This is a genomic window from Micromonospora sp. NBC_01405, assembly GCF_045040155.1.
Taxonomy (GTDB): domain Bacteria; phylum Actinomycetota; class Actinomycetes; order Mycobacteriales; family Micromonosporaceae; genus Micromonospora.
The window spans coordinates 4,140,178-4,185,000 of sequence record NZ_CP109532.1 but is presented as its reverse complement, the minus strand read 5'-3'; the positions used below and the strand labels follow the sequence as shown (position 1 = coordinate 4,185,000).

Below are 44,823 nucleotides of genomic sequence, written 5' to 3'. Positions count from 1 at the left end.
GGGAGGACGGCCAGGTCCGCTCCGGCCGCCGCGGCGCGGGACAACAGGGCCTCCGCGGCCGCGAGGTTGGCCGCCCGGTCATCGCGGGCGTTGAGCTGGCAGACGGCGACGCGCATGGCCCTCAGCGTACGGCCGAATAGACGCCCGCGACAGCCTCGGACTTCTCCGGGGCCGCCGCGGGAACACCGCTCCCCGGTCCGGGGAGGGACGGGTCAGGCGGACTTCTCCTCGCGGTCCCCGCGGTCGCGACGGGCCCGGCGGCCGGTGAACTCCCGCGGCACGATCGTCGGGTTGACGTTCTCCAGGACCACCTCGCGGGTGATCAGCACCCGGGCGGCGTCGGGGTTGCTCGGCACCTCGTACATCGCGGAGAGCAGAACCTCCTCGATGATGGCCCGCAGGCCACGGGCCCCGGTGCCGCGCAGCATCGCCTGGTCGGCGATCGCCTCCAGGGCCGGTTCGTCGAACTCCAGCTCGACGCCGTCCAGCTCGAAGAGGCGTTGGTACTGCTTGACCAGGGCGTTGCGCGGCTCGGTGAGGATCCGCACGAGGGCCGTCCGGTCGAGGCTGCGGACGTTGGTGATGACCGGAAGCCGGCCGACGAACTCGGGGATCAGCCCGAACTTCAGCATGTCCTCCGGCATCACCTGGCTGAAGACGTCGTCGGACGAACGGTCGGAGATCGACCGGAGCCGGGAGCCGAAGCCGGTGCCGCCGTGGCCGGTGCGGGCCTCGATGATCTGGTCGAGACCGGCGAAGGCGCCACCGCAGATGAACAGCACGTTGGTGGTGTCGATCTGGATGAACTCCTGGTGCGGGTGCTTCCGGCCGCCCTGCGGCGGCACGTTGGACACCGTGCCCTCCAGCATCTTCAGCAGGGCCTGCTGGACGCCCTCGCCGGAGACGTCCCGGGTGATCGACGGGTTCTCCGACTTGCGGGCGATCTTGTCGACCTCGTCGATGTAGATGATGCCGGTCTCGGCGCGCTTGATGTCGTAGTCCGCGGCCTGGATCAGCTTGAGGAGGATGTTCTCCACGTCCTCGCCGACGTAGCCGGCCTCGGTCAGCGCGGTGGCGTCGGCGATGGCGAAGGGGACGTTCAGCATCCGTGCGAGGGTCTGCGCCAGGTGCGTCTTGCCACAGCCGGTCGGCCCGAGCAGCAGGATGTTCGACTTGGCCAGCTCGACGGCGTCGCCACCGGAGCCCGGCGCGCCGGCCGCCTCGGCCTGGATCCGCTTGTAGTGGTTGTAGACCGCGACCGCGAGCGCCTTCTTGGCCTGATCCTGGCCGACCACGTAGTTGTCGAGAAACTGGCAGATCTCCATCGGCTTGGGAAGCTCTTCCCACTTCACCTCGCCGGACTCGGCCAACTCCTCCTCGATGATCTCGTTGCAGAGATCGATGCACTCGTCGCAGATGTAGACCCCTGGGCCCGCGATGAGCTTCTTGACCTGCTTCTGCGACTTGCCGCAGAAGGAGCATTTGAGTAGGTCGCCGCCGTCACCGATCCGTGCCACCTACGTTCTCCCTGCACTCATCGGCCGTGCACCGGCCATGACTTGCGGACGCTGCGCTCCGTCCGGCTCTGCTCGCTCGCCGGACCGTCCCGACGCAGCGGTACGAACCCGACGTTACCCGCTGGCGGGGGTTTCTCCGACCCCCAATTCGGGCGTGTCAGAGGCCGACCGGGAACCCGCCCGGCCGGCCTCTGATTCGATGCTCGCCTCAGCCGGCCGCGTTGGCGGCCAGCAGGCCCTTCTTGCGGCTGCTGAGGATCGTGTCGACCAGCCCGTACTCGCGGGATTCCTCGGCCGTCATGATCTTGTCACGGTCGATGTCCTTGCGGACCAGGTCGACCGCCCGGTTGCAGTGCCGGGAGAGCATGTCCTCCAGCTGCGTCCGCATCCGCAGAATCTCCCGGGCCTGGATCTCGATGTCCGAGCCCTGCCCGTAGCCGCCCTCGGTGGCCGGCTGGTGGATGATGATCCGCGAGTTCGGCAGCGCCATCCGCTTACCCGGCGTGCCGGCGGCCAGCAGCACGGCGGCCGCGCTGGCGGCCTGGCCGAGGCAGACCGTCTGGATGTCCGGCCGGACGTACTGCATGGTGTCGTAGATCGCCGTCATGGCGGTGAACGAGCCGCCGGGCGAGTTGATGTACATGATGATGTCGCGGTCCGGGTCGGTGCCCTCGAGCGTCAGCAGCTGCGCCATCACGTCGTTGGCGGACGCGTCGTCCACCTGGACACCGAGGAAGATGATCCGGTCCTCGAAGAGCTTGTTGTACGGGTTGGACTCCTTCACCCCGTACGACGTGCGCTCGACGAACGACGGCAGGACGTAGCGGTTGTGCACGGCCGCGAACTGGGGCGGCAGGCTCAGGTCGGTCATCGTCAGCTCCTCGCTCAGCTCAGGGTCCCGGCGCCTTCCGGAACCTGGGTGGCTCCGGTGATCACCTTGTCGATGAAGCCGTAATCCCTGGCCTCCTGGGCGGTGAACCAGCGGTCGCGGTCCGAGTCCGCCTCGATCTGCGCCTGGGTCTGGCCGGTGTGGTGCGCGACCCGCTCCTGGAACATCCGCTTCGTGTAGAGCATCTGCTCCGCCTGAATGGCGATGTCGGAGGCGGTGCCGCCCATGCCGCCGGACGGCTGGTGCATCATGATCCGCGCGTGGGGCAGGGCGTACCGCTTGCCCTTGGTGCCCGCGCAGAGCAGGAGCTGGCCCATGGAGGCCGCCATGCCCATCGCCACGGTCGACACGTCGTTGTCGATGAACTGCATGGTGTCGTAGATCGCCATGCCGGAGTAGACCGAGCCACCCGGCGAGTTGATCCAGAGGTTGATGTCGCGGTCCGGGTCCTCCGCCGCGAGCAGCAGCAGCTGCGCGCAGATGCGGTTGGCGACCTGGTCGGTCACCTCGCTGCCCAGGAAGATGATGCGCTCCTTGAGCAACCGGTTGTAGACCGAGTCGTCGAGGTTGCCAATGTTGTCGCCACCGCGGGCCTCGATCGCCCGGAGCGGCTTCGCTGGGATGTGCATGTCGGTCATGGCAGCCCTTCGCTCTCCGTACCGTCTTCCACGACACTAACCGCTCGCCCGGGTGGCACAGTCCCGGTCGGGGCGCTTTTCGCTCTCAGCGCAGCCCCTCGCAGGCGTACCCGGAAAAGGGTTTCGGCCGCCGTCCACCGGTCCCGGTGGACGGCGGCCTCAGCCGACGATCAGTGCTCGTGGTCGTGGTCGTGGGTCTCGTCGCTCTCCGCGCGGATCGCGTCGAGGCTGACCTCGTTGCCCGCCGAATCCTTGATCTTGATGCGCTCCATCACCGAGGCGAGCGCCTTGCCCCGCCGCACGTCGCCGAAGACGGCGGCCGCCGCGCCGGAGCGGACGAGCTGGTCGTAGTACTGCTGCGGGGCCATCCCGGCGCGCTGGGCGCGGTGGACGATCTCGTGGCCGAACTCGTCGTCGGAGACCTGGACGTCCTCGGCGTCGGCCAGGATGTCCAGCAGCAGCTGGATCTTGACCCCGTCGGTCGCCGCCTCGTTCAGCTCGGCGTCGATCTGCTCCTCGGTCTTCTCCTCGGCGGCGAGGTACTCCTCCAGCGAGGCGCCGATCCGCTCCAGCTGGTCGACCATGGCCTGCTTGCGGCTCTCGACCTCATCGCGGACAACGCCCTCCGGCGCCGGCACCTCGGCGGCCTCGACGAGCTGCTCGAGGGCCTTGTCCCGGGCGGCGTAGATCTGCTCGACGCGCTTGCCCCGGGTGACCTTCTCGCGCAGGTCGCCGCGCAGCTCCTCGATCGTGTCGAACTCGCTCGCCAGCTGCGCGAAGTCGTCGTCGAGCTCGGGCAGCTCCTTCTCCTTGACCGTACGCACGGTCACCGCCACCTCGGCGTCCCGGCCGGCGAGGTCGCCGCCGACGAGCTGGGTGGTGAAGGTGGTGCTCTCGCCGGCGGCGAGACCGACGACCGCCTCGTCCAGCCCCGGCAGGAGCTGCTTGCTGCCGACCTCGTGGGAGATGTTGGTCGCCTGCCCACCGGGGACGTCCTCGCCGTCGACCGTGGCGTTCAGGTCGATCTGGACGTAGTCGCCCTCGACGGCGGCCCGCTCGACGGTCTTCAGGGTGGCGAACCGGTCGCGCAGGCTCTTCACCTGCTCGTCGATCTCGCTGTCGTCGATCTGGAGCTCGTCGACGGTGACCTCGATGCTGTCCAGGTCCGGCAGGGTGATCTCGGGCCGGACGTCGACCTCGGCGGTGAAGTTCAGCGAGTCACCGTCGTTGAACTCGGTGATCTCGACCTCGGGGCGGCCGAGGGTCTTCAGGTCGTGCTCGCGGACCGCGGCGAGGATGTTCTGCGGGATGGCCTCCTGCACCGCCTCGTTGAGGACGGTGCCCCGACCCACCCGCTGGTCGATCACGGCGGTTGGCACCTTGCCCCGGCGGAAGCCGGGCACCTGTACCTGCGAACCGATCTCCCGGTACGCCTTCTTGAGGCTCGGCTCGAGCTCGACGAACGGCACCTCGATGGCGAGCCGCACGCGCGTCGGGCTCAGAGTCTCGACGGTGCTCTTCACAGGCGTACTCCTTGACGGATCTCAGTTGAGTCTGGGCGTAATTCGGCCCATCGAGTGTAGGTGAGCCGACGCGGCCCTCCGGCAGCGCCCGGGGACCGAGCGGAAACGGCGGCTCCCGGGACGCCCCGGCCGCGGACGACAGTCGGGGTGGCGGGATTTGAACCCACGGCCCCTCGCTCCCAAAGCGAGTGCGCTACCAAGCTGCGCCACACCCCGTGGCGACCAGAAGTGTATGCCTTGGCCGCCTGCCGGGAGTGCCGGGGCGTCGCCCGACACCCCGGAACCACCCCGACGGGACACCGGACCCCATCCGGCGCACGCCCCGCGCCCGCCAAGCGGCGGCACCCCGACGGGCCGGCGGCAGTCCATTCGGCGTCCCGCAGGCCGCCCGTGGGCTGCGCCCAAGCCCGGCACCGGCCGCGAGGCCGCCAGGCGCTCGGGCCCGGCCCGGCCCCGCTCGGGCCCGGCCTCGACGTGGACAACTTTCAGGGAAAGTGTGGCCATGCGGCGGGCTGGGAGGCCACACATTCCACGAATCTGCGCGGATCTTGGTACGGGAGGGGCCGGGCGGGCGAGGGGTGGGGAGATACGGATGCGCGGTCGGGCCCGGGCACCGGGTAGGCTGTCGGCGCGCCCTGTGCTGCGGGGCGCACGCGGGCGTAGCTCAATGGTAGAGCTTCAGTCTTCCAAACTGACTACGCGAGTTCGATTCTCGTCGCCCGCTCCAACGGCCTCCGGCTCAGGTCAGAGGTTGCATCCCCCAACGGGGCGGGCCTGGGTCTGCCGTGCCGGAGGCGTGGGCTACGAGGCCGCGACCATGTCAGTAGCGAGAATCGAAGTGTCCAGGCTCGTGCCTCCCGAGGACCGTGACGTGTGGTGGCGAGTCGCCTGCGCTACCGGCCGTCGGCCGGACGGTCAGCGACCGCGTAGCTGACGACGGACGCTGACCCAGACCCGGTCGCCGAGGCGGGTACGCCGGATCCAGCGCAGCCGGTGCAGCGGGCCGCGCGCGGGTTCGCGCGGCTTGCAGAGGCGGGCGTAGGTCGCGCCGGTGGCGGGACGGGTGGTGCCCGGTTCCAGCCGCGCCGAGGCGACTGCCAGCGCGGTGAACTGCTGAAGGACGCGGGCGTCAGGGCGGCCGCCCTGCGCCGCCTTCTGCAGCGCCTGCTCCACCACCGGCCGACACATCAGCCCGGTCAGCGGACCGTGCGCGGTGTCCAACAGGTCGGCCATCACCGCCACGCCGTCGCCCTCCCACACCCGGGTGGCAGTGGACCGCCCGGTGGAGACGCTGACGAAGGGCACCTCCGACCACTCTGGCACGAGCCGGGCGATCAGGCCGGTGTGCAGCAGGCGGTCGCGCTTCTGTGCCGGGGTCAGCGCGAAGGTGGTGGCGACGAAACCCGGTGCCAGGAACGGGGTGACCATCCCGGTGGTGTAGGCGGAGGTGGCCCACCGGCGCATGCGTTCCACCAGGTAGAGGTAGTCGAGCAGATGCAGGCCGGCCAGGCCCACCTCGCGGGCGTGGTCGAGGATGCCGCTGATCCGGGCCTTTTCGGCGGCCAGCACCTCCGGCGCGATGGCCCCGTGCGGCGCGGCGAGCAGCCGGGCCATGCTCGCCTCCTCTGGGGTGGGCATCGGGTCGGCCTCGGCCGCCGGGTACCAGTAACCGATTGCCAACTCGCCGGCCGCGCCGGTGAGGGTGGCCGACCGGACCTGATCGGGAAGCGTCGGCGGGACCGCCGAGCGGGCCAGGTACGTGGACGGAAACTGATGGTCGTAGTGGTCCAGGAGCAGCCGGGCGCGTTCCCGCAGACCGGTGCCGAGCACCTCCGCCGGGGCTCCGACCAGCCGGAGCTGGTGCTCGGGATCGAGGCCCCGTTTGTTCCTGAGGATCTGCACGAGCTGGCGAGCCACCTCGCCTTCCGCCCGAGTGTCCTCGTTGGTGAGGAACCGGGGCATGAGATCGGCGGCGATCAGCGTGGCGGCGATGAGCCGGGAGTCCTTGCCACCGGACAGACCGAGGGCGATCTCGTCGCCGTAGAGCCGATGCACGCTGGCGGCGGCCCGGGTCAGTGCGTCGGCGGCCCGCTCCAGCTGTTCGTGCACCGGCCGCCCCTGGTCGGCGTACCCGCTGCTCACCACGTCGTCGGTGGCGTACCGGAGCTCACTGGCAAGGCGCCAGCCACCGCCGGCGACGCGGCGGCCGGTGGCCCGTTCGCCGGGGCGCAACAGTCGGGTGCCGGCGATCGGGGAGAACTCTCCGCCGAAGTGCCCACAGCTGGTGTACGACGTCCAGCCGTCCAGGTCCGGCCGGACCTCGCCGTGCAGGAACGCGGCCAGCAGGGCGGGGCGGGTGCAGTATGCCGTCACCCCGTCGGCCGTGCCGGTGAAGACCCGGGCCATGCCGAGCCAGTCCTGTTGCAGGGCGAACCGGTCGGTGTCCAGCGCCAACAGGCCGAATGGCGGCACCAGGTCGCGGTGCACATCCTCGCCGGCGAGGAGCCGCCCGGCCAACGCCGCCGGGCCGGTCACGACGTCGAGCCCCACCGGTATCCCCATCGAGACGGCGGTGACCGGACCCTCGGTGTCGACCGTCGGCCACCGGTAGGCCCCAGAATCGGTCGGGTGCAGCACCGCGACGCCCCAGTCGTCGCCCCCGAAGTCGTGCCGCCTCCAGGACGCCGGTACCAACTCGGCGACGGCGTCTGCGAACCGGGCCGCGCGGGCCGCCCGCACGCCCTCGGACTGCGGGACCTCGGCGAACCAGGCCAGCAAGACATGCATCTACATTTCCCCATCGCTCAAGGAATGTGCCGTGTTTGTCGAAGATATAGGATCGCAATCCACATCGGACGTCCCTGCGGTGCCGATCCCGGCCGTTTCTGGGGAAGCTGACCGGTGGGCCGACGCGCGGGGCAGCCATCGTCGGAAAGCGCAGGCTTAGGCCCACCACATGCGTGACCAGGCGGGTCACCGGATGACGTTGCCGAGTTGCCCCTACAGAATCAACGCGCCGCGCAAACGCAGCGCGTTGGCCGCGCACTGACCTGCCGGCCACGCTTGGGGACGACAAGAGCTGAAGACCTCGGGGCGCTGCCCCGAACCCCGACCCTCCTCAGAGATCCGCTCTATTCGACCAAGGAACCGCAGGATGGCGCCACGAAGTTCTCGGTACGGATCACGAGGCCTAAGATCAGGGTCGGTGAACGGGCGACCAGCAACGAGCTTGGCCAGCAACCGACGCCAATCGCTTGCGTTCCGCTCGTAGGTTTGACCAGGCTGAATCGGGCAGCCGCAGCACATTGCTGAGCAGGTCGCCCGGATGGTAGTAGTCACCCTCTGCCATGGGATCGCTGAGCAGGACTTGGACCGCGAGAGGCAGCAGGGCCGGCACACCGATCTCTTGGCCGGGCACGATGCGCAGATCTTCGACCGTGAACTCAGCCAACCGCTTGCGTCGCAGCTCCGTGCAACGTCTCACGAGAAACGTGTTGTCCGGGTCGGGCCCCTGCCACACATCCCGTTCAAGCTGCTCGTTGTCGTCGCGGCGGTCAGGGTAGTCCGCACGGCAGCCCTGGGGCGCGTGCGAGGTTGGCGGGCCAGCCGCAGGCCAGTATCCAAGCGTTCCAGCGGTCGCGAGCGGGCCGGTCCTCCTCACCGAGCGCGGTATCGAAGTTGTCCGCAATGTGGGCATCGGCTAGCGTGCGCGTCCGTGAAGCGTTTTCGGGTTACCTCCACTCTGTTGATCTGTGCCTCCCTGATGGCTCTCACCGCGTGTGGTGGGGAAGAGACCACGACCACGGCCGGGTCCACGCCGTCCGCCTCCACGGCTCCCACCTCGGCGGCCGCATCCGCCTCCTCGGCGCCGTCCCCGTCGGCCGCGGCGGGCGCTACGGGCGGTACGGGCGGCACGAGCGACAAGAAGCTCTGCGAGTCGGCGAAGAAGGCCGGCGACGACATGAAGGCACAGCTCGTCGCCGCCCTGCAGTCCGGCGAACCGTCGCCGGCCGTGTTCAAGAAGATCCTGACCGATCTGGAAGGAAAAATGACCACGTTGGCCTCCTCCGGGGGCGACAGCAAGGTGGCCACCGCCCTGAAGCGGTTCGGGGTGGAGGCATCCAAGGCGGCAGCGGAAGCGGACCCGGCAAACGCCGCCGACAACCCCGCCTTCGAGAAGGCCGGGGCGGACATCACGGCCGCATGCAAGGCTGCCGGAGTCAGCGTCAACTTCTGACGACGCCGCCCCTCAGCGGCCGATTCGCCACCATCGTGGCTGTGTCGCGGGCCATACAACTGGCCCGCGACACAGCCACGGTCGGTTCTCACGGTCTCCAGACACAGCGGCGATCCACTGATCGGCGACGGGTGCCGTTCTCATCCCGCCGACGCGGCGGCATGCTGTGCAAGCCATGTGGGGCGGACCATGGTGGCCGGGACCGATCCCGAAACGGGCGGTCGGGGTGCTACTCCTGCCGTCCGTTCCATACTCGACTCATCCGGTTGTCGGTCCGCACGGGCACCGACGTGACGAGAGTCGTAGATCAGTCACTCGGCCCGGATCTCCCACGGCCTTCGGAACTGCCCCCGTTGGTCGGCCTCGGCTAGCCTGGATCACACGCGGTCTAAGCCGGGAGGCGCAATGGAACTGTGGCTCAGAATCGACAACGATCCGGCGGGGACCGAGGCGACGACGCTCTACCGTTGGCTCGCCCGTGACCGGCAACTCGCCCGGCACGCGCGGCTCTCGCCGGCCGCCGGAGCGCCGATCGACGGGGAAATGAGCGGCGGCTCGCTGGAAACGATCAACGTCGTTCTCTCCAACAGCATCGCGCTGGCCAGCCTGATCACCTCGATCGTGGCGTTCCGGAAGGCGCAGAAGCAGCAGCGGGGCGGGCCCGGGGATCCGATCATCGTGCTGCTGGAACGGCCGGGCAGGTCCATCGCCATCGACGACGACTCCACGGCCGAGGGCGTGGTCGAACTGCTCGGCGCGGCGGATCCCGCCCCCGCGGTCGGGGTGACCTCCGATGGCAACGCTCGCTGACCCGACCGCCTCCCGAGCGGTACTGGTGGGAGTGCCGGAGTACAAGTCGCTGCCGCCCCTGCCGGCGGTGCGCGAGAACGTCGGAGCGCTGCGCCGGCTGTTCGCCGACCCGGCGGTGTGGGGATTGCCCACCGAGAGCATCCTCGTGCCGGACCTGTCCGGCCCGGACCCGCTCGGCGCCGTGATGGGGACGCTGCGCTCGGCCGCCCGGGAGGCCACCGACACCCTGTTCGTCTACTACGCCGGTCACGGCCTGACGGACATCCTGACCGGGGAGCTGACCCTCGCCCTGCCCGGCGTCGAGGATCTCGACCAGTGGTGGCGGGCGCTGTCCTTCGACCACATCCGTCGCGCACTCACGGACCCCACCCTGGCCGCCACCCGCCGGGTGCTCGTCCTGGACTGCTGCTACTCGGCGCTGGCGCTGGCCGGTGACATGGGCCCGGCACCGGCGAGCATCGACGTGGCCGCGCTCACCGAGGTCAACGGGGCCTTCGTGCTGACCGCCTGCGCCGAGTCGGAGACGGCGAAGGCGCCGCCCGGCGCGTTGTACACCGCCTTCACCGGTGAGCTGATCACCGCGTTGGAGGAAGGTGTCGCCGACGGTCCGGAACTGCTCGACCTGCACACGCTCTACCGCCATCTGGCCGCGGTCCTGGCCGAGAAGCGCTGGCCGGTCCCTCAGCAGCGCAGCCGCAACTCGATCGGGGACCTGGCCCTGGCCCGCAACCGGGCCTGGTCGGCGCCCGTCGCCGCCGCGGGCGGCGGCGGCAGCGCGGGCGACGGCGGCGCGGGGCGGGGCGGACCCGTCCTCCGGCGGGTCGCCGTGCCGGCGACCGAGCGCGCCCGACTGCTGCAGCGCGCGGGTAACTTCCCGGGTGCGGCGGCGGCGCTTCGCGAGGCAGCGGTGGACCAGGAGCCCGAGGCGCTACGCCAGCGCATCAGGCAACTGCGTCGCGCGAATCGGCACTCGGAGGCCGCCGCGCTGTGGCGGCTCGCCGAAGGCGTGTAGGACGCCGAGGACACGCGAGACGCCGAACGCACACAGGACGCCGAACGCACACAGGGCGCCGAAGGGCCGACGTCCTCGCCGCCCGGAGAACCGGCCCGGTCACGCCGGCGGTAGCCCGTCGAGGCTGTGTTCGGCCCGGCGGCGCAGGTCCGCGTCCAGCGGGCTGCCGCGATCGGCGGCCTGCCGGGCCTGCGTCACCGCTTCCGCACGTTCCTTCCAGGCGGCCGGGTCACCGCCGAGGTGGGACTCGAACAGTTTCCAGTTCAGTAGCACCAGGTCGATGACTTCGGCGGTGTCCAGGCGGTCGAGCGGGTCGAGCCGGTCAGCCGGGACGAGCGGGACGCCCTCCGGCCCGCCGTACCAGCGCCCGGGGGCGGCCGCCGCGCCACCGACCCGCTGGCCCAGCTCCGCACCCCAGCCCTCACCCCACGAGCGGGTCAGCCGCTCGCGGACGTGGGCGCGCAGCGCCAGGTCCCGGTCGATCCACCAGCCGTGCAGCGCATTGGTCAGCGCCATGCGGCGTACCTGCTGGGCGAACTCCGGGGACAGCAGCGCCACCGTGGCCCCGTCGGGGCGGACGAGGCCCAGCCGGCGCAGCAGCGCGATGTCCTGCGAGTCGATCGTCAGGTAGGTCCGGGTGAGCACCTGGTACAGCAGGTCTCCCCCGCGCTCGCCGGTGTCCGCGTTGAGGTTCGCGATCGACCGGGTGAACTGGTCGCGGAACTGCGATTCCACCTGCTCCCAGGCCAGCGCCGCGTCCAGCCGGTCGGTCAGGTGCGTCTCCACGAGTTCGTGGCAGAACAACTCGATCAGGTACGGGTGGTTCCCGGCCCGCCGGACGATCTCGGGCCGCAGGTCGGTGAGGTCGACGCCGGCATCGTCGGCCCGGGCCAGCATGGCGGCGACCTCGTCGTCCCGGAAGGGGCCCACCGGCCGTCTCATCCCCATGACCCCGTCGAGCGTCGAGTGGGCCACGGCGGCCAGCTCGATCGACTTGATCGACCGACGGGACAGGGTCACCAGCCCGGCGGAGTAGTTCTTCTCGCTGACCAGGTCCCGTAGGAGCTGGAACTCGACGCGCCGGAAGACCTCCGCCTGGTCGAACTCGTCGAGGATGACGCCGACACCCACGCCGACGCGGTGCAGGGCGGTGAAGAACGCCTCGAAGCACTCCTTCAGGTCCAGCCACTCGGTGCTGCTGTGCACCGAAAGCTCGATGTCGTTGAGGCCGGCGAGCCAGTCGGGCGGCGCGCCGTCCCCCGGCTGGTTGAGCCGCTCGGCCGCCTGACGCACCCGGGCGACGACAGCCCGGAACACGTCGGCGCCGCTCTCGTACGCGGCGACGCTGAGGTAGACCACGAGCAGGTCGGGACGGTCGACCGCGAACAGTTCCTGAGCCCGGCGTACGACGCTGGTCTTGCCCATCCGGTGGTTGCCCTGGAGGCTCAGGTTGGCCGGGCGCGGGCCCCGCCAGGAGTTCTCCAGCAGGCGCAGCAGGTCGCGCCGGCCCACGAATCGTTCGGCGGTGGCCACCTGCCCGACGCCGAGGTACGGATTGACCGTCATGGCAGCCGACCCTAGCGCCCCAGTTCGATGGACGCCCCGACGTGGTGCATCAGCAGCCAGTCCTGGTAGAGGCGGACGACGATCCGGTACGCGCCCCCCTCCTTGCGGACGACGTCCCGAATCATCAGGTCGTTCAGCAACTCGGTGAGGTCATCCCTGCCGCGGTAGACGGCCTGCACCCGTTCGATGGTGGCCAGGCCCTGCCGGGAGGCGACCGCCACAGCCAGCAGGACGGGGCGGAAGTGTTCGGCGGTGGGGGCGTCAGGTTCGGTGTAGCCGGCGGTCTCCAGGTTGTCGAAGTCCTCCTCGCCGAGCGAGTCCAGCAGTTGTTCCCGGACGAGCTCCACGTCGGCCTCGGTGACCAGCGGGGCCCGGTTGAGGTTCATCTGCTCGACCAGGAAGAAGCAGAACTTCTGGATGTAGAAGGCGCTGCCGCCGGTCAGCTCGACGATCCGGTTCACGGCGTGCTGCCGGTACCGGCTGTGCCCGTCCCGGCCCCCGATGAGGATGGGTAGCTCGATCAGCTTCCGGGCGTTGATGTCGTCGAGGTAGGTGACCCGCTCCCGGGCGAACACCCCGAAGACGTTGGCGTGCTCGCGGATCACCCGTTCCAGCGCGTCCTGGCCCACCACCACGAGGTGGAAGACGCGCCGCTCGATGATCGCCTTCAGCGCCTGCATGAACGACTGCGGCAGCAGGCGGTTGCGGATCCACTCGTCGAAGTACTGGAACTCGTCGATCAGGACGACGACGTGTGGTGGCCGGTCGAGCGTGGCGAAGTAGTCCTCGATGATGGAGATGAAGTCCACCACCGGCTGCGGGCTGGCGGCGAACTGTTCCCGGGTGACGTGCGCGGCCAGGCGGGGCCGGCCGGCGCCGGCCGGGTCCTCGAGCAGTTTGCGGCCCGTCCGGTTGAGGATCTCCCAGAGCAGCTCGCCGAGCAGGGCGTGCGGGCCGCGGCCGACGAGGCCGCCCTCGGGGCTGAAGCTGCCGATGTTGCCGAGGTCGACCACGATCAGGTTGTTGGACGCCCGCCGCTCGCTGAGCCGGTCGATCAGCCGGAACCGGATGGAGGACTTGCCGGCCCGCTTCTGGCCGAAGATCGCCACACCGGTGCCCGGCACCGGGGCGAGCCGGAGCCGGCGTTCGATGTTGTCGAGCAGTTCCTCCCGGCCGAAGAACATCTCCGGGTCCTGCACCGGGGCGCCCGTGGAGCCCTGGAAGAACGGGTTGTCGATCTCCTCGAACTTCGACGGGTCGGCGAGCTGGACGGCCAGGCTCGCCTCCACCTGGTCGTACTCGTCGTCGGAGCGGGACCGGTACAGCAGGGTCACCGGCAGCGAGAAGGCACCGGCCCGGACTCCGCTGTCGCTGACCCGCAGCTTCACCACCAGCACCCGGTGCTGCCCGCCACTCACCGCGCTGGTCAGCCGCAGCACCTCGTCCTGGGGGATGAACAGGTCCGGCTCGCTGCGGATCCGCAGCTCCCCGGACTCCAGCGGGGCCATGCCCTCCTTGTTGCGGATCTCGATCTGCACCGTCACCAGCCCGTGCTGGTCGCGGTTGCTCTCGGCCAGCGCGAGCGCCAGGTCCGGCTTGGGGCGGCGCTCGGCCAGCAGGTGCTCCTGCGCCTGCTCCACCAGCGAGGCGATGCGGACGGCGACGGGGTCGACGCCCTCGACCGCGAAGCTGGTGGGCGCCTTCGCCACCTCGCTGCGTACCCCCTTCATGGTGTCCGTCACCCGGCGCAGCGAGGCGTCGCGCTCCTCGAAGGACTCGGCGTAGATGAACTGGAGCAGCTCGCGCAGGGCGTCTTCGATCCGGCTGAGGCTCTCGCTGTCCGAGTCGACCTCCGGACGCACCTCGGAGAGCCTGACCAGCGCGGTCTTGATGACGTCCTCGGCGATCGTCAGCTCGTGCAGGGGCGCCAGGGCGGCGACCTTCCGTCGCTGCTCCCGCCCCCAGGCCGCGCCGTACCGCTGCCACGCCTCGCGCATCACCTCGAAGGTCGGCCGGCCCGACGGGTGCTCGTCGGACCAGTCGTCGAGCAGGTCGCCGTCGAGGTAGCCGCGGTCGGCGAGGTACCTGGCCGCGGCGGCGCGCAGCTCCGGGTCGTCGTGGATGACCGCGGTGACCCGCTCGGCCGCCACGTCCGTCTGGGCGACGAGCTGCGCCACCAGCGGGAAGATGGCGGAGCCGTGCTGGCCGAGCTGTTCGCGCAGGATCGGCGCGACGACCTCGTCGATGGGCGCGCCGTCGGGGGTGGAGTCGCGCCGCCCCAGTGCCGGCCGCCCGTTGAGGGAGAGGAAGAACCGGCCGATGGCCAGCCGGGCGTCGCCGCCCCGGGCGGGGTTGCGCAGCCGCTCGGAGGCGGCCAGCGCCTCGCAGTACAGGTCCCGGGCGGCCTCGCTGGCCTGCCGGTCCAGCACCAGGTCGGCCAGCGCCGTGAGGCCGCTGCACAGCCAGCCGTGCAGCTTGTCCTCGTCGTCGTCGCGCCCGTTGGCGCCGTACTCCCGCAGGATGGCCGCGGCGGAGATGTAGCCGTCGGCGCTGTTCTCCCGCTGGTACCCCCGCGAGTGCCCGGCGTTGTCGGCGAGCCGCGTCGCGTCGCGGAAGATCGGCTGCTTGTTCTCCCGCTTGCGCTGGTCCTTGATCCCGGCCGCCTGCTCGGAGTACCGGTCCATCACGTAGGCCACCAGGGCCGAGGTGAACAGGCGGTCGATGAACTTGGGTGTGCTCAGGGACAGCTCGTTACCCTGGCGGATCGCGGCGACCTGGCGGCGGATGTCGTCCGCCCGGTCGGTGCTGTCGTCGCGGATCAGGTTCTCGGCCTCGTCCAGGCTCGCCGACGTCCGCTGCTGTACGTACGCCATGGCCAGGCCGCGCCGGACGGCGGGGTTCGCCGGGGTGGCATCGAGCAACGTCTTCCACTCGGGGATCGAGTCCTGCCCGGCGGAGAACTTCACGAACGCGATCTGGTGCAGCAGGTGCCGTCCCTTGGAGCTGGACGGGTCCCGGGAGGCGAGCTGGCGGTGCAACGCCTCCAGCGCGTCGCGGTACCTTCCGGCGGCGATGTAGAAATCGATCAGGATGTTGTCCAGGGAGTCGCCGGGCGGCACCACCCCGGGGAACTCGACCTCCAGGATCCGCAGCGCGGCCTCCGCGCCGTCGAGCCGTTTGATCAGCCAGGCGAGGTCCTTCACCGCGCTTTCGCGCTTCGGCCCGCCCGACCGGATCTCCTCCCGGTACGCGGCCTTCGCCCCCTCGAAGTCGCGCTTCTTCTTGTTCAGGTGATCTGCGCGGGCGAAGTGGTCGCTGGCCGCCCGCGCGGGTGCGGCGGGCGCCCGGGGCGCGGGATCGGGCGGCTTCTCCACGGTGCGGCGGGGGGTGGGCAGGAGCCTGCCGGGCACGCCGGGCCGACCCGGCGCACCCGGCCGGACGGCCGGCGGGAAGCCCGCAGCCCGGAACCGGATCGGACGCGGCTGGGCCCCCTCGGGGCGGGCACGGGGCTCCGGTGTCACGCCGCCGGGGCAGGCCTCCTCCACCGCCCGCCGGGTGATGGGCGGCAGGTTGGGGGCGAGGATCAGGTCCCCCAGGGGCGCCCGGGAGCCGGCCGCGTCCAGCACGCCCAGCAACGCGTGCCAGGCCGCCGAGTCGATCATGGGAGTGATGTTGCGGAAGTACCGGAGCAGGGCGTACACCACGGCGTCGCTGTCCGCGTTCTTCGCCGCGGCGACGGCCAGCAGCCGCCAGCTCTCCGGGTCGGCGGTGAGGTCCGCCGCGGTGGCGAAGTACTGCTGGGCGGTCGCCGGGGCGGCGTTGAGCAGCTCGATGACCCCGATCAGGTGGTAGAGGTCGCCGTTGACCGGGTCTGCGGTGAGGATCCGGCGCAGGCCCGTCGCGATCTGGCCCAGCCGGCCGAACTTGGGTGCCAGCTCGTTGATGTTCGCGGCGTTGCGGTACCGCTGGTACTCGGAGTGCAGGCCGCTGTACTGGTCCTGCGGGACGTCGATGTCGAAGGACACCTCCACCGGCATCGAGGCCACGGCGCGCAGGGCCAGGTCCGAGGTGACCGCGGTGGAGGCGGCGGCCACCTCGACCGGCGCGAACGGCGGGCCGCCCTCGGCCACGGGCATCGCCTGCCGCGGGGGTTGCTCGACGGCGGCCGGCGGAACGGGGTCGTCCGCGGCCGGTGCCGGTCGCGAAGCGGGCGGCGGGTCGGGCGTCGGCACCGCCGCCGGGGTGGGCTCGGCCGTCGGGGTGGGCACCGCCACCGGCACCGCCGCGGGCTCGGCGGCCGGTGCCGCCGCCGGGACGGGCCCAGCCGGCTGAGTCGGCGTGACGGGCCCGGCCGGCGGTGCCACCGGGGCCGGCTCGGCCGGGGGCGCCCCCACCAGGGTCCGCAGCCCGAGGATGCCCGCGAGGGCCAGGACGCTCCGCCCGCCGTCCGGCTGCTGGAGCACGAGCCGGTTGAGCGTCAGCTCCACGAGCTGGCCGACGAACAGGTCGCCGGTGATGAGACGGACCTCGATGTGGTCGCCGACCCGCGCGACCGACTGGACAAAGTCAGCGTCCATCACACTCCACAGTCGAACGTTGGCCGGACAGATGATCTGCCTACCAGCTAGCCCGGAGCACGGCAGCAGTGTCAAGCACAAAGCCGACAGTAACCGCCGACGCCCGGGGTCCCCGGCCGGCGCGGGAGGCCACCTCCCCGGCTCGTCGAGCCGGCCCCGGCTCCCGTCGTGCCTGGCCGTCCCGCAGGCGCTGGCCGGGCGGGTGTTCCGCCTGCGTACGATGCGGGGCCGGACATCCCCTCGTCCCCGGCGGAGGTAGCGGCACATGGCAGGCCAGCACGAGGGCTTCGCCCTCGGCGTCGACCTCGGCACGTCCAACACCGTGGCCGTGCTCCGCTGGCCGGACGGGCGGACCCGGCCGTTGCTCGTCGACGGGCAGCCGGTCGTCCCCTCCGGGGTGTACGCCGACGCCGACGGACGCCTGCACGTCGGCCGGGACGCGCAGCGGCTGGCGCAGGCCGACCCGGGCCGCTACGAGCCGAACCCGAAACGACTGATCGACTCCCCCACCGTGCCGCTCGGCGACCGCGAGTACGCCCCAGCCGACCTGCTGGCCGCGATCCTGCACACGGTGGGCCAGACCGCGGTCGCCACGGTCGGTTTCCTCCCCCCGGCGGTGCTGACCTGTCCCGCGTCCTGGAACGACGCCCGGCGTCAGGTCCTCGCCGACGCGCTGCTGCGCGCGGGCTGGCCGCAGGCTGCCGAGCACACCCTCTCCGGCCCCACCCCGCTCGGCACCCGGCTGCTGCGCGAGCCCGTGGCCGCCGCCCGCTACTACGCCCAGGTGCTGCGCCGGCCGGTGCCGGTCGGCGGCTCCATCGCCGTGTTCGACCTGGGCGGCGGCACCCTGGACGTGGCGGTGCTGCGCAACGAGGGCGCCGACCCGTGGGGCGACTCCGGCTTCGCCGTGACCGCCACCGGGGGCGTGCCCGACCTCGGCGGGCTCGACCTGGACGCCGCCCTCACGAGCCGCCTCGGCGAGCTGGTGTCCGCGACCGACCCGGCGCGGTGGGCCCGGCTGACCCAGCCGGCCGACGCCGGGCAGTGGCGGGACCTGCACCGGCTCCGGGAGGGCGTCCGCGAGGCGCGGGAGATGCTGTCCCGGGCCCCGGTCGCGCCGGTGGTCGTGCCGGGATCGCAGGAGGTCGTCCAGCTCACCCGGGAGGACCTGGAGCGGGTGGCCACCCCGCTGCTGGCCCGGGCCGTGGCCGAGACCGGGCGGGTGATCGCCGCCGCCGGCCTCACCCCCGACCGGCTCGCCGGCCTGTTCCTGGTGGGCGGCCCTACCCGGATGCCGCTGGTGGCCCGGATGCTGCACGCCGAGTTGGGCGTCGCGCCGATCGTGCTGGAGCAGCCGGAGCTGCCGGTGGCCGAGGGGGCACTGACGGACCTGCCGGTCCCCCGCCCGCCACGACAGGCCGCGCCGGCGGGTGGCGCCGGGGGCGTACCGGCGGCCGCGCCTGCGGTGGCCGGGGCCGGCGGCCCGCCACCCACCTGGGTCGACGGCGGGCCGGGGCTGCCGCCGACCGCAGCCGCCGGACCGGGGCTACCGCCGACCGCGCTCGGCGGGCCGCCCGGGATCGACGGAACGCCGGACGCCCCGTGGGGCGCGCCCGTCTCCGGTACGCCGGCACCGCCTGCCACCCCCCGGCGGCGGGCGCTGTGGATCACGGTCGCGGCGGTGCTCGCCCTCGCCGGGCTGGCCGGCGGCGGCGCCCTGTGGTACACCCGGGACCGCTACCCGGGGCTGGAGTTCCAGAAGACCCTGACCGAGGTCAAGCGCATCCCCGCCGGGGCGGACCGGCCGGCGGAGACCTTCACCGCGTTGCTCGGCGACACCGGCTACGCGGCGTACCCGCTGCCGGACAACCGGCTGGAGATCGTGGCGGTCGACGCGGAGACCGGCAGGGAGCGGTGGCGCAAGCAGACGACGCAGGTGGCGCAGCGGTGGGAGGGGCTCCGCGCGGTGCCCGGGGCGGTGGCGGCCTTCTCCGACGCGTCCGGCGGCGACACCTCCCGCGAGGTGGTGGTACGCGACACCGCCTCCGGCGAGCAGCGGTGGTCCCGGACGATCCAGGGCGACGACCGGGTGTTCTTCGGCGGGGATGTGGCGGTACTCGTCGACCGGGACGGCAACCGGCTCGTCGGCCTGCGGATGAGCGACGGCACGGAGGTTTGGAGCCGGGACAACCCGCGCAACGGGTCGGGCGACGCCCGCAGCACCGTGCTGCGCGTCGAGACCGCCGAGGGGGCCGGCGGGCCGGCGTACGCCGACGGGACGCCCCGCGACCCGTGGCGCGGGAAGGTCGACCGGCTCGTCCAGATCGGTGCGGACCGCTCGGCCCGGCTGATCGACCTGGACAACGGGTCGGTGCTGCGCACCTGGTCCGGGGTCGCGGACCGCGACGACCTTGTGGTCGCCCGGGACGACCGGCTGTACGTGGTCGACGACTCCACCGTCGGCCGGTACCGGCTGCTCGGCTACGACCTGACCCGGGGGGCCCAGCCGACGATCCTGCACAGCGCCACGGAGGACGGGCGGCGGGCGGAGGCGCTGGTGGCCTGCGGCGAACACCGGGCGTGCGTGCTGGAGGTGCCGTCCGGCGACGCGGACCGCGCCGAGGTGGTGGCGGCCACCGAGGGCGCGAGCCCCCGGCGCTGGGCGACGCCCGGGGCGAAGGACCTGATGCCGGTGGGCGAGCACCTGCTCGTGCGGCGCCAGTACCCGGAGTCGACGTCGACCCTGTTCGACCCGGAGGGCAAGGCGGTGCTGCGGGACCGGGACGGGGTGGCGGTCCGGCTGGACGCCGGCAACATCCTGGTCTTCGCCGACAGGCTGAGCGGCAGCGAGTCGGACCCCAGCATCGCCGGGTTGGCGGTCGGCTCCCCCGACCCCGCCGAGCTGGGCCGGGCCAAGGACGTGCGCGGCGAGTCCTGCTCGTGGAACACCAGCGTGCTGTTCTGCGGCTCGGCGAAGGACTTCGTGCTGTATCGCTTCGCCCCCACCCCCTGACCAGCCACCCCCTGACCAGCCCGGACACCTGACCCAGCCCACGGCCGGCGAGCGCCGCCCGGCCCCGACCCTCGGCGTGGTGCGATCGGGACCGGGCGGGCGTCAGTCGGCGGCGGCCAGGTTCCGGAAGAAGCCGAGCGTGGCCGGGTCGTCGATGGTGGCCGGGACCGGCTCGTCGCGCCCCTCCACCAGGCCCCGCATGGTCCGGCGCAGGATCTTGCCGGAGCGGGTCTTCGGCAGGGCCGGCACGACGGTGACCCGACGGAACGCGGCGACCGGGCCGATCCGCTCCCGCATCCGGGCGACCAGCTCGGCGGCGAGGACGCCCGGGTCCACCTCGACGCCGGCCTTGAGCACCACGTACCCGCTGGGCACCTGGCCCTTGAGCTGGTCCGCCACGCCGATGACAGCGCACTCGGCCACCGCCGGATGGCCGGCCAGCACCTCCTCCATCGCCCCGGTGGAGAGCCGGTGCCCGGCCACGTTGATCACGTCGTCGGTGCGGCCCATCACGTACAGGTAGCCGTCGTCGTCGAACCGGCCGCCGTCGCCGGTCAGGTAGTAGCCGGGGAAGGTGCTCAGGTACGACCGGACGTAGCGCTCGTCGTCGCCCCAGAGGGTGGGCAGGCAGCCCGGGGGCAGCGGCAGTCTGATCACGATCGAGCCGTCGACGCCCGCCGGCACCTCCACACCCCGCGGGTCCACCACCCGCACGTCGTACCCGGGGACGGGCACCGACGGCGAGCCGGCCTTGATCGGCAGCGGCTCCAGCCCACGCGGGTTCGCCGCCACCGGCCAGCCGGTCTCGGTCTGCCACCAGTTGTCCACCACGGGCACACCGAGCCGCGCACCGGCCCAGGCGAAGGTGTCCGGGTCGAGGCGCTCGCCGGCCAGGAACAGCGTCCGGAGGCTGGACAGGTCGTACCGGCCGATCCGCGTGCCGTCCGGGTCCTGCCGGCGGATCGCCCGGATCGCGGTGGGGGCGGTGAACAGGGCGGCGACCCGGTGCTGCGACACGACCCGCCAGAACGCGCCCGCGTCCGGGGTGCCGACCGGCTTGCCCTCGTAGAGCACCGTCGTCGCCCCGGCGAGCAGCGGGCCGTACACGATGTAGGAGTGGCCGACCACCCAGCCGACGTCGGAGGCGGCCCAGAACACGTCGCCGGGCCCGATGCCGAAAACGTTGGCCATCGACCAGCGCAGCGCCACCGCGTGGCCGCCGTTGTCCCGGACCACGCCCTTCGGCCGGCCCGTCGTGCCGGACGTGTAGAGGACGTAGAGCGGGTCGGTGGCGGCCACCGGGACGCAGTCGGCCGGCTCGGCGCCGTCGAGGGCCTCGTCCCAGGTCAGGTCCCGGCCGGGGGTGAGCGGCGCGGGGTGCTGGGGGCGCTGCACGATGACGCAGCGCTCCGGGGCGTGCTCGGCCTCCGCCAGCGCCGCGTCGAGAATCGGGTGGTAGGGCACGATCCGGTCCACCTCGATCCCGCACGAGGTGGCGACCACCACCTTCGGCCGGGCGTCGTCGACGCGGACCGCCAGCTCGTGGGCGGCGAAGCCGCCGAACACCACGGAGTGCACCGCGCCGATCCGGGCGCAGGCCAGCATGGCGACCACCGCCTCGGGGACCATCGCCAGGTAGAGCAGCACCCGGTCGCCCCGGCCGACCCCGAGCCGGCGCAGGGCCCCGGCGAACCGGGCGGTCGCGTCGCACAGCTCGGCGTACGTGTACGTCCGGGTGGTGCCGGTGACCGGGCTGTCGTGGATCAGCGCGGGCTGGTCGCCGCGTCCCGCCGCCACGTGCCGGTCCAGTGCGTTGTGGCAGGTGTTCAGCTCCCCGTCGGGGAACCAGCGGTACAGCGGGGCCCGGCCGTCGTCGAGGATCCGCTCCGGCGGCCGGTGCCAGTCGATGTCCGCCGCCGCGTCCCGCCAGAAGGCGGTCGGGTCGGCGATGCTCCGCTCGTACGCTGCTCGATACGCACCCATCCCGCCATGGTGGGGTGTGCCGCCCGGCCGGCACGACGGCCGGCCCGCTCCGGTGCGCCGGACGCACCTGCCGGGTCGCCGAACGGCGGACCGGACGGCCGACCCGGCGGCGTCAGTCGTCGGTGCTCGCCGCGGATGAAGGCGCGTGGGGCGGGTAAGCAGCGCCGCCTGGTGAGGAACGGCCGGCGTCGCGGCGGACCGCGACTCCGGCGCCCGGGCGGGCGGCTCCGCGCCGGCCCGCCCGGGCGCAGGACCACCGCACCGGTGCGGCCCCGGCCGGGCCGGGGTCAGTTGCCGGTGACCCAGTTCCAGGCGGAGACCACCCACTCGGTCTGCTGGAGGTAGGCGACCCCCAGGCCCACCAGGAAGACCGCCGTCACGATGTGGGCGCCCCGCGCGCTGCGCCGGACCCGCCCGAGCTGCCGCTCCCAGATCACCCGGCCGAGCAGCCGGGACAGCCCGAACAGGCCGGCCGCGACCAGCAGGCTCAGCAGGAAGGTGAGCAGCGGCGCGCCGAGGTCGCCCCGCCCGGAGATGGCCCAGATGCCCCAGCAGACGAAGGCGAAGAGGCCCCCTGCGGCGCTCCACTCGCCGCCGACCCGCAACCGGGCCAGGTGCCAGCTCAACGGGCGGCGCGGCGCCGGCACGTCGCCGGACCAGAGCCCGTCGTGCCCGCCCTGGTCGATCGTGGGGAACGGTTCGGTGCGTGGAGTGCGCGGCTGCCCCACGGAGGCAACCCCCCGGCGGAAGGCGTCGCGCTGTGGCGGCACCCCGACACCCGGTTGCGGCGATACCTCGACGGTCCGCTCCGCCCACGGCTGTGTCTGGTCTGCCATCTCGTGTCCTCCCCTGACGTCGGTGCCGGCACCGGCCGGCCCCACCTCCGAGGGTAACGAGCCGGCAAATCGGTCGCCTGCCCCCTGGGGTTTCCGATAGACACGGGCAATGACGAACCCTCCACCGCCGATCCGGGTCGGCCAGCCCGACGACTTCGACGACCTGGCCCGCATGATCGAGATCACGTTCCACACCACCCTCGGCGAGGAGACCCGCGAGGCCGAACGGGGCATCTGGGAGCCGCACCGGAGCCTGCTGGTCCGGGACGGCGCGGAACTCGTGGCGCACGTCTCGGCGTTCACCCGGGAGCTGACCGTCCCGGGTGCCACGCTGCCGGCGGCCCACGTGACCATGGTCGGGGTACTGCCGACCCACCGCCGCCGCGGCCTGCTCACCCGGCTCGTGCGCCGGCAGTTGCGCGACATCCGGGACGCCGGCCGGGAGCCGGTGGCCGTGCTCTGGGCCAGCGAGGGCCGGATCTACCCCCGGTTCGGTTACGGCCTCGCCGCCCAGGAACTCTCCGTCGAGTGCTCCACCACCGAACTGCGGCTGCCCGCCCCGGCCGCCGCCGAGGGCCGGCTGCGCCTGGACCGGCCGGTGGCACAGCAGGCCGACCTGGCCCGGCTGTACGACCGGCAGCGCGCCGACCGTCCCGGCTGGTCCGACCGGGACGACCGGTGGTGGCGGTACGTGCTGACGGACCCGGCCGACGAGCGCGCGGGCGCGACCGAGCGCCGGGTGATGCTGCACGAGGGCCCGGACGGTGAGGTCGACGGGTACGCGCTGTGGCGCTCGCGCCGGGACTCCGACGCCGCCGGCCCGCGCGGCGTGACGATCGTCGAGGAGATGGTGGCCGCGAACCCGGCGGCCCGGGTGGCGCTGTGGCGGCTGCTGCTCTCGCTCGACCTGACCCGCCGGCTCTCCTACCGGGGGCCGGTGGACGACCCGTTGCTGCGCCTGGTCGACGAGCCGCGCCGGTTGGTGGCCCGGCTCTCCGACGCGCTCTGGGTGCGGGTGGTGGACGTGCCGGCCGCGCTGGCCGCCCGCCGGTACGCCGCCGACGTGGACGTCGTCGTCGAGGTCACCGACGAGTTGCTTCCGGAGAACTCGGGGCGCTGGCGGCTGACCGGCGGGCCGGACGACGCCCGGTGCGGGCCCACCGACCGGCCGGCCGACCTGGCCTGCGACGTGCGGGCGCTCGGCGAGCTGTACCTGGGCGGGACGGGGCTGGCGACGCTGGCCGACGCCGGGCGGATCCACGAGCGGCGCCCCGGCGCGCTGGCCGCCGCCGGGCCCGCCTTCGCCTGGCACCGGGCCCCGGCGGGAATGGGCATCTTCTGACCGTCCCCGCCACCGCCACCGCCCCGCCGGCCGGGCCTCCACGTGGGCGGGCGCGGCGGCGGCGCGGGCGGTACGGTCGGCTGATGGATGACGGGGATCGACGGCGACGCCGGCTGAGGCACCACTCCGACGCCGAGGTTCCCACGGCGCCCACTGCCGGGGCGCGGGACGTGGTCGAGCCGCCCCGCCGCCGGGGTGGCCCGGCCGGCGAGGAACGCGACGGCGAGCGGGGCCTGCGCAGCCTGGTCGGGCCCGGCGCCTCCCAGGTGGGGCCCCTGGCGGCGCTGCGGGCCCGGGACGCGGCCCGACCGACCGAGGAGGACCTGGCCGAGGCGGAGGCCCGGATGGTCGTCGTCCGGCGCAACTGGATGCCCCGCGAGGACCTGCCCCGCCCCGGGCCGCTGACCCGGCCGGGGCGCTGACGGGTCAGGGCAGGTCGGGCAGCTCCCGGCTCTGCTCGTACGCGGCGACCTGGTCGATCCGGCGGGCGTGCCGGGGGTTGCCGGAGAACGAGGTGGTGAGGAACGCCTCGACGATGGCGGTGGCCTCGTCCAGGGTGTGCTGGCGGGCACCGACGGCCACCACGTTGGCGTCGTTGTGCTCCCGGCCGAGCTGGGCGGTGTCGATGTTCCAGGCCAGCGCCGCCCGGACGCCCGCGACCTTGTTGGCGGCGATCTGCTCGCCGTTGCCCGAGCCGCCGATGACCACGCCGAGACTGCCGGGGTCGGCGACCACCCGGGCACCGGTGTGCAGGCAGAACGCCGGGTAGTCGTCGTCCGGGTCGAAGGCGTGCGGGCCGACGTCGACCAGCTCGTACCCCTGCTTGGCGAGGTGGCCGGCCAGGTGCACCTTCAGCTCGAAACCAGCGTGGTCGGATCCCAGATAGACGCGCATACCGCGCAGTCTGTCAGGCCGTCGTCCGCGCCGCCGAGCGGGCGGCGGCGCGGAGCCGGCTTCGTCACAGAAGGGCTGGTCACCGGCTCGTCGGCCGGCGTGTCACGCGTTCAGCGGGACAGTTCGGCCACCACCAGGCCGCCGCGGGCCTTCGGGGTGAACCAGGTGCTCTTGCGCGGCATCTTCTCCCGGGCCAGGTTGACCGCGACGAAGTCGTCCACGGTCACCGGGGCGATCAGCACCGCCAGCTCGGCCCGGCCCGCCTCGACCTCGCCGGTCAGCCAGCTCGCCGGGTAGTCCCCGCCGACGTAGGTGATCCGCTTGTCGCCCGGGTCGAGGCCGAGCGCGTCGCGCATCAGCACCCGCTCCACCAGCGCGTGGTCGAGGTTCTCCAGCCGGCCGCCGTCGACGTGCGGCAGTCGCACCGCGTACCCCTGGTCGGCCAGCCGGAGCGCGACGGTGCCGCCGGCCGTCGGGACCTCGACCGGACCGTCGATCACGGTGACCTCGGCGCCCGCCGCGCGGAGCCGGTCGACCAGCTCCGTCGGGGTGACGGTCAGCTCGCTGACCAGCCGGTTGTACGGCTGGATCGCGACCGACGCGGGGGTGGTCACCACGGCCAGGAAGCGGGGCAGGCCGCCGGTCTGGGCGGCGAGGCTGCGGTGGTTGCCGTCGGCGACCACCAGCTCGCCGCCGCCGGCCAGGGCAGCCAGCGCGTCCTGCTCGGGGCCGGGGCCGAGCAGCCACACGGCGTGCGTGCGCCCGGACTGGTCGGTGTCGGTCGCGGCGGGCGCCCCGGCCGACTCGGTCGCCGCCGCGAGCGCGGCGTGCAGCTCGTCGCCCCGGCCGGTCTGGAGCAGCAGCACGGGCGAGAGCAGGTGCCCGAGCGCCTCGGCGAGGGCGACCCGCTCGCGGACCTTGGCGATGAAGACGTCCTCGTTGCGGATGACCAGGCCCGGCTCGTCGGCGCTGGTGGAGATCTGGTCGGTGTCGACCATGGCGAACAGCCCGTACGCGGTCTCCTCCCCCGGCGCGCTGATCCGGTAGAGAACCACCACCTGCTCGGCCGGGGTGTAGCTGCCGTCGGCCTTGGCCTCGGCGAGGCGGGCCGCCGCGTCGGGAAGCGCGTCGAGGAAGGACTTCCCCAGGGTTTCCGGTGCCCGGTGCGGCATCTCGATGCCGAGGGCACTGTGCGGGTTCGCCTCGATGATCGCGGTGATCTCCGCGTCGTCGGCGAACTCGTCGTAGTTCTGCGCGCCGGTGCCGCCAGTGGTGATCCAGGCCCGGGCGATCGGATGTACGACCGTCATGTCCGCTGACGCTACCGCCGGCCGGTCACGCCCCGCAGCGGGCCCCGCACCCCGTCCACCAGTTGAAAGGGGGTGGCCGGGGCGCCGGGCCGGCCCGGCGCGCCGAGGGGCGGGGTCAGCCGGGAGGTGGCCGCCACCCGGGCGACGCCGACCACGATCGGCGGGGCCAGCAGGTCGACCAGGTCGGCCGGCAGGTTCGGCCGGACCGCAGGCCAGCCGGCGTCGTCCACGGACCAGTACGCCGCACCGGCTTCCCCGGTGGCCGCCGCCTGCGGCGGCGCGTCATCGAACGTACGGCGGTGCTTACCCATCGGATGCCTCCACGAGCTGCCGGGGGCCCACCCCTGCGGGCCGTTGGCGGGACATCCGGTGGAACGACCCCCGCACCACCCGGTGACGCCCCCACGGCGCGCCGCCCACCGGCCCCGCCCGCCGCCGGCCCTGTCGGAGCCCGGGCCGACGGCGGGCGGAGCGGCACAAGACAGGGAACCCTTCTCCACCCCTGAGCCGTTGAGGAGGTGCCCTCTTTACTCGAAGGTCGGGGCGGCCTGGCGGAAGCGCTTCAGCTCATAGAAGCCGGGCGTCCCGGCGACCAGCAGGACGCCGTCCCAGAGCCGGCCGGCGGCCTCGCCCTTGGGCCGTGGGGTGACCACCGGGCCGAAGAAGGCCACCGGGTCGCCGTCCGGGCCGGGGGCGTGGACGACCGGGGTGCCCACGTCGGCGCCGACCGGCCGCATCCCGGCCTCGTGGCTGGCCCGCAGGGCCTCGTCGTACGCGGTACTCTCGGCCGCCTCGGCCAGCTCCGGGTCCAGCCCGGCATCGGTCAGCGCCGCCGCGAACAGCTCCCGGCCCAGCTCCTCCTTGCCGAGGTGGATCCGGGTGCCCATGGCGGTGTACAGAGCACGGACGGCGTCCGGGCCGTGCTGCTGCTCGACCGCGATGCAGACCCGCACCGGGCCCCAGCCGCTCTCCAACATCTGCTGGTACCGCTCGGGCACGTCGCGCCCCTCGTTGAGCACCGACAGGCTCATCACGTGGAAGCGGACGTCCACGTCACGGACCTGCTCCACCTCCAGCAGCCAACGGGAGGTGATCCACGCCCACGGACACATCGGGTCGAACCACATGCCGACAGTGACTCGATCGGTCACGGTGAGGTTCCCTTCGCAACGGCAGGGCCGGGGGGCCGACCCTTTGTCCCTTGATCCTCCACCCTGGCCGGCGTTGACCGGTACCGGAATGAGAGCGTGACGTCGCCCACCGCGGCGTGCCCGCCCATGGAAGACTCGGTTCCGACCGACCGTCACGAGCGGGCGGTGGGCTGGCGCCGCAGCGGCGCACGCGAGAGCGGGATGGAGACGAACAGTGCCGGGAGTGCGCAACCTGACCCAGGTCGAGGCCACCGAGCGGGCCCGCCTGCTCGAGGTCACCGGGTACGACATCAGTCTGGACCTGTCGACCGCCGTCCAGGCCGCCGACGCCCGGACCTTCCGGTCGGTGACCGAGGTCCGGTTCCGCTGCGCCGAACAGGGCACATCCACCTTCATCGAGGCAGCCGCCGAGTCGATGCGCTCGGCGACGCTCAACGGCGTCCCGGTCGACGTCTCCGGCTGGTCGGCGGACAGCGGGCTGACGCTGACCGGGCTGGCCGAGGAGAACACCCTCGTGGTCGACGCCGACTTCGCGTACTCGAACAGCGGGCAGGGGCTGCACCGCACGGTCGACCCGGTCGACGGGGAGACCTACCTCTACAGCCAGTTCGAGACGGCGGACGCCCAGAAGGTCTTCGCCTGCTTCGACCAGCCCGACCTGAAGAGCGTCTACACCTGGCACGCCACCGTCCCGGAGCACTGGCGGGTCGTGTCCAACATGCCGGTCGAGCGCGAGGTGCCGGCCGGCGAGGGGCTCAAGACCGTCCACTTCGTTCCCTCGGCCCGGATGAGCACCTACATCACCGCGCTCTGCGCCGGCCCGTACCACGAGGTGCGGGACAGCCACGACGGCATCGACCTGGGGGTCTACTGCCGGGCCTCGATGGCGCAGTACCTCGACTCGGACGACCTGTTCCTCGTCACCAAGCAGGGCTTCGACTTCTTCCACCAGCAGTTCGGCGTGCGCTACCCGCTGCCGAAGTACGACCAGCTCTGGGTGCCGGACTTCAACGCCGGGGCGATGGAGAACTTCGGCTGCGTCACGCACGCCGAGGGGCACTACCTCTTCCGCTCCCAGGTCACCGACTTCGAGTACGAGCAGCGGGCCAACACGATCCTGCACGAGCTGGCCCACATGTGGTTCGGCGACCTGGTCACCATGCGCTGGTGGAACGACCTGTGGCTGAACGAGTCGTTCGCCGAGTGGGCCAGCCACTGGTGCAACGCCAACGCCACCCGCTTCTCCGACGCCTGGACGACCTTCCTGTCCATCCGGAAGAACTGGGGTTACCGGCAGGACCAGCTCTCCTCCACCCACCCGGTCTACTGCGAGATGCCGGACCTGGAGGCGGTCGAGGTCAACTTCGACGGCATCACGTACGCCAAGGGCGCGAGCGTGGTCAAGCAGCTCGTCGCGTACGTCGGCGAGGAGCCGTTCCTGGCCGGGCTGCGGGCGTACTTCGGCAAGCACGCCTGGGGCAACGCCACCTTCGACGACCTGCTGTCGGAGCTTGAGGCGGCCTCCGGCCGGGAGCTGCGCAAGTTCGCCGCGCAGTGGCTGGAGACCGCACAGGTCAACACCCTGCGTCCCGAGGTGACGGTCGACGCCGACGGCAGCTACCAGCGGGTGGTGGTGCGGCAGGAGGCGCCGGCCGGGTACCCGACGCTGCGCACCCACCGCATCGGCGTGGGCCTGTACGACCTGACCGACGGCCAGCTCGTCCGCCGGGAGCGGATCGAGATCGACGTGACCGGCGAGCTGACCGAGCTGACCGACCTGCACGGCGTGCGGGCGGCGGACGTGCTGCTGCTCAACGACGACGACCTGACGTACACGAAGCTGCGGCTGGACGAGCGGTCGATGGCCACGGTGGTGCAGCACATCGCCGGCTTCGAGTCGTCGCTGTCGCGCGCCCTGTGCTGGATGGCCGCGTGGGACATGGTCCGCGACGCCGAGCTGTCGGCCCGCGACTATGTGGCGCTGGTGCTGGCCGGGCTGCCCGCGGAGACCGACATCAACCTGGTCACCGCCACCCTCCGCCAGGCGACCTCCGCGCTGGTCTACTACGCCGACCCGGCCTGGGCGCCGACCGGCTGGGCCGAGTTGCACCGGACGGCGAAGGCCACGCTGTCCGCCGCCGAGCCGGGCAGCGGGTTCCAGCTCGCCTGGGCCCGCGCCGTCGCCTCGGCGACCCGCTCCGACGAGGGCCTGGCGCTGCTGCGGGGCTGGCTGGCCGGCAACGACGTGCCGGCCGGGCTGGCCGTCGACACCGAGCTGCGCTGGACGATCCTCCAGCAGCTGGTGGCCAACGGTGCCGCCGGCGCCGAGGAGATCGAGGCCGAGCTGGCCGGCGACCGGACCGCCAGCGGCGAGCGGGAGGCCGCGCACGCGCACGCGCTGGTGCCGACGGAGAAGAACAAGGCCGCCGTCTGGGCCCAGCTCACCGGCCCCGACGCGCTGCCGAACTGGCGCAACCGGGCGCTGTTGCAGGGCTTCGCCCCGTCCGTGCAGGCGGAGCTGCTCGTCCCGTACCGGGAGAAGTACTTCGCCGTGGTGGACCAGGTCTGGGCGCAGCGGGACAGCGAGCCGGCGCAGGAGTTCGTCCAGCTGGCGTACCCGGACCAGCAGGTCTCCGAGGAGACCGTCGCGGCCACCGACGCGTGGCTGGCCGCCGCCGACGGGCAGCCGGCGTCGCTGCGCCGGTTGGTCGCCGAGGGCCGCGACGCCGTCGTCCGCGCGCTGAGGGCCCGCGACCGGGACGCCCGCAGCGCCTGAGGCGAGTGTCAACCGGCCCGGGGCCGGCGCGGGCGAACAGCCCCGCGCCGGCCCCGGCCAGCTGCGTCTCAGCCCTTGCCGGCGTGGCTGGCGAGCTGGTCGAGGCCGTTGATGATGCCGCCGGCCAGGTCGCCGCCGCCGAAGGCCGCCACCATGGAGAGGGCGGCCAGCTTGGCGTACGTGTCGGGGATGCGCTTGCGGGCGTGCCGGCCGGTGACGACCTCCAGCTTGCGCTGGTTGGGCGACACCGCGATCAGGATCGACCGGTCGGGGTCGGCGAGCTGCCGGTGCAGCCGCTGGGCGTGCTCGCGGATCGGCTCGTCGAGGCCGCCGACGTAGACCGAGAAGACCAGCCCGGTCCCCTGGTCGGCCAGGCGGAGCGCCTCGTCGATGCGCAGCAGCTGACGGGTCGAGAAAGGCCCGTCGAGCACCTCGGGCGGTGTTTCCGTGCCGGCCTGGATCTCACCAACGGTCACTTGCGCCTCCGGTTCCACCGGCCGGCGCCTCGATGCCGGCCTTCTCAAGCTTGTGGCTGGTCAGCGCCGGCGCCTGCGCACCTGCCGCCAGCACGGTGCCGGCCGAGTCGGCCAGCTGCTCCGGACGGCCCAGGAACCAGACCGGAGTGAAGTCGAAGGGCCGGCCCGGCCGGTAGCGCTTGGCGGCGGCACCCTTGCCCGGGCCGCCGGCGAATGCCAGCGCGGCGATCACCAGCACCACGGCCGCCGGGATGCCGACGAAGATCAGCAACGTCTCGGTAACAGACAATCCCAACGCCCCCAGGCGGAAAGAGAGACCAGGAATCCCGGGTCGGGTGGACGATCATGGACACCGACCGCCCGACTCCGCTCCTGTTCACGTTAGCGGAGTCGACGGCCCGCCAGACTGCGGGGTGGCGATCCCACCCGCCACCGCACCCCGCCCATCCTGCCCGCTCCGGCCACCGGCCGCACGGCAGACACGACGGTCAGCGGGCTGCGGGCTGCGGTCAGCTCAGGGTGCCGGCCGGCGCGACCCATTCGCATCGCGGGCCACCCACGTCCCTGATCAGATCGAAGTCGCGGTCGTAGTGCATGACGACGGCGGAGTACTCGGCGGCGACCGCCGCCACCGTGACGTCCACCGGGCTCGCCGCGCGGTGGTGTCCTCGGGCCGTCAACGCCAATTGCAGATCCCGCGCCCGGGTGGCCACCGCCGCCGTGATCGGTAGCTCGATCATGAGCTCGGAGCGCCGAGCTCGCACCGCCATCGCGTCCCGGAAATCGCGAGCGCTCCGCCCGTCCTCCAAATCCAGGGGGAGACAGGTGGCGGCCAGCTGCTCCTCCAGGATCACCGAGATCCGCTTCCGCACAGTCGGCTGCCGCAGCCGCCCCCAGGCGGAGGTGTCAATCAGATATAGGCCGGGGGGAGGCCTCACGCCGCGTCCTGCCGACCCTCGGGCGTCTTGTCGTCCTCCAAGAGTCCGGTCCAGTCCCGGTCGATGGCCAGTAGCTCGCGGATGGCCTCCATCCGCTCGCTCCGCTCGGCGACCAGCCGGAGCGCGGCGTGGATCGTGTCCTTCTTGCTCTTGGTGCCCAACTCCCGCCGGGCCCGGTCGAGCAGCTCATCATCAAGATCGATAACAGTCTTCACGCAGCCGAGTATATACATCCGATCGCCGTTTATACATGCGACCTGCCGAGGAAGCGCAGGGCGTTGGCGGAGAGCAGCTTGTCGCGCTGGGCCGCGGTGAGGAACTCCGCCGCGCGGACCACCTGCCCGGCCGGGCGCTCCCCCAGCGGGTACGGATAGTCGCTGCCGACCAGCACCCGGTCCTCGCCCATGGTGTCCACCAGCAGCCGCAGCGCCGCCGGTTCGAACACCACCGAGTCCACGCAGAACCGGTCGACGTACGCGCTGGGCGGCGCGGCGGACGCGCCCCGAACCAGGTCGCCCCGGCGGTGCCAGGCGTTGTCGGCGCGGCCCAGCCAGAACGGGAAGCTCCCGCCGCCATGCGCGAAGCAGAGCCGCAGCGACTCCGGCACCCGGTCGAACACGCCGCCGAGGATCAGCGCCAGCACCGACAGGTGCGTCTCGGCGGGCATCCCGGTCAGCCAGCGGGCCATCCACCGGTCCAGCCGGGGCCCGCCCGGCATGTCCCACGGGTGCACGAACACCGGCGCGCCGACCTCGGCGCAGTGCTGGAGGAAGGTGACCACTCCCTCGTCGTCGAGGTCCCGGTCGCCGACGTGGTTGCCGATCTCCACCCCGACGTGCCCGGCCGCGAGGCAGCGGTCCAGCTCGGCGCAGGCCGCGTCCGGGTCCTGCAACGGCACCTGGCAGAACGGCACCAGCCGGTCGCCGCCGGCGGCGGTGACCTCCAGGGTGAGGTCGTTGAAGATCCGGGCCACCTTCACCGCCTGGTCGGCGGGGCGGTCGTAGCTGAAGAAGACCGGGGTCGGGGACACCACCTGGACGTCGACCCCGTCGGCGGCCATGTCGGCCAGCCGGGTCGGCGCGTCCCAGCACTGCGCGCCGACCGGCCGGAACTCCGTCTCCCCCACCATGATCATGGCCGCCCGCTCGGAGTCGATCCGCAGCCAGGGCCAGCCGGACCCGCCGCACGCCGCGCCGAGGTCCGGCCACCCCTTCGGTACGACGTGCGTGTGCACGTCGACCACCGGGAGCCGCCCGGCGGGCACCCCCATCAGCCCTTGCCCGGGTGCAGCGCGCCGCACTCGCCGCAGGTGCGGGCGGCCTCGTCGGCGTAGAACGCGCCGAACACCGGGGGCAGGTCGGCGGCGATGTCGCGGACCTGCAACTCCACCTCGTGCACCTTGTGCCCGCACTCCGGGCAGTACCACTGGAACTTCTCCAGCGTGCCCTCCGCGCGGACCCGCTCCACCACCACGCCGATCGAGCCGACCTCGGGGCGCTGCGGCGAGTGCGGGGTGTCCCGCGGCAGCATCCACATCTGGCCCTCGCGCACGTGCACCGTACGCGGACCCTGCGGGGTCATCAGGTTGACGTGCATGTTGCCCTTGACCTGGTAGAAGAACTCCTCGTACGGGTCGACGTGGAAATCGGTGCGCTGGTTCGGCCCGCCCACCACCATCACGATGAAGTCGTCGGAGCCGGGGAACATCTCCCGGTTGCCCACCGGCGGCTTCAGCAGGTGCTGGTTCTCGGCGACCCACCCGGGGAAGCTGAACGGCTCGGCGATCTCACTCACGACTGACCTCCCGACGGAAGAAGCGCCACGGCTTGCATCTCGATGAGCAGGTGCGGGTGCGGAAGCTGGTGCACGGCCACGGTCGTCCGGGTCGGCCCCGTGGCGTCGAAGAACTCCGCCCACACCTCGTTGTAGCCACCGAAGTCGTTCATGTTGACCAGGTACGACGTCACCTGCACGAGATCGGGCAGGTCCGCGCCGACCGACCGCAGCAGGTCCCGGACGTTCCCGATCACGGCCCGGGTCTGCGCCCGGACGTCGAGGTCGGTCGTGCCGAACTCGTCCACCGACACGCCCGCGAAGGTGTTGTCCGGCCGCCGGGACGACGTACCGGAGACAAAGACGAACCCGCCGGCGACCTTGACGTGCGGAAACGCCCCGCGCGGCACGGCCTTGCCGGCGACCACGCGCGCCTCGCCGCTCACGACGACGCCCGCAGCGACGCGGCGCCGAGCTTCTCCACGACGGCGCGGACGTGCGCGCCGGGGCGCAGGGGCACGGCCGCGGTGGCGGCCCCGGCGAGGAAGACCCAGCCCGACCGCAGGCGAACCCCGTGCCGCCCGGCGAGGCGGAGTCCCTCGTCCAGGGTCCGGCGGGGGTCGCCGAGGATCGCGGCGGTCGAGCCGACCTGGACGACGCGTCCGTCGATTTCGAGGAGCACGCCGAGGTTGTCCAGCCCGTCCGGCACCGGTGACCAGGCTCCGATGGCGAACGCGGCGGCGGAGGCGTTGTCGGCGATGACGTCGGGCAGGGAGAAGGTGAAGTTGGCGTACCGGGAGTCGATCAGCTCGATCGCCGGGGCGACCGCGCGCACCGCGTCGGTGAACGCCCCGACCGGCTCGCCCGGCTCGGGCAGCCGGTCCAGCAGGAACGCCACCTCCGGCTCGACCCGGGGGTGGATGAACGTGGCCGGATCGACCGTGCCGCCGTCGGGGACCCGCATCACATCGGTGAGCCGGCCCCAGATCACCTCGTCCACGCCGACCTGGGCCATCTTCGCCCGGCTGGTCAGCCCCATCTTCAGCCCGACGAGGCGCTCGCCCCGGTCCAGCCGGCGCTGCACCAGCGCGGTCTGCACCGCGTAGGCGCCGTCGGCGTCCAGGCCGGTCTCGGCGGCGAGCTGCCCGATCGCGGTGGCCGTGTCGGCCGCCGTCCCCAGCCTGCCGGCGATGCCCCCGGTGTCCACCCCGATCACGCGACCTCCTCCTGCCCACGCCGACCCGCGAGGTCCAACGCCACATCCACGATCATGTCCTCCTGACCACCGACCATCCGCCGCCGCCCCAGCTCCACCAGGATCGACCGCACGTCCACCCCGTACTTCGCCGAGGCGCGCTCGGCGTGCCGCAAGAAGCTGGAGTACACCCCGGCGTAGCCGAGGGACAGCGTCTCCCGGTCCACCCGCACCGGCCGGTCCTGCATCGGCCGGACCAGGTCGTCGGCGGCGTCCATCAGGGCGAACACGTCACAGCCGTGCTTCCAACCGTGCAGCTCGGCGACCGCGACGAACACCTCCAACGGCGCGTTGCCGGCCCCCGCGCCCATCCCCGCCAGCGACGCGTCCACCCGCACCGTGCGCCCGTGCGGGGCGTCCGGCCCGGCCGGAACGCCGCCGGCGACCCGGCCGTGTTCGACGGCGACCACGCTGTTGGCCACCCCGAGCGACAGGTTGTGATGCGCGTGGATACCGATCTGCGTCTGCGCCGACAGCACCTGCCGGTACGCGTCGACCCGCTGCGCCACGTCCGACATCAACAACCGGCCACCCGAGTCGGTGACGTAGACGCAGTGCGCCCCGTACGACTCCATCAGCGCGGCCTGCGCGGCCAACCCGGCCGGGTCGGTCATGTGCGACATCATCAGGAAACCGGACACGTCCATGTCGTTCTCCCGCGCCCAGGAGATGTGCTGGGCGGAGATGTCCGCCTCGGTGCAGTGGGTGGCGATCCGGACGCTGGTCACCCCGAGCGCCTTCGCCGCCCTCAGGTCGGCGATGGTGCCGATCCCCGGCAGCAGCAGGGTGGTCAGCCGCGCGGTGGTCAGCACCTCGGCCGCGGCGGAGATCCAGTCGGCGTCGCTGGCCGCGCCGTGGCCGTAGTTGACGCTGGACCCGGCCAACCCGTCGCCGTGCGCCACCTCGATCGCCGCCACCCCGGCCGCGTCCAACGCCGCCGCGATCGCGCGCACCTGGTCGACGGTGTACCGGTGGGCGACGGCGTGCATCCCGTCGCGCAACGTCACGTCCTGCACGTACAGGTCGGTCATGCGGTCACCGCCTTCCGGAGGGCGATCAGCCGCTCGGCGGTGCGCAGCGCGGCCGAGGTCATGATGTCCAGGTTCCCGGCGTACGCGGGCAGGTGGTGCCCGGCCCCGGACACCTCCAGGAACACCGACACCTGCAAGCCGGTGAGGTGCCGCCCGAGAGCCGGCACGTACGCGTCGACCGGGTCGAACTGCACGTCCTGCTTGAGCCGGTACCCGGGGACGTACTCCTGCACGGTCGCCACCATCTCGGCCACCGATCCGGCGATCGCGGCCCGGTCGGCGTCGGCGTCGGGGCACAGGCAGTAGACGGTGTCCCGCATCATCAGCGGCGGATCGGCCGGATTCAGCACGATGATCGCCTTACCGCGCCCCGCGCCGCCGACCGCCTCGATCGCCCGCGCGGTCGTCTCGGTGAACTCGTCGATGTTCGCCCGGGTCCCCGGCCCCGCCGACTTCGAGGCGATCGAGGCGACGATCTCCCCGTACGCCACCGGCGTGACCCGGCCGACGGCGGCCACGATCGGCACGGTCGCCTGCCCACCGCAGGTCACCATGTTCACGTTCGGTTCGTGCAGGTGCTCATCCAGGTTGACCGGCGGCACCACGTACGGGCCGATCGCCGCCGGGGTCAGGTCGACCACGGTCCGGCCGAGGGCGCGGAGCACCTCGTCGTGCCGCCGGTGCGCGCCGGCCGATGTCGCGTCGAAGACCAACTCCACGTCCGCGAACTCGGGCAGCGCGACGAGCCCGTCGACGCCCTCGGCCGTGGTGGCCACGCCGAGTCGGCGGGCCCGGGCCAGCCCGTCGGAGTCCGGGTCGATGCCGGCCATCGCCACCATCCGCAGGCTCCCCGGGGAGGGCGAGGAACGCGGCGAGGCGGAGTCCCGCGGTCGCGACCCATCGGGAGCACCGCTGCGCCGCAGCACCTTGATCATCAGGTCGGTGCCGATGTTGCCCGACCCGAGCACCGCCACGCCGGTACTCATGAGGGTTCCCTTCCGAAACTGGTACGAACCGAGCCGAGCCCGGAGATCCGCGCCTCGTAGGCCGCGCCGGGCGTCACCGGCACCACCGGGCCGAGCGACCCGGAGAGCACCAGGTCCCCCGCCCGCAGCGGGTCACCGGCGCGCACGAGCGTGCCGACGAGCCACTCCAGGGCGTTCAGCGGGTTGCCCATGCAGGCCGCCCCGGCGCCGACCGAGACCGGCTCCCCGGCGTGTTCGAGGACCATCCCGCACAGCCGCAGGTCCACGTCGGCGAGCCGGCGGGGCGTGGTGCCGAGCACGAACAGGCCGCTGGAGGCGTTGTCCGCGACGGTGTCCACGATGGAGATGTCCCAGCCGGCGATCCGGGAGTCGACGATCTCGATCGCCGGCAGCACGTGGTCGACGGCGCGGATCAGGTCGACGGCGGTGATCCGCTCGTCGGTCAGGTCCCGGCCGAGCACGAAGGCGACCTCGGCCTCCACCTTCGGCTGGAGCAGCCGGCCGAACGGCACCTCGACGCCGTCCCCGACCGCCATCGCGTCGGTCAGCAGCCCGAAGTCCGGCTGGTGCACGCCGAGGCTCTCCCGGGCCGCCTGGGAGGTCAGCCCGATCTTCGCGCCCACCCGGCGCTCGCCCCGGCCCTGCCAGGCCCGCGTCTGGAGCTGCTGCACCCGGTACGCGGACTCGACGTCCCCCTCCGGCAGCAGCCGGCCCCGCAGCGGCGGGCAGGGCTTCCCGCTGCTGCGGGCCTCGGCCAGCTCACGGTTGGCCGCCTCGATGTCGACATTCATGCCCGCTCCTCGGTGCGCTCGCTCACGACGCCGTGCATTCTGCCCGCCGCGCCGCTCATGAGAGGTCCACGCAGACGTTGGTCAGTTCGGAGTAGAAGCCCAGGGAGTGCACGCCGCCCTCCCGGCCGATGCCGGACGCCTTCACCCCGCCGAACGGGGTACGCAGGTCCCGCAGGAACCACGTGTTGACCCAGACGATCCCGGCGTCCAGCCGGGCCCCCGACCGGTGCGCCCGGCCCACGTCGCGGGTCCACACCGTCGCGGCGAGCCCGTACTCGGTGCCGTTGGCCAGCGCGTACGCCTCCTCCTCGACGTCGAACGGGGCGACGTGCACCACCGGGCCGAAGATCTCCTCCCGGTTGGTCCGGGCATCCGGGCCGAGCCCGGTGAGCACGGTGGGCCGCACGTACGCGCCACCGTCGCGGGCGTCACCGAACGTGGGCCGGCCTCCGCCGGCACGCACCTGCGCGCCTTCGGCGCGGGCCAGGTCGTGGTAGCCGAGCACCTTCCTGCGGTGCTGCTGCGAGATCAGCGGCATGTTCACCGTCGCCTCGTCCGCCGGCCACCCGTACGCCAGCGCGTCGGCCGCCTTCGCCAACCGCTCGACGAACTCGTCGAAGACCGGCCGCTGCACGTAGATCCGCTCCGTGCACAGGCACACCTGGCCGCCGTTGGTGAAACTCGACCGCACCGAGCCCGCGACCGCCGCGTCCAGATCGGCGTCGGCGAAGACCAGGCCCGCGTTCTTCCCACCCAGCTCGAACGAGACTGCCTTCACCCCGTCCGCCGCCGCCCGCATGATCGCCCCGCCGGTCGACGACTCACCGGTGAACGTGATCGCGTCCACCCCCGGATGCCGGGTCAGGAACTCCCCCGCCGAGTCCGGGCCGAACCCGTGCACCAGGTTGAACACCCCGTCCGGCACCCCGGCGGCGGCCATCACCTCGGCCAGCACCGTCGCCGACGCCGGCGTCTCCTCGCTCGGCTTCACCACCACCGCGTTGCCGCACGCCAACGCCGGCGCGACCTTCCACGTCAGCAACAGCAACGGCAGGTTCCACGGCACCACCACCGCGACCACCCCCACCGGCTTGCGGACGGCGTAGTTCAACGCCCGCCCGCCGGACGGGGTGACCGTGGTGAACGACTCCGTCGGCGCGGTCGCCACGATCTCCGCGAACGCCCGGAAGTTCGCCGCCCCGCGCGGGACGTCCAGGGTCCGGGCCTGCGAGACGGACTTGCCCGTGTCGGCCACCTCGGCGGTGACCAGGTCCTCGAAGCGGCGCTCCAACTCGTCGGCGACCCGGCGCAGCACCTCGGCGCGCTCCCGCTCACCCATCCGGCCCCACGGCCCGCGCAGCGCCGCCCGAGCGGCGGCCACCGCGTCGTCCACCGTCGAACGGCCCGCCTCCACCACCTCGAACACCGGCTCCCCGGTCACCGGGCTGCGCTTGGTGAACCGCCGCCCGGCGTCGACGAACTCGCCGCCGACGAAGTGGCGCAGCAGCCCCGGCTCCCGGTTCGCCCGCCCGGCCATCAGGCCGGGATCCCAGTTCACGCTCATCGCCGCCGCCCCCGGGCCAGTGCCGCGCCGACCGCGCCGACCAGCAGCGTCGCCGCCGTGGCGGCCACCGCCCCGAGCACCGCCTGCTGGCGGCGGACCCGCCGCCGCACCTGCGCGTACGGGGTGGTGGAGAAGGAGACCAGCTCGTACTGCGAGACGTACCGGCCGGGCAGGGCGCGCTCCAGCGCGTGGTCCAGCTCGCGCCGGGCCTGGAACACCGGGGAGGCCACCTTGTCGCGCATCTCCACGAAGTTGGTCAGCGCCATCCGGGCGATCGCCTCCGCGTCGTCCTGCCGCCGTGCCTGGAACAGCGGCAGCGCCGCCGCCCAGTCGTCGTCGCACTCGTCGAGGCAGCGGTCGAGCACGACCACGTCCTCGAAGGCGCAGTTCGCGCCCTGGCCGTAGAACGGCACGATGGCGTGCGCGGCGTCGCCGATCAGGCCGACCCTCCCGTTCGCCTGCCACGGGGCGCAGCGGACCGTGCCGAGCACCCCGACCGGGTTGTGCTGGTAGTCGTCGACCAGGTTGGGCGCGAGCGGTACCAGGTCCGGGTAGTGGGTGGCGAAGTGCCGTTCGATCGCCGCCGGGCTGCTCAGCGAGGCGAAGCTCGCGGTGCCGTGGGTGGGCCAGAACAGCGTGCAGGTGAAGGAGTGGTCCGGGTTGGGCAGGGCGATCATCATCGAGGTGCCGCGCGGCCAGATGTGCAGCGCCGCCGGGTCGAGGGCGAACTCGCCGCCGACCGCCGGGATGGTCAGCTCCTTGTAGCCGTAGTCGAGGAAGTCGAGGCTCTCGCTCAGCACCCCGTACGCGAGGAGTTGCCCGCGCACCGCGGAGCCGGCCCCGTCGGCGCCGAGGACGACCGGCGCGGCGGCCGTGACCTTGCCCTGCGACGTCTCGAAGGTCATCTCCCCCGTGCTCGGGTCGAGCCCGACGAGCCGGTGGTCGAACGCGACCCGCACCCCGGGCAGCGCGGTGGCGGCGGTGAGCAGGGCGTTGTTCAGCGCGCCCCGGCTGATCGAGTTGATCGCCAGGTCCCCGGCGGCGCTGTACGACTGGAACTGCGGCTCGCCCGCGACCGGGTGGATCATCCGGCCGCGCATCGGCAGCGCGTCCGCCATCACCTGACCGTCCAGGCCGATCCGGCGCAGCGCGTCGAGCCCGCGCTCGGACAGCGCCAGGTTGATCGAGCGGCCCCGCTCGGCCCCCCCGGCGCGCGGGTCTCCCCGCCGCTCGTAGAGCGCCACCCGGTACCCGCGCCGGGCCAGGAAGCAGGCCAGCAGGCAGCCGGCGAGCCCGGCCCCGACGACGGCGATCTCGTCCCGTTCCACGTTCATGAGTGCATCTCCACCGTCGCGGCCAGCGCGTCGGCGACCCGCCAGCAGTCGTGGTACGTCGAGTACAGCGGCACCGGGGCGAACCGGACGACGTCCGGCTCCCGGGCGTCGGCGATCACGCCGTGCTCGTGCCGCAGCCGCTTGGTCAGCTCGCCCGCGCTGCCCCCGCCGATGCGCACCGAGAGCTGGCAGCCCCGGCGCTCCGGCTCGCGCGGGGTGACCACCCGCAGCGGCCGGCCGGCCGTGACCCCGTCGAGCAGCCGCTCCAGGTATCCGGTGAGCCGCACGCTGCGCTCCCGCAGCGCCGGCATGCCGACCGAGTCGAACAGCTCCAGCGAGGTCCGCACCGGGCCCATCGCGAAGATCGGGGGGTTGGAGATCTGCCACGCCTCCGCGGTGGCCGGCGGCCGGGACACCGGGGTCATCTCGAACCGGGTGGCCGCCTCGGTGCTCCACCAGCCCTCGAAGCGGATCAGGTCGGCCCGGCCGAGGTGGCGCTCGTGGACGAAGACGCCGGCCAGCGCGCCCGGGCCCGAGTTGAGGTACTTGTAGGAGCACCAGGCGGCGAAGTCGACGCCCCAGTCGTGCAGCGCCAGCGGCACGTTCCCGGCCGCGTGCGCCAGGTCCCAGCCGACCACCGCCCCGGCGGCCCGGCCGGCGGCGGTGATCGCGGGGATGTCCATCAGCTCGCCGGTGAGGTAGTTGACCCCGCCGAGCAGCACCAGCGCGACCGTGTCGCCCTCGGCGGCCAGGAAGTCCAGCACGTCGGCGGTGCGCAGGGTGTCCTCGCCGTCGCGCGGGCGCAACCGGACCACGGTGGCGTCGGGGTCGAGGCCGTGCAGGCGGGCCTGGCTGCGCACCGCGTAGCTGTCCGAGGGGAAGGCGCTGTCCTCGATGACGATCCGGGTGCGCTTCCCCGCCGGTCGGTAGAAGCCGACCATCAGCAGGTGCAGGTTGACCGTGAGGGAGTTCATCACCACGGCCTCCACGGGCCGGGCGCCGACCAGTCGCGCGACCGGCCCGGTCAACAGCTCGTGGTACGGCAGCCAGGGCCGACCCGCCTCCAGGTGCCCCTCGACGCCGAGCCGGCCCCACGCGTCCAGGTCGGCGAGCAGCTCGTCCCGGGTGGCCCGGGGTTGCAGGCCGAGGGAGTTGCCCGCCAGGTACGCGGCCTGCGGGTAGCGCCCGCCGTCGGCCGGCGGCACGTGGAACAGGTGCCGGTGCCCGGGGTCCGTTTGGTCGAGGCGGTGCGCCTCCTGCTCCGAGGGGCGTTTCGCGTCCCGTTCCGGGGTGTCCATGTCGTGTTCCTCGCTCACATTGCCGTCCGGGCCGACCACAGCTCCGGGAAGACCACCCGGGCCATGCTGCGCTGCAACCAGGCGAGGCCGGCCGAGCCGCCGCTGCCGACCTTGGCGCCCATGGTCCGCTGCACCGCCTTGACATGGTTCCACCGCCAGTCGCCGAACTGCTCGGCCACCTCGGCCAACGCCTCGCCGAGCAGCCGCAGGTGGTTGTCCGGGCTGCTGTCGGCGTACACGGCCACCCAGGCGGCCTCCAGGGCCGGGTGCGGCTGGTGCTCCTCGGCGACGTCCCGCTCCAGCACCTCGGCGGGCACGTCGAAGCCGCGCCGGGCCAGCAGGGCCACCACGTCGTCCCAGAGGCTCGGGGCGGCCAGCATGGCGCACAGTTCGTCGTACACCTCGGTCTGCCGGCGGAACGGCCGGATCAGGGCCGGGTCGCGCAGGCCGAGCACGAACTCCAGGTGCCGGTACATCGCCGACTGGAAGCCGGAGCCCTCGCCGAGCAGGTTGCGGAACCGGTTGAAGTCGGCCGGGGTCATCCAGCGCAGCCCCTTCCAGGCCGCGTTGAGCCCCTCCAGGTGCAGGGCCGCGCGGCGCAGCGGGGCCAGCGCGTCCCCGACCCGGTCGGCGCGCAGGCAGCGCTGCGCCTCGCGCAGCTCGTGGCAGGTCAGCCCGAAGTACAGTTCCATGATCTGGCTGACCATCAGGAAGGACATCTCGCCCGGGTCGTCGCTGAGCGGCTGCTGCAACCGGTGCAGGGTGCTGGCGTGCACGTACGCGTCGTAGGGCACCCGCTCGGCGAACTCCAGCGTGGGTTCGCCGCCGTTGCGGGCAGCCCGGGCCGCCCGCTGCTGCGGGGTCGCCGGACGGACCGCCGCGGCCAGCGCGGGGGCCCGCAGGTCCGTCTGCTTCACCTGTCGTCTCCATCCACTCGGCCGGGTAGCGTCATGGTGCCCTGGTGGAAGGGCCGAATGGAATGCCGATTCGACGGCACTATCAGCCTCCGACCTGCCACGACAAAGGCGAACGCCCCTTCGGGGTTTCGGGAAGGAAGGTCAGGCGTGGACCACATGGACTGGGCGCTGCTGCGCGAGCTCCAGGCCGACGCCCGGTTGTCGTTCAGCGAGCTGTCCCGCCGGGTGCACCTGTCACCGCCGGCGGTGGCCGAACGGGTCCGCCGGTTGGAGGAGTCGGGGGTGATCACCGGCTACCGCGCCCACGTCGACCTGGCCCGGGCCGGCCGCGCCGTGGTCGCCCTGATCCGGATGTCCTGCTACGGGTCCCGGTGCATCCTGCACGACCCGGAGGTGCCGCACTGGCCGGAGATCCTGGAGATCCACCGGATCACCGGCGACGCGTGCAGCATGCTCAAGGTCGCGACCGGGTCGATCGGCGAGTTCGAGCGGGTGATCGACCGGCTCGCCCCGTACGGCCAGCCGTCGAGCACCATGGTCCTGTCCACCCCCCTCGACTGGCACCCCGTCACCCCGCTTGACGGCGGGCCGCCCGCCTGACGCCCCACGCGCCGGAGAGCCCCTGTCGGCGCCCCCGGCCCGCCGCGCCGCCGACCGGCGGGTTTGCCCCGACGCCAGGGGGAATGCAGGGCGGACTACCCGGGGGAGGATTCCGGTGCCCGGCACCGGGAGGGGGGAATCATGCGGGGGCTCACCGCGTCACATCGCGTCCTGTCGGCCGTGCTGACCGTGTTCGGCCTGGTCGGGGCGTTCGTCCTGGCCACGGTCGCGCCGGCCCGGGCCGGGGAGAACACCTTCGTCGAGGTCACGCCGAACAGCGCGCAGGCCGGCACCCGAGTCAACATCCGGGCGAGCTGCGACAACGACAACAAGCAGCAGGCGGACGTGCGGTCCGACGCGTTCGCGCGGGTCGTGCTCCGGCCCGACAACGGCTTCCTGACCGGGGCGGTCACCATCCCGGAGAACAAGCAGCCCGGCGAGTACTCCGTCAAGCTGCACTGCAAGAACGGCGGCACCGCGACCACCACGCTCACCGTGCTGAACATGGCCCAGCCGAGCAAGGGACCCAACACCGGTGGCGGCGGCACGGCCGGCGACGACCGGGGCACCGGCCCGCTGCTGCTCGTGGGCGGCCTCGCGGCGGCGGCCGTGGCGGCCGGGTTCGGGGCGTTCGGCGCGCGCCGGCGTACCGGGACGCGAACCTGACGAGGTCGCCATGGCCCACCGACGTACGCGAGTCGACCCGGCCCGGGACCCGCGCCGCGGCACCGGCCGGTTCCGGGCGGCGGCCCGGCTGGTGGCCCGGGGGTGCGGCCGGGTCGTCCGGGTCACCGGGCAGGTCTTCTCGGCCAGCGTCGCCACGGTCGACCCGGCCGCCCGCCCGGTGGCCGTCGCCCCGGGCCGGGGCGGGCCGGGCGCGGGCCGGTGGCGGCTGGCCCGCCGGGGCCCCGGCGGCCCGGTGCTGGTCATCGCCGCCCTGATGGTGCTGATCGTGGCCATGCTCGGCGTCGAGCGGGTGACCGGGCACAGCGTGCTGCCGGACCGGTTCATCGCCGGCCTGCGGCCCCCGCCGAAGAAGTTCCCGGTGCTGCCGGCCAGCCGGCCGGTCGCCATCAGCAGCGACCCGATCGACCTGGACGCCCCGGTGCACGACGTCGGCATCGCGGCGGACGGCAGCATCGGGGTGCCCGACGCCGCCCGCGCACAGGAGGCAGCCTGGTACGACCAGGGGCCGACCCCCGGCCAGTACGGGCCGGCGGTGATCGTCGGCCACGTCGACACCCGGACCGGGCCGGCGGTCTTCCACGGGCTGAAGGAGCTGCGTTCCGGCGACCGGGTCGAGATCCGCCGGGAGGACCGCTCGGTGGCGGTGTTCGAGGTCGACTCGGTGCACCGCTACGACAAGGACCAGCTGCCGGTGAGCGAGGTCTACGGCGACTTCACCCGGCCGAGGCTGCGCCTGATCACCTGCGGCGGCCGGTGGGTCGGCGGGGAGACCGGGTACGCCGACAACGTGGTGGTCTACGCGTCCCTGGTGAAGGCCCGCCACGAGTGAGGCCCCCAGCCCGTCCCGGTCCCGGCACCGCTCAGGCCGCCGCCTCGGTCTCGGGCTCGCGCAGGTCGAGCCAGTTGGCCCAGCGCGGGTCGGGGGTGCGGTGGCCGAGCACCCGCCAGGCCGTCCCCATCGGGACGACGGGCGGCGAGTGCAGCCGCCAGCCGAGCTCCGCCGGGGTCTTGTCGCCCTTGGTGTGGTTGCACCGGGCACACGCGGCCACCACGTTCTCCCAGGCGTGCCGGCCGCCCCGGCTGCGCGGGAACACGTGGT

41 protein-coding genes and 2 tRNA genes (2 of these 43 cut by a window edge) are annotated in these 44,823 nt (G+C 72.9%); 11 read left to right on the top strand and 32 right to left on the bottom strand.

Annotated features, from left to right (window positions below):
• The 6 genes from OG559_RS18230 to OG559_RS18205 form a co-directional block, all read right to left on the bottom strand.
• On the bottom strand, positions 1-116 hold the beginning of the coding sequence (locus OG559_RS18230; protein WP_387026195.1) for a carbon-nitrogen hydrolase family protein. The gene continues 682 nt to the left of window position 1, outside the view; only the first 116 of its 798 coding nucleotides appear in the window; it begins with the start codon at positions 114-116; its stop codon lies off the left edge, out of view.
• Positions 117-212: 96 nt separating this feature from the next.
• Positions 213-1,517 (bottom strand): ATP-dependent Clp protease ATP-binding subunit ClpX, encoded by a 1,305-nt coding sequence (clpX, locus tag OG559_RS18225; protein ID WP_387026193.1) that lies wholly within the window; start codon positions 1,515-1,517, stop codon positions 213-215.
• A gap of 208 nt (positions 1,518-1,725) precedes the next feature.
• Positions 1,726-2,388 (bottom strand): ATP-dependent Clp protease proteolytic subunit, encoded by a 663-nt coding sequence (locus OG559_RS18220; RefSeq protein WP_350886248.1) that lies wholly within the window; start codon positions 2,386-2,388, stop codon positions 1,726-1,728.
• A gap of 14 nt (positions 2,389-2,402) precedes the next feature.
• Positions 2,403-3,044 carry an ATP-dependent Clp protease proteolytic subunit gene (locus tag OG559_RS18215; protein ID WP_161684732.1) on the bottom strand — a complete coding sequence of 214 codons (642 nt, stop codon included), beginning with the start codon at positions 3,042-3,044 and terminating at the stop codon, positions 2,403-2,405.
• A gap of 170 nt (positions 3,045-3,214) precedes the next feature.
• Positions 3,215-4,567, bottom strand: a complete 1,353-nt coding sequence (tig, locus tag OG559_RS18210; protein WP_405105311.1) for a trigger factor — start codon at positions 4,565-4,567, stop codon at positions 3,215-3,217.
• Positions 4,568-4,709: 142 nt separating this feature from the next.
• Positions 4,710-4,783, bottom strand: a tRNA-Pro gene (locus tag OG559_RS18205).
• Between the two features lie 437 nt (positions 4,784-5,220).
• Here OG559_RS18205 and OG559_RS18200 point away from each other — a divergent pair.
• A tRNA-Gly gene (locus tag OG559_RS18200) sits at positions 5,221-5,294 on the top strand.
• 188 nt (positions 5,295-5,482) lie between these two features.
• Here OG559_RS18200 and OG559_RS18195 read toward each other — a convergent pair.
• On the bottom strand, positions 5,483-7,354 hold the full coding sequence (locus OG559_RS18195) for a hypothetical protein (protein ID WP_405105309.1): 1,872 nt from the start codon (positions 7,352-7,354) through the stop codon (positions 5,483-5,485).
• A gap of 409 nt (positions 7,355-7,763) precedes the next feature.
• Entirely contained in the window at positions 7,764-8,264 is a 501-nt protein-coding gene (locus tag OG559_RS18190; protein ID WP_405105308.1) for a contact-dependent growth inhibition system immunity protein, read from the bottom strand.
• A gap of 18 nt (positions 8,265-8,282) precedes the next feature.
• Here OG559_RS18190 and OG559_RS18185 point away from each other — a divergent pair, with 18 nt between their 5' ends.
• From OG559_RS18185 to OG559_RS18175, 3 genes are all read left to right on the top strand, one after another.
• Positions 8,283-8,804, top strand: a complete 522-nt coding sequence (locus tag OG559_RS18185; protein ID WP_405105306.1) for a hypothetical protein — start codon at positions 8,283-8,285, stop codon at positions 8,802-8,804.
• 405 nt (positions 8,805-9,209) lie between these two features.
• Positions 9,210-9,614 (top strand): effector-associated constant component EACC1, encoded by a 405-nt coding sequence (locus OG559_RS18180; protein ID WP_405105304.1) that lies wholly within the window; start codon positions 9,210-9,212, stop codon positions 9,612-9,614.
• Positions 9,598-10,626: a caspase domain-containing protein gene (locus OG559_RS18175; protein ID WP_405105302.1), complete on the top strand. Its 1,029-nt coding sequence runs from the start codon at positions 9,598-9,600 to the stop codon at positions 10,624-10,626. The genes OG559_RS18180 and OG559_RS18175 overlap by 17 nt, the downstream gene beginning before the upstream one ends.
• A gap of 99 nt (positions 10,627-10,725) precedes the next feature.
• Here OG559_RS18175 and OG559_RS18170 read toward each other — a convergent pair whose 3' ends face one another.
• Entirely contained in the window at positions 10,726-12,192 is a 1,467-nt protein-coding gene (locus OG559_RS18170; RefSeq protein ID WP_405105300.1) for an ATP-binding protein, read from the bottom strand.
• A gap of 11 nt (positions 12,193-12,203) precedes the next feature.
• Complete coding sequence (locus tag OG559_RS18165; RefSeq protein ID WP_405105298.1) at positions 12,204-16,769, bottom strand: hypothetical protein; 4,566 nt, start codon at positions 16,767-16,769, stop codon at positions 12,204-12,206.
• Between the two features lie 265 nt (positions 16,770-17,034).
• Here OG559_RS18165 and OG559_RS18160 point away from each other — a divergent pair, with 265 nt between their 5' ends.
• Positions 17,035-19,782, top strand: coding sequence for an Hsp70 family protein (locus OG559_RS18160; RefSeq protein ID WP_405105296.1), 2,748 nt, complete (start codon positions 17,035-17,037; stop codon positions 19,780-19,782).
• Positions 19,783-19,884: 102 nt separating this feature from the next.
• On the opposite strand, the gene OG559_RS18155 is transcribed toward OG559_RS18160, so the two are convergent.
• Both OG559_RS18155 and OG559_RS18150 read right to left on the bottom strand, forming a co-directional pair.
• Entirely contained in the window at positions 19,885-21,765 is a 1,881-nt protein-coding gene (locus OG559_RS18155) for a propionyl-CoA synthetase (RefSeq protein ID WP_405105294.1), read from the bottom strand.
• 287 nt (positions 21,766-22,052) lie between these two features.
• Positions 22,053-22,601: a hypothetical protein gene (locus tag OG559_RS18150; protein ID WP_405105292.1), complete on the bottom strand. Its 549-nt coding sequence runs from the start codon at positions 22,599-22,601 to the stop codon at positions 22,053-22,055.
• Positions 22,602-22,710: 109 nt separating this feature from the next.
• On the opposite strand from OG559_RS18150, the gene OG559_RS18145 reads away from it, so the two are divergent.
• Together OG559_RS18145 and OG559_RS18140 are read left to right on the top strand one after the other, a co-directional pair.
• Entirely contained in the window at positions 22,711-23,943 is a 1,233-nt protein-coding gene (locus OG559_RS18145) for a GNAT family N-acetyltransferase (RefSeq protein WP_405105290.1), read from the top strand.
• 83 nt (positions 23,944-24,026) lie between these two features.
• Positions 24,027-24,365, top strand: coding sequence for a hypothetical protein (locus OG559_RS18140; protein WP_405105288.1), 339 nt, complete (start codon positions 24,027-24,029; stop codon positions 24,363-24,365).
• Positions 24,366-24,369: 4 nt separating this feature from the next.
• On the opposite strand, the gene OG559_RS18135 is transcribed toward OG559_RS18140, so the two are convergent.
• The 4 genes from OG559_RS18135 to OG559_RS18120 form a co-directional block, all read right to left on the bottom strand.
• Complete coding sequence (locus tag OG559_RS18135; protein WP_396669926.1) at positions 24,370-24,837, bottom strand: ribose-5-phosphate isomerase; 468 nt, start codon at positions 24,835-24,837, stop codon at positions 24,370-24,372.
• Positions 24,838-24,947: 110 nt separating this feature from the next.
• Positions 24,948-26,147: a DUF1015 family protein gene (locus OG559_RS18130; RefSeq protein WP_405105286.1), complete on the bottom strand. Its 1,200-nt coding sequence runs from the start codon at positions 26,145-26,147 to the stop codon at positions 24,948-24,950.
• An 11-nt stretch (positions 26,148-26,158) separates the two neighbouring features.
• Entirely contained in the window at positions 26,159-26,458 is a 300-nt protein-coding gene (locus tag OG559_RS18125) for a hypothetical protein (RefSeq protein ID WP_405105284.1), read from the bottom strand.
• 216 nt (positions 26,459-26,674) lie between these two features.
• Positions 26,675-27,274, bottom strand: coding sequence for a DsbA family protein (locus OG559_RS18120; RefSeq protein WP_405116759.1), 600 nt, complete (start codon positions 27,272-27,274; stop codon positions 26,675-26,677).
• A gap of 247 nt (positions 27,275-27,521) precedes the next feature.
• Between OG559_RS18120 and pepN the strand changes: the two genes are divergently transcribed.
• The gene (pepN, locus tag OG559_RS18115) at positions 27,522-30,074 is read left to right on the top strand and encodes an aminopeptidase N (RefSeq protein ID WP_405105282.1); all 2,553 of its coding nucleotides are present in this window, start codon (positions 27,522-27,524) and stop codon (positions 30,072-30,074) included.
• Between the two features lie 68 nt (positions 30,075-30,142).
• Here the strand turns inward: pepN and OG559_RS18110 are convergent, their stop codons facing one another.
• The 15 genes from OG559_RS18110 to OG559_RS18040 form a co-directional block, all read right to left on the bottom strand.
• Positions 30,143-30,550 carry a DUF5130 family protein gene (locus OG559_RS18110; RefSeq protein ID WP_405105280.1) on the bottom strand — a complete coding sequence of 136 codons (408 nt, stop codon included), beginning with the start codon at positions 30,548-30,550 and terminating at the stop codon, positions 30,143-30,145.
• Positions 30,537-30,821 (bottom strand): hypothetical protein, encoded by a 285-nt coding sequence (locus OG559_RS18105; RefSeq protein WP_350886269.1) that lies wholly within the window; start codon positions 30,819-30,821, stop codon positions 30,537-30,539. Before OG559_RS18105 ends, OG559_RS18110 begins: the two co-directional genes overlap by 14 nt.
• Positions 30,822-31,059: 238 nt before the next feature.
• Positions 31,060-31,404: a PIN domain-containing protein gene (locus OG559_RS18100; protein ID WP_405105278.1), complete on the bottom strand. Its 345-nt coding sequence runs from the start codon at positions 31,402-31,404 to the stop codon at positions 31,060-31,062.
• An 80-nt stretch (positions 31,405-31,484) separates the two neighbouring features.
• Positions 31,485-31,703 (bottom strand): type II toxin-antitoxin system VapB family antitoxin, encoded by a 219-nt coding sequence (locus OG559_RS18095; RefSeq protein WP_161684768.1) that lies wholly within the window; start codon positions 31,701-31,703, stop codon positions 31,485-31,487.
• Between the two features lie 29 nt (positions 31,704-31,732).
• Positions 31,733-32,758, bottom strand: a complete 1,026-nt coding sequence (locus OG559_RS18090) for an amidohydrolase family protein (RefSeq protein WP_405105276.1) — start codon at positions 32,756-32,758, stop codon at positions 31,733-31,735.
• Positions 32,758-33,282: a 3-hydroxyanthranilate 3,4-dioxygenase gene (locus OG559_RS18085; RefSeq protein WP_405105274.1), complete on the bottom strand. Its 525-nt coding sequence runs from the start codon at positions 33,280-33,282 to the stop codon at positions 32,758-32,760. Before OG559_RS18085 ends, OG559_RS18090 begins: the two co-directional genes overlap by 1 nt.
• On the bottom strand, positions 33,279-33,707 hold the full coding sequence (locus OG559_RS18080) for a RidA family protein (protein ID WP_405105272.1): 429 nt from the start codon (positions 33,705-33,707) through the stop codon (positions 33,279-33,281). Before OG559_RS18080 ends, OG559_RS18085 begins: the two co-directional genes overlap by 4 nt.
• Positions 33,704-34,477 carry a 2-keto-4-pentenoate hydratase gene (locus tag OG559_RS18075; RefSeq protein ID WP_405105270.1) on the bottom strand — a complete coding sequence of 258 codons (774 nt, stop codon included), beginning with the start codon at positions 34,475-34,477 and terminating at the stop codon, positions 33,704-33,706. The genes OG559_RS18080 and OG559_RS18075 overlap by 4 nt, the downstream gene beginning before the upstream one ends.
• Positions 34,474-35,547: a 4-hydroxy-2-oxovalerate aldolase gene (gene dmpG, locus OG559_RS18070; RefSeq protein ID WP_405105268.1), complete on the bottom strand. Its 1,074-nt coding sequence runs from the start codon at positions 35,545-35,547 to the stop codon at positions 34,474-34,476. Before dmpG ends, OG559_RS18075 begins: the two co-directional genes overlap by 4 nt.
• Positions 35,544-36,533: an acetaldehyde dehydrogenase (acetylating) gene (locus OG559_RS18065; protein ID WP_405105266.1), complete on the bottom strand. Its 990-nt coding sequence runs from the start codon at positions 36,531-36,533 to the stop codon at positions 35,544-35,546. Before OG559_RS18065 ends, dmpG begins: the two co-directional genes overlap by 4 nt.
• On the bottom strand, positions 36,530-37,324 hold the full coding sequence (locus OG559_RS18060) for a 2-keto-4-pentenoate hydratase (RefSeq protein ID WP_405105264.1): 795 nt from the start codon (positions 37,322-37,324) through the stop codon (positions 36,530-36,532). Before OG559_RS18060 ends, OG559_RS18065 begins: the two co-directional genes overlap by 4 nt.
• A gap of 55 nt (positions 37,325-37,379) precedes the next feature.
• Positions 37,380-38,861: a 2-hydroxymuconic semialdehyde dehydrogenase gene (locus tag OG559_RS18055; protein WP_405116757.1), complete on the bottom strand. Its 1,482-nt coding sequence runs from the start codon at positions 38,859-38,861 to the stop codon at positions 37,380-37,382.
• A 23-nt stretch (positions 38,862-38,884) separates the two neighbouring features.
• The gene (locus OG559_RS18050) at positions 38,885-40,222 is read right to left on the bottom strand and encodes an FAD-dependent oxidoreductase (RefSeq protein WP_405105261.1); all 1,338 of its coding nucleotides are present in this window, start codon (positions 40,220-40,222) and stop codon (positions 38,885-38,887) included.
• Positions 40,219-41,520 (bottom strand): kynureninase, encoded by a 1,302-nt coding sequence (gene kynU, locus OG559_RS18045; protein WP_405105259.1) that lies wholly within the window; start codon positions 41,518-41,520, stop codon positions 40,219-40,221. Before kynU ends, OG559_RS18050 begins: the two co-directional genes overlap by 4 nt.
• A 14-nt stretch (positions 41,521-41,534) precedes the next feature.
• Positions 41,535-42,437, bottom strand: a complete 903-nt coding sequence (locus OG559_RS18040) for a tryptophan 2,3-dioxygenase (RefSeq protein ID WP_405105257.1) — start codon at positions 42,435-42,437, stop codon at positions 41,535-41,537.
• Between the two features lie 147 nt (positions 42,438-42,584).
• Between OG559_RS18040 and OG559_RS18035 the strand changes: the two genes are divergently transcribed.
• The 3 genes from OG559_RS18035 to OG559_RS18025 all read left to right on the top strand — a co-directional run bounded on the left by OG559_RS18035 (position 42,585) and on the right by OG559_RS18025 (position 44,553).
• Complete coding sequence (locus OG559_RS18035; RefSeq protein ID WP_396669941.1) at positions 42,585-43,037, top strand: Lrp/AsnC family transcriptional regulator; 453 nt, start codon at positions 42,585-42,587, stop codon at positions 43,035-43,037.
• A 141-nt stretch (positions 43,038-43,178) separates the two neighbouring features.
• On the top strand, positions 43,179-43,703 hold the full coding sequence (locus OG559_RS18030) for a hypothetical protein (RefSeq protein ID WP_405105255.1): 525 nt from the start codon (positions 43,179-43,181) through the stop codon (positions 43,701-43,703).
• Between the two features lie 10 nt (positions 43,704-43,713).
• Positions 43,714-44,553 carry a class F sortase gene (locus tag OG559_RS18025; RefSeq protein ID WP_405105253.1) on the top strand — a complete coding sequence of 280 codons (840 nt, stop codon included), beginning with the start codon at positions 43,714-43,716 and terminating at the stop codon, positions 44,551-44,553.
• Positions 44,554-44,584: 31 nt separating this feature from the next.
• On the opposite strand, the gene OG559_RS18020 is transcribed toward OG559_RS18025, so the two are convergent.
• Positions 44,585-44,823: the final stretch of an HNH endonuclease gene (locus OG559_RS18020; protein WP_396669944.1), read on the bottom strand. 304 nt of this gene lie beyond the right edge of the window; only the last 239 of its 543 coding nucleotides appear in the window; its start codon lies off the right edge, out of view; it ends in the stop codon at positions 44,585-44,587.

Excerpts from the sequence above, each read along its gene's own strand:
- OG559_RS18220 (WP_350886248.1), bottom strand. The coding sequence starts at position 2,388 with ATGACCGACCTGAGCCTGCCGCCCCAGTTCGCGGCCGTGCACAACCGC.
- OG559_RS18215 (WP_161684732.1), bottom strand. The coding sequence starts at position 3,044 with ATGACCGACATGCACATCCCAGCGAAGCCGCTCCGGGCGATCGAGGCC.
- OG559_RS18195 (WP_405105309.1), bottom strand. The coding sequence starts at position 7,354 with ATGCATGTCTTGCTGGCCTGGTTCGCCGAGGTCCCGCAGTCCGAGGGC.
- OG559_RS18190 (WP_405105308.1), bottom strand. The coding sequence starts at position 8,264 with ATGCCCACATTGCGGACAACTTCGATACCGCGCTCGGTGAGGAGGACC.
- OG559_RS18180 (WP_405105304.1), top strand. The coding sequence starts at position 9,210 with ATGGAACTGTGGCTCAGAATCGACAACGATCCGGCGGGGACCGAGGCG.
- OG559_RS18175 (WP_405105302.1), top strand. The coding sequence starts at position 9,598 with ATGGCAACGCTCGCTGACCCGACCGCCTCCCGAGCGGTACTGGTGGGA.
- OG559_RS18170 (WP_405105300.1), bottom strand. The coding sequence starts at position 12,192 with ATGACGGTCAATCCGTACCTCGGCGTCGGGCAGGTGGCCACCGCCGAA.
- OG559_RS18165 (WP_405105298.1), bottom strand. The coding sequence starts at position 16,769 with ATGGACGCTGACTTTGTCCAGTCGGTCGCGCGGGTCGGCGACCACATC.
- OG559_RS18160 (WP_405105296.1), top strand. The coding sequence starts at position 17,035 with ATGGCAGGCCAGCACGAGGGCTTCGCCCTCGGCGTCGACCTCGGCACG.
- OG559_RS18155 (WP_405105294.1), bottom strand. The coding sequence starts at position 21,765 with ATGGGTGCGTATCGAGCAGCGTACGAGCGGAGCATCGCCGACCCGACC.
- OG559_RS18150 (WP_405105292.1), bottom strand. The coding sequence starts at position 22,601 with ATGGCAGACCAGACACAGCCGTGGGCGGAGCGGACCGTCGAGGTATCG.
- OG559_RS18145 (WP_405105290.1), top strand. The coding sequence starts at position 22,711 with ATGACGAACCCTCCACCGCCGATCCGGGTCGGCCAGCCCGACGACTTC.
- OG559_RS18140 (WP_405105288.1), top strand. The coding sequence starts at position 24,027 with ATGGATGACGGGGATCGACGGCGACGCCGGCTGAGGCACCACTCCGAC.
- OG559_RS18135 (WP_396669926.1), bottom strand. The coding sequence starts at position 24,837 with ATGCGCGTCTATCTGGGATCCGACCACGCTGGTTTCGAGCTGAAGGTG.
- OG559_RS18130 (WP_405105286.1), bottom strand. The coding sequence starts at position 26,147 with ATGACGGTCGTACATCCGATCGCCCGGGCCTGGATCACCACTGGCGGC.
- OG559_RS18125 (WP_405105284.1), bottom strand. The coding sequence starts at position 26,458 with ATGGGTAAGCACCGCCGTACGTTCGATGACGCGCCGCCGCAGGCGGCG.
- OG559_RS18120 (WP_405116759.1), bottom strand. The coding sequence starts at position 27,274 with ATGTGGTTCGACCCGATGTGTCCGTGGGCGTGGATCACCTCCCGTTGG.
- OG559_RS18090 (WP_405105276.1), bottom strand. The coding sequence starts at position 32,758 with ATGGGGGTGCCCGCCGGGCGGCTCCCGGTGGTCGACGTGCACACGCAC.
- dmpG (WP_405105268.1), bottom strand. The coding sequence starts at position 35,547 with ATGACCGACCTGTACGTGCAGGACGTGACGTTGCGCGACGGGATGCAC.
- OG559_RS18065 (WP_405105266.1), bottom strand. The coding sequence starts at position 36,533 with ATGAGTACCGGCGTGGCGGTGCTCGGGTCGGGCAACATCGGCACCGAC.
- OG559_RS18060 (WP_405105264.1), bottom strand. The coding sequence starts at position 37,324 with ATGAATGTCGACATCGAGGCGGCCAACCGTGAGCTGGCCGAGGCCCGC.
- OG559_RS18055 (WP_405116757.1), bottom strand. The coding sequence starts at position 38,861 with ATGGCCGGGCGGGCGAACCGGGAGCCGGGGCTGCTGCGCCACTTCGTC.
- OG559_RS18050 (WP_405105261.1), bottom strand. The coding sequence starts at position 40,222 with ATGAACGTGGAACGGGACGAGATCGCCGTCGTCGGGGCCGGGCTCGCC.
- kynU (WP_405105259.1), bottom strand. The coding sequence starts at position 41,520 with ATGGACACCCCGGAACGGGACGCGAAACGCCCCTCGGAGCAGGAGGCG.
- OG559_RS18030 (WP_405105255.1), top strand. The coding sequence starts at position 43,179 with ATGCGGGGGCTCACCGCGTCACATCGCGTCCTGTCGGCCGTGCTGACC.
- OG559_RS18025 (WP_405105253.1), top strand. The coding sequence starts at position 43,714 with ATGGCCCACCGACGTACGCGAGTCGACCCGGCCCGGGACCCGCGCCGC.